The 55,525-nt window shown below is 65.0% G+C and carries 54 protein-coding genes and 1 tRNA gene; 15 read left to right on the top strand and 40 right to left on the bottom strand.

Annotation, left to right across the window (positions count from 1 at the left end; all coding sequences use genetic code 11):
• Positions 1 to 100 precede the first annotated feature (100 nt).
• The 5 genes from XcodCFBP4690_RS17205 to XcodCFBP4690_RS17185 are packed head-to-tail and all read right to left on the bottom strand — an operon-like array spanning position 101 to position 2,079.
• Positions 101 to 499, bottom strand: a complete 399-nt coding sequence (locus XcodCFBP4690_RS17205) for a hypothetical protein (protein WP_104542816.1) — start codon at positions 497 to 499, stop codon at positions 101 to 103.
• Positions 496 to 987, bottom strand: a complete 492-nt coding sequence (locus tag XcodCFBP4690_RS17200) for a hypothetical protein (RefSeq protein WP_104542814.1) — start codon at positions 985 to 987, stop codon at positions 496 to 498. The genes XcodCFBP4690_RS17205 and XcodCFBP4690_RS17200 overlap by 4 nt, the downstream gene beginning before the upstream one ends.
• The gene (locus tag XcodCFBP4690_RS17195; protein ID WP_104542812.1) at positions 984 to 1,208 is read right to left on the bottom strand and encodes a hypothetical protein; all 225 of its coding nucleotides are present in this window, start codon (positions 1,206 to 1,208) and stop codon (positions 984 to 986) included. Before XcodCFBP4690_RS17195 ends, XcodCFBP4690_RS17200 begins: the two co-directional genes overlap by 4 nt.
• Positions 1,205 to 1,624, bottom strand: a complete 420-nt coding sequence (locus XcodCFBP4690_RS17190) for a hypothetical protein (protein ID WP_104542810.1) — start codon at positions 1,622 to 1,624, stop codon at positions 1,205 to 1,207. Before XcodCFBP4690_RS17190 ends, XcodCFBP4690_RS17195 begins: the two co-directional genes overlap by 4 nt.
• Positions 1,621 to 2,079, bottom strand: coding sequence for a hypothetical protein (locus tag XcodCFBP4690_RS17185; RefSeq protein ID WP_244183693.1), 459 nt, complete (start codon positions 2,077 to 2,079; stop codon positions 1,621 to 1,623). Before XcodCFBP4690_RS17185 ends, XcodCFBP4690_RS17190 begins: the two co-directional genes overlap by 4 nt.
• Before the next feature lie 221 nt (positions 2,080 to 2,300).
• On the opposite strand from XcodCFBP4690_RS17185, the gene XcodCFBP4690_RS17180 reads away from it, so the two are divergent.
• Positions 2,301 to 2,720, top strand: coding sequence for a hypothetical protein (locus XcodCFBP4690_RS17180; protein ID WP_104542806.1), 420 nt, complete (start codon positions 2,301 to 2,303; stop codon positions 2,718 to 2,720).
• Between the two features lie 18 nt (positions 2,721 to 2,738).
• Here XcodCFBP4690_RS17180 and XcodCFBP4690_RS17175 read toward each other — a convergent pair whose 3' ends face one another.
• From XcodCFBP4690_RS17175 to XcodCFBP4690_RS17090, 18 genes are all read right to left on the bottom strand, one after another.
• Entirely contained in the window at positions 2,739 to 3,389 is a 651-nt protein-coding gene (locus tag XcodCFBP4690_RS17175) for a hypothetical protein (RefSeq protein ID WP_104542804.1), read from the bottom strand.
• Position 3,390: 1 nt separating this feature from the next.
• Entirely contained in the window at positions 3,391 to 4,068 is a 678-nt protein-coding gene (locus XcodCFBP4690_RS17170) for a hypothetical protein (RefSeq protein ID WP_104542802.1), read from the bottom strand.
• Between the two features lies 1 nt (position 4,069).
• Positions 4,070 to 4,381, bottom strand: coding sequence for a hypothetical protein (locus tag XcodCFBP4690_RS17165; RefSeq protein ID WP_104542800.1), 312 nt, complete (start codon positions 4,379 to 4,381; stop codon positions 4,070 to 4,072).
• Complete coding sequence (locus tag XcodCFBP4690_RS17160) at positions 4,378 to 8,727, bottom strand: host specificity factor TipJ family phage tail protein (protein WP_104542798.1); 4,350 nt, start codon at positions 8,725 to 8,727, stop codon at positions 4,378 to 4,380. Before XcodCFBP4690_RS17160 ends, XcodCFBP4690_RS17165 begins: the two co-directional genes overlap by 4 nt.
• Positions 8,718 to 9,110 carry an NlpC/P60 family protein gene (locus XcodCFBP4690_RS17155; protein WP_104542796.1) on the bottom strand — a complete coding sequence of 131 codons (393 nt, stop codon included), beginning with the start codon at positions 9,108 to 9,110 and terminating at the stop codon, positions 8,718 to 8,720. The genes XcodCFBP4690_RS17160 and XcodCFBP4690_RS17155 overlap by 10 nt, the downstream gene beginning before the upstream one ends.
• Positions 9,110 to 9,571 (bottom strand): DUF1833 family protein, encoded by a 462-nt coding sequence (locus tag XcodCFBP4690_RS17150; protein WP_104542794.1) that lies wholly within the window; start codon positions 9,569 to 9,571, stop codon positions 9,110 to 9,112. The genes XcodCFBP4690_RS17155 and XcodCFBP4690_RS17150 overlap by 1 nt, the downstream gene beginning before the upstream one ends.
• The gene (locus XcodCFBP4690_RS17145; RefSeq protein ID WP_104542792.1) at positions 9,568 to 9,924 is read right to left on the bottom strand and encodes a hypothetical protein; all 357 of its coding nucleotides are present in this window, start codon (positions 9,922 to 9,924) and stop codon (positions 9,568 to 9,570) included. The genes XcodCFBP4690_RS17150 and XcodCFBP4690_RS17145 overlap by 4 nt, the downstream gene beginning before the upstream one ends.
• Positions 9,924 to 12,389, bottom strand: a complete 2,466-nt coding sequence (locus tag XcodCFBP4690_RS17140) for a phage tail length tape measure family protein (RefSeq protein ID WP_167394683.1) — start codon at positions 12,387 to 12,389, stop codon at positions 9,924 to 9,926. The genes XcodCFBP4690_RS17145 and XcodCFBP4690_RS17140 overlap by 1 nt, the downstream gene beginning before the upstream one ends.
• 390 nt (positions 12,390 to 12,779) lie before the next feature.
• Positions 12,780 to 13,202 (bottom strand): hypothetical protein, encoded by a 423-nt coding sequence (locus tag XcodCFBP4690_RS17135; RefSeq protein ID WP_104542788.1) that lies wholly within the window; start codon positions 13,200 to 13,202, stop codon positions 12,780 to 12,782.
• A gap of 16 nt (positions 13,203 to 13,218) precedes the next feature.
• Complete coding sequence (locus XcodCFBP4690_RS17130) at positions 13,219 to 14,199, bottom strand: phage tail tube protein (protein WP_104542786.1); 981 nt, start codon at positions 14,197 to 14,199, stop codon at positions 13,219 to 13,221.
• A gap of 4 nt (positions 14,200 to 14,203) precedes the next feature.
• A complete protein-coding gene (locus tag XcodCFBP4690_RS17125) occupies positions 14,204 to 14,506 on the bottom strand; it encodes a hypothetical protein (RefSeq protein ID WP_104542784.1) in 303 nt (100 codons plus the stop codon).
• Position 14,507: 1 nt separating this feature from the next.
• On the bottom strand, positions 14,508 to 15,008 hold the full coding sequence (locus XcodCFBP4690_RS17120; RefSeq protein ID WP_104542782.1) for a hypothetical protein: 501 nt from the start codon (positions 15,006 to 15,008) through the stop codon (positions 14,508 to 14,510).
• On the bottom strand, positions 15,005 to 15,406 hold the full coding sequence (locus XcodCFBP4690_RS17115; protein ID WP_146091937.1) for a hypothetical protein: 402 nt from the start codon (positions 15,404 to 15,406) through the stop codon (positions 15,005 to 15,007). Before XcodCFBP4690_RS17115 ends, XcodCFBP4690_RS17120 begins: the two co-directional genes overlap by 4 nt.
• The gene (locus XcodCFBP4690_RS17110) at positions 15,397 to 15,864 is read right to left on the bottom strand and encodes a hypothetical protein (RefSeq protein ID WP_104542778.1); all 468 of its coding nucleotides are present in this window, start codon (positions 15,862 to 15,864) and stop codon (positions 15,397 to 15,399) included. Before XcodCFBP4690_RS17110 ends, XcodCFBP4690_RS17115 begins: the two co-directional genes overlap by 10 nt.
• 35 nt (positions 15,865 to 15,899) lie before the next feature.
• Positions 15,900 to 16,982 (bottom strand): hypothetical protein, encoded by a 1,083-nt coding sequence (locus XcodCFBP4690_RS17105; protein WP_104542776.1) that lies wholly within the window; start codon positions 16,980 to 16,982, stop codon positions 15,900 to 15,902.
• A 31-nt stretch (positions 16,983 to 17,013) separates the two neighbouring features.
• The gene (locus tag XcodCFBP4690_RS17100) at positions 17,014 to 17,367 is read right to left on the bottom strand and encodes a DUF2190 family protein (RefSeq protein ID WP_104542774.1); all 354 of its coding nucleotides are present in this window, start codon (positions 17,365 to 17,367) and stop codon (positions 17,014 to 17,016) included.
• A gap of 31 nt (positions 17,368 to 17,398) precedes the next feature.
• Positions 17,399 to 18,469 carry a hypothetical protein gene (locus tag XcodCFBP4690_RS17095; RefSeq protein WP_104542772.1) on the bottom strand — a complete coding sequence of 357 codons (1,071 nt, stop codon included), beginning with the start codon at positions 18,467 to 18,469 and terminating at the stop codon, positions 17,399 to 17,401.
• Positions 18,466 to 18,924 (bottom strand): hypothetical protein, encoded by a 459-nt coding sequence (locus XcodCFBP4690_RS17090; protein ID WP_146091936.1) that lies wholly within the window; start codon positions 18,922 to 18,924, stop codon positions 18,466 to 18,468. The genes XcodCFBP4690_RS17095 and XcodCFBP4690_RS17090 overlap by 4 nt, the downstream gene beginning before the upstream one ends.
• Before the next feature lie 132 nt (positions 18,925 to 19,056).
• Between XcodCFBP4690_RS17090 and XcodCFBP4690_RS17085 the strand changes: the two genes are divergently transcribed.
• Complete coding sequence (locus tag XcodCFBP4690_RS17085) at positions 19,057 to 19,452, top strand: hypothetical protein (protein WP_104542768.1); 396 nt, start codon at positions 19,057 to 19,059, stop codon at positions 19,450 to 19,452.
• Between the two features lie 4 nt (positions 19,453 to 19,456).
• Here the strand turns inward: XcodCFBP4690_RS17085 and XcodCFBP4690_RS17080 are convergent, their stop codons facing one another.
• The 7 genes from XcodCFBP4690_RS17080 to XcodCFBP4690_RS17050 form a co-directional block, all read right to left on the bottom strand.
• Positions 19,457 to 21,469 carry a structural protein gene (locus XcodCFBP4690_RS17080; RefSeq protein ID WP_146091935.1) on the bottom strand — a complete coding sequence of 671 codons (2,013 nt, stop codon included), beginning with the start codon at positions 21,467 to 21,469 and terminating at the stop codon, positions 19,457 to 19,459.
• Positions 21,470 to 21,570: 101 nt separating this feature from the next.
• Positions 21,571 to 23,451, bottom strand: a complete 1,881-nt coding sequence (locus tag XcodCFBP4690_RS17075) for a hypothetical protein (RefSeq protein ID WP_104542764.1) — start codon at positions 23,449 to 23,451, stop codon at positions 21,571 to 21,573.
• Positions 23,448 to 24,164 carry a hypothetical protein gene (locus XcodCFBP4690_RS17070; protein WP_104542757.1) on the bottom strand — a complete coding sequence of 239 codons (717 nt, stop codon included), beginning with the start codon at positions 24,162 to 24,164 and terminating at the stop codon, positions 23,448 to 23,450. Before XcodCFBP4690_RS17070 ends, XcodCFBP4690_RS17075 begins: the two co-directional genes overlap by 4 nt.
• Positions 24,161 to 24,559 carry a helix-turn-helix domain-containing protein gene (locus tag XcodCFBP4690_RS17065; RefSeq protein WP_146091934.1) on the bottom strand — a complete coding sequence of 133 codons (399 nt, stop codon included), beginning with the start codon at positions 24,557 to 24,559 and terminating at the stop codon, positions 24,161 to 24,163. Before XcodCFBP4690_RS17065 ends, XcodCFBP4690_RS17070 begins: the two co-directional genes overlap by 4 nt.
• Complete coding sequence (locus XcodCFBP4690_RS17060; RefSeq protein WP_167394682.1) at positions 24,552 to 25,682, bottom strand: tyrosine-type recombinase/integrase; 1,131 nt, start codon at positions 25,680 to 25,682, stop codon at positions 24,552 to 24,554. The genes XcodCFBP4690_RS17065 and XcodCFBP4690_RS17060 overlap by 8 nt, the downstream gene beginning before the upstream one ends.
• Before the next feature lie 346 nt (positions 25,683 to 26,028).
• Positions 26,029 to 27,111 carry a DUF1376 domain-containing protein gene (locus tag XcodCFBP4690_RS17055; protein WP_104542751.1) on the bottom strand — a complete coding sequence of 361 codons (1,083 nt, stop codon included), beginning with the start codon at positions 27,109 to 27,111 and terminating at the stop codon, positions 26,029 to 26,031.
• A gap of 163 nt (positions 27,112 to 27,274) precedes the next feature.
• Positions 27,275 to 27,478, bottom strand: a complete 204-nt coding sequence (locus tag XcodCFBP4690_RS17050; protein ID WP_104542749.1) for a hypothetical protein — start codon at positions 27,476 to 27,478, stop codon at positions 27,275 to 27,277.
• A 98-nt stretch (positions 27,479 to 27,576) separates the two neighbouring features.
• Between XcodCFBP4690_RS17050 and XcodCFBP4690_RS17045 the strand changes: the two genes are divergently transcribed.
• The 4 genes from XcodCFBP4690_RS17045 to XcodCFBP4690_RS17030 all read left to right on the top strand — a co-directional run bounded on the left by XcodCFBP4690_RS17045 (position 27,577) and on the right by XcodCFBP4690_RS17030 (position 29,643).
• The gene (locus XcodCFBP4690_RS17045) at positions 27,577 to 27,813 is read left to right on the top strand and encodes a type 2 periplasmic-binding domain-containing protein (RefSeq protein ID WP_104542747.1); all 237 of its coding nucleotides are present in this window, start codon (positions 27,577 to 27,579) and stop codon (positions 27,811 to 27,813) included.
• Between the two features lie 12 nt (positions 27,814 to 27,825).
• Positions 27,826 to 28,206, top strand: coding sequence for a putative quinol monooxygenase (locus XcodCFBP4690_RS17040; protein ID WP_104542745.1), 381 nt, complete (start codon positions 27,826 to 27,828; stop codon positions 28,204 to 28,206).
• A gap of 286 nt (positions 28,207 to 28,492) precedes the next feature.
• Positions 28,493 to 28,936 carry a zinc-binding dehydrogenase gene (locus tag XcodCFBP4690_RS17035; protein WP_208622761.1) on the top strand — a complete coding sequence of 148 codons (444 nt, stop codon included), beginning with the start codon at positions 28,493 to 28,495 and terminating at the stop codon, positions 28,934 to 28,936.
• 2 nt (positions 28,937 to 28,938) lie between these two features.
• Positions 28,939 to 29,643 carry a helix-turn-helix transcriptional regulator gene (locus XcodCFBP4690_RS17030; protein ID WP_104542741.1) on the top strand — a complete coding sequence of 235 codons (705 nt, stop codon included), beginning with the start codon at positions 28,939 to 28,941 and terminating at the stop codon, positions 29,641 to 29,643.
• A gap of 269 nt (positions 29,644 to 29,912) precedes the next feature.
• Here the strand turns inward: XcodCFBP4690_RS17030 and XcodCFBP4690_RS17025 are convergent, their stop codons facing one another.
• The 3 genes from XcodCFBP4690_RS17025 to XcodCFBP4690_RS17015 all read right to left on the bottom strand — a co-directional run bounded on the left by XcodCFBP4690_RS17025 (position 29,913) and on the right by XcodCFBP4690_RS17015 (position 33,090).
• Positions 29,913 to 30,563, bottom strand: coding sequence for a TraX family protein (locus XcodCFBP4690_RS17025; RefSeq protein ID WP_104542739.1), 651 nt, complete (start codon positions 30,561 to 30,563; stop codon positions 29,913 to 29,915).
• Positions 30,564 to 30,695: 132 nt separating this feature from the next.
• The gene (locus XcodCFBP4690_RS17020; RefSeq protein ID WP_104542737.1) at positions 30,696 to 32,477 is read right to left on the bottom strand and encodes a transmembrane repetitive protein; all 1,782 of its coding nucleotides are present in this window, start codon (positions 32,475 to 32,477) and stop codon (positions 30,696 to 30,698) included.
• Positions 32,478 to 32,490: 13 nt separating this feature from the next.
• A complete protein-coding gene (locus XcodCFBP4690_RS17015; protein WP_029219923.1) occupies positions 32,491 to 33,090 on the bottom strand; it encodes an NfuA family Fe-S biogenesis protein in 600 nt (199 codons plus the stop codon).
• A gap of 88 nt (positions 33,091 to 33,178) precedes the next feature.
• Here XcodCFBP4690_RS17015 and XcodCFBP4690_RS17010 point away from each other — a divergent pair, with 88 nt between their 5' ends.
• From XcodCFBP4690_RS17010 to zupT, 3 genes are all read left to right on the top strand, one after another.
• A complete protein-coding gene (locus XcodCFBP4690_RS17010; RefSeq protein ID WP_104542735.1) occupies positions 33,179 to 33,535 on the top strand; it encodes a 4a-hydroxytetrahydrobiopterin dehydratase in 357 nt (118 codons plus the stop codon).
• Positions 33,532 to 33,960 (top strand): energy transducer TonB, encoded by a 429-nt coding sequence (locus XcodCFBP4690_RS17005; RefSeq protein ID WP_104542733.1) that lies wholly within the window; start codon positions 33,532 to 33,534, stop codon positions 33,958 to 33,960. The genes XcodCFBP4690_RS17010 and XcodCFBP4690_RS17005 overlap by 4 nt, the downstream gene beginning before the upstream one ends.
• A gap of 237 nt (positions 33,961 to 34,197) precedes the next feature.
• Positions 34,198 to 35,016, top strand: a complete 819-nt coding sequence (zupT, locus tag XcodCFBP4690_RS17000) for a zinc transporter ZupT (protein WP_104542731.1) — start codon at positions 34,198 to 34,200, stop codon at positions 35,014 to 35,016.
• Between the two features lie 174 nt (positions 35,017 to 35,190).
• Here the strand turns inward: zupT and XcodCFBP4690_RS16995 are convergent, their stop codons facing one another.
• Together XcodCFBP4690_RS16995 and XcodCFBP4690_RS16990 are read right to left on the bottom strand one after the other, a co-directional pair.
• Complete coding sequence (locus XcodCFBP4690_RS16995) at positions 35,191 to 36,555, bottom strand: DUF1963 domain-containing protein (protein WP_104542729.1); 1,365 nt, start codon at positions 36,553 to 36,555, stop codon at positions 35,191 to 35,193.
• 153 nt (positions 36,556 to 36,708) lie between these two features.
• Positions 36,709 to 37,695 (bottom strand): RluA family pseudouridine synthase, encoded by a 987-nt coding sequence (locus XcodCFBP4690_RS16990; protein WP_104542727.1) that lies wholly within the window; start codon positions 37,693 to 37,695, stop codon positions 36,709 to 36,711.
• Positions 37,696 to 38,104: 409 nt separating this feature from the next.
• On the opposite strand from XcodCFBP4690_RS16990, the gene rne reads away from it, so the two are divergent.
• The gene (rne, locus tag XcodCFBP4690_RS16985; protein WP_104542725.1) at positions 38,105 to 41,812 is read left to right on the top strand and encodes a ribonuclease E; all 3,708 of its coding nucleotides are present in this window, start codon (positions 38,105 to 38,107) and stop codon (positions 41,810 to 41,812) included.
• A gap of 603 nt (positions 41,813 to 42,415) precedes the next feature.
• A complete protein-coding gene (locus XcodCFBP4690_RS16980) occupies positions 42,416 to 43,777 on the top strand; it encodes a DUF1963 domain-containing protein (RefSeq protein ID WP_167394681.1) in 1,362 nt (453 codons plus the stop codon).
• Between the two features lie 115 nt (positions 43,778 to 43,892).
• Here XcodCFBP4690_RS16980 and XcodCFBP4690_RS16975 read toward each other — a convergent pair whose 3' ends face one another.
• The 3 genes from XcodCFBP4690_RS16975 to XcodCFBP4690_RS16965 form a co-directional block, all read right to left on the bottom strand.
• The gene (locus XcodCFBP4690_RS16975) at positions 43,893 to 44,540 is read right to left on the bottom strand and encodes a response regulator (protein WP_064509526.1); all 648 of its coding nucleotides are present in this window, start codon (positions 44,538 to 44,540) and stop codon (positions 43,893 to 43,895) included.
• Positions 44,541 to 44,748: 208 nt separating this feature from the next.
• Positions 44,749 to 45,510 carry a sulfurtransferase gene (locus tag XcodCFBP4690_RS16970; protein ID WP_104542721.1) on the bottom strand — a complete coding sequence of 254 codons (762 nt, stop codon included), beginning with the start codon at positions 45,508 to 45,510 and terminating at the stop codon, positions 44,749 to 44,751.
• Between the two features lie 142 nt (positions 45,511 to 45,652).
• On the bottom strand, positions 45,653 to 46,018 hold the full coding sequence (locus XcodCFBP4690_RS16965) for a DUF6164 family protein (RefSeq protein WP_104542719.1): 366 nt from the start codon (positions 46,016 to 46,018) through the stop codon (positions 45,653 to 45,655).
• Between the two features lie 59 nt (positions 46,019 to 46,077).
• Here XcodCFBP4690_RS16965 and XcodCFBP4690_RS16960 point away from each other — a divergent pair, with 59 nt between their 5' ends.
• Entirely contained in the window at positions 46,078 to 46,509 is a 432-nt protein-coding gene (locus XcodCFBP4690_RS16960) for an FKBP-type peptidyl-prolyl cis-trans isomerase (protein WP_167394680.1), read from the top strand.
• An 11-nt stretch (positions 46,510 to 46,520) separates the two neighbouring features.
• Positions 46,521 to 47,783, top strand: a complete 1,263-nt coding sequence (locus XcodCFBP4690_RS16955) for a TIGR03862 family flavoprotein (RefSeq protein ID WP_104542717.1) — start codon at positions 46,521 to 46,523, stop codon at positions 47,781 to 47,783.
• Here the strand turns inward: XcodCFBP4690_RS16955 and XcodCFBP4690_RS16950 are convergent.
• On the bottom strand, positions 47,767 to 49,059 hold the full coding sequence (locus tag XcodCFBP4690_RS16950) for a nucleotide sugar dehydrogenase (RefSeq protein WP_104542715.1): 1,293 nt from the start codon (positions 49,057 to 49,059) through the stop codon (positions 47,767 to 47,769). The two genes, XcodCFBP4690_RS16955 and XcodCFBP4690_RS16950, sit on opposite strands and share 17 nt — an antisense overlap.
• A gap of 141 nt (positions 49,060 to 49,200) precedes the next feature.
• On the opposite strand from XcodCFBP4690_RS16950, the gene XcodCFBP4690_RS16945 reads away from it, so the two are divergent.
• Both XcodCFBP4690_RS16945 and XcodCFBP4690_RS16940 read left to right on the top strand, forming a co-directional pair.
• A tRNA-Leu gene (locus tag XcodCFBP4690_RS16945) sits at positions 49,201 to 49,284 on the top strand.
• Positions 49,285 to 49,374: 90 nt separating this feature from the next.
• The gene (locus XcodCFBP4690_RS16940) at positions 49,375 to 50,202 is read left to right on the top strand and encodes a 4'-phosphopantetheinyl transferase family protein (protein WP_244183691.1); all 828 of its coding nucleotides are present in this window, start codon (positions 49,375 to 49,377) and stop codon (positions 50,200 to 50,202) included.
• A 53-nt stretch (positions 50,203 to 50,255) separates the two neighbouring features.
• On the opposite strand, the gene XcodCFBP4690_RS23295 is transcribed toward XcodCFBP4690_RS16940, so the two are convergent.
• The coding region (locus XcodCFBP4690_RS23295) for a non-ribosomal peptide synthetase (RefSeq protein WP_146091933.1) at positions 50,256 to 55,525 on the bottom strand (5,270 nt) is incomplete at its 5' end.

Here is a 55,525-nt window from a genome sequence, read left to right as displayed (position 1 = left end):
TTCGCGCACACGCATACGACACGGCTGGCTGAATCGCCACTTGTCCACCTCGTCCTCATAGAGGCCTAGCAGCGCCTGCACCCAGGCGCTGCGCTCTGGCTCAGTGCTCGGTTGCGGCGCGATCGGTGCCGGTGGTTCCTGGTCGCACACTGCCTCGGATCTTGGCGTTAACCCGGTCGACGGCCTCGCCAGCCTCCCGCAGGAGGACAGGGTCAACATCACGGCAAGGGCCAGGCACCACGACAGTGCGGATACGTTCGATCGCGGCATGGGTGCTGCTCCGGTTTTCGTTGAGAGCGCCCGACACTGCGGCCCGCGCGCTTGCGCCGGCTGCGTCGATTGCAGTGTTGGTTTTGTTCTGATCGGCAACCTGGCTCGCAAACGCATTGCCGGCTTTCGCTCGCTGATCCAGTTGCCCGTAATGCTTGCCGAAAAAGAACGACCCGACGTTGGTGACTACGAACAGCAGGACCGCTGCGAGAATGGCGTAGACCCTCACAGCAGCGGCCCGCGTGCGAGGTCCATGATGATCTGCATCACGGCGCGGCGCTTCTCCGTGCTCTCGCCGTAGTAGCGATCCCAGTGGCAGGTCATCAGCTCCACGCCCACTGCATTCCAGTCGCCCCTGCGCATTGCGCTCCACAAGGGCGACCATTCGCGCATGCGCTCAGGCTCCAGGATATCGGCCAGGGCGTAGATGTATGGCAGGCGCGGCACCGCTTCGGGGTGCACCACAATCAGCTCGAAGATTCGCGCGCGCAGGCAAGCCTGCGCGGCCTGCACATCGTTGGTCAGCGCGAACTCGGCCACCTCTTCGGTCATGGCGCGGCGCTCGATCTGCCGTCCGTGGCCATGTCGCAGGATGCCCATCGAATCTTTCTTGGGAAATTTGTCGAACGTGAAGAGCGATTTGAGCAGCACCATGGTGCGCGCCATCGCTTCTGTTTCAACCGCTGCCAGTCGCTCGTCATCCAGGTCCGGCATCATTTGCATCCCCGCTCCACCGCTGCCATCCGCCGCTCAAGACTGTCCACCTCGCGATTACGCTGGCTGAGCAGCTGATCACGATGGCCGGCCGCCTCGCGCAAGCTCCGCACTTCCCCGCTCTGATTGACGTTCCAGACGCCGAATGCAACGAGCAGCCCGACCATGTATGTGTGGTCGACGCGCATCGAGAAGAAACGACGCTCTTCTGCAGGCTGGCTCACGGCGCCGATGCCTTGCGCAGGAACAGCGCCCATGCAGCGGCGGCTGCACGGTAGAAGAACGGTGCAGCAAAGCCAGCCACGATGCCCAGCAACATGCCGGGCATGGTTCCGGTGAGTGCCCACATCACCCCGAAGCCCACCACCAGCGCCACAAACTCCACCAGGAAGGTGCGCGCGTGCTTGGTGTGGTTGGCGCGGCTGTGCGGTAGCCAGCGTCGCAACATCGGTTGGGAGATAGTGGCCAGTGCCAATGCCAGTAGGAACGAGCCTGTTCCCAGTGGGACATCCTGTGTGATCTTGAACAGGAATAGCCACAGCGCTTGCGCGCCCTCGGCGAATGCGCTGCCATGCAACGCGATGAACGTTGCAAGCCCGGCCAAGGAGATACCTAGGCCATTCTTGATCTGTGCGTTCACTGCAGGGCCTGCACCGCGCCAAGCGCATTGCGATAGTTGTCCGGCCAGGTGTCCGGCTTGGGCTTTCCCGGGCGCCAGGTGCGTTTGTAGAGCGCCCATGCTGCCTGCTGGTCACCCAAATCGGGCAAGCGCTTCGGGTCAGTGAACAGCAGTAGACGTGCCAGAACAGACGCCAGGGTGTCACTGTGTTCCAGCGCGCTCCAGATCGCTTGCGGCTGGAAGGGAATGCCGAGCGCATCGCATGCCTGCGCCAGCCAGTAGCGGCTAGCCTCATGCAGGTACACGCCCCACACGCCGCCGCGGCTGGCCTTGGTGCCCTGCTCGAACTGCGCCAGCCCGCGTGCCGGCCCCTTGCGGTCGGGACGCCTGATGTCGATCACCTGCCAGCGATGCGCCAAGGCGCTTTCCTGCAGCATGATCGCCAGGATCATCACCAGCGCTTCGGGGCTGGTCATTCGCGGCGGGAGCAAGCGAAGCGCCGGCAAGATGATCTTGCGCGAGGCGTCGGCGGTCGAGATGGGTAATGGAAGCAATGGCGCATTCATAACGCGATTGCAGCGGGTAGCCACGTTGCCTGTCTGCTAGAGCAGGAGACGTAGTTAGGAAACTGCGGTTTCTTGAATCGGCTTGCCTCGGCATAGCTTAATTCCCGGCAAAGTCGAAGGAGACCATCCCGATGCGCTGCATCACCCTGTCGCTACTGCTTGTGATTACGCCCATCGTGGACGCAGAACAGCGCCAGATGTCGAGCCTCTTGAACGAAGCATCAGTCGAAGACGAGACACAGGACGCGTTCATCGCCCGCATAGCGCCGCTCGCCCGCGCCGCGTCCGTGAGCACCCGGTCTGTCGTGTGCGGCGAGATCCTGGGCGCCGGGCCTTACACGCTGACGCTCAAGACCGATGGGCGGCAGGATTGGTGCGAGGTTCGGAAGACGGCTGCGCCCTACGTGCTGGTCAACGGCATCGCCAAGGACGCGCGCGAAGACCACATCCCGGCCATCTATGCGCGCCGCCCCGGCTACCTGATCACGCCGTGGAGCATCAAGTTTCAGGACCGCAGTGGCGTGCGCAAGGTGGTTACGACCGGCCGCTGATGTAGAACAGCCGCGTGCTCAGGCTGCCGCCTGCTCCGCGGTCGCCAGGCTGGCGGCGATGGCGCTATCCGTTGCCGCCTTGATCAGCGCCTGGAGCTTCCAGCCGGCCAGCTCCTGCGGCGCCTCTGCGCCGGGATAGCGGATTGCGTAAGTCGGCGCGACCAGGTCAGCGATCGGCGCCGCCAGCACGCCGAGGGCGGTGCCGCGGTCCTCGACTTGGAACGTGACGGTGCCAGTGTCGTTGATCGGGTTCCAGATGATCGTGATGTGCTGCGCGAGCGGGTCTGCATCCGGGTCGGGTACCACCACGTTGGCGTCGTACGCCGCGCGCGTGGCGGCCTTGATGCCCAGCAGCAGGTGCACGCCTGGTTCCGTGACTGTCTCGCCAGGAACCTGGACGGACTGCCCAGTTGCCGGGTCGACTTCGGTGGTCGTCGGCGCGGTGACCTGGTAGCTGCGGCCGATCAGGTCGCTGATCTGGACGGTGAGCACCCGCAGGAAGAAACGCTCCAGCGTCTGCGTCCAGCCATCGGGGTGCGGCTTGGTGGTGATCTGCTCGAGATGGAATTCAACGGGGCCATCATTGGTGGCCGGGTCCCATCGGATCTCGATGCGGGGCGACACGATCTTGGTCTGCGTGCCGAAGGTGGTGTTTTCGCTGATGAGCATGTCAGTAGCCTGTAACGTCGAGGATAGGAGCGCGCACCCAGGCCTGGCCGTAGTTGCCAGGGGGCGGCTGAGGATTGTTGTTGGTACCGGTGCGTAGCTCTTGGGCTGTGTCGATGGCGGAGATGGATGCAACGTTGCCGTTGATGTTGACCACGCCCTTGCGCCACAAGATCTGCACCTGCCACTGCGGACCGCCGCCAACCAACCCACCGATGACCAACATGATGTTGCCGGTGGAGCCGGCCAGCGCGGCATATGTCCTGCCGGCCGGCAGCGTGATAGATCCGCCTTGGTTGGCATTGCCCTGCAGCAGCCCGCGCACGCGCATGTACTTGAGGGTGGCATCGAATACGACCTGATTGCTCGACGGGTTGCTCACGACGAAGTACTTCCGCTGCCCAAAGGTTGGCTCATCGAACACATAGGCCGTGAAGCTGCCGCCGGACGTCCACCCAGAGAAGGTGAAGGTATTGCCGCTCTGGGTTCGCTGGCCAAGCACTGCATTGCTCTCGCCCAGGAACGCCAGTGCTGGATTGGTGCCGGCCACTGTCAGGCTCCATGTCTTCAGCACGCCGCTCCCGCTGGGGGTGATGGTCTGCTTCGACGCCAGGGCCAGGTTCTTCCAATCCTCCGAGATCACCACGCGATTGGCACCCGCATTGATGCGAACAAACGCCACGTCAGAACCTCCCGTAGAACAACGTGCCGCCGGCACGGGCAGTCAACGTCGCCGAAGGCGATGACCAGGTGATCGTGTTGCCATCATCGGTGATGTAGGGGAGCAGCGCATTACCTGCCCCGCTGTCCGCGACGAACCAGTAGTACAGCTGGTTGGCGCTGCCAGTGATCGGCACCGCCACAGAGCCGTTGGCCCCGCTGGCGATACCGACCGCGCCCATGTGCTGAGTGAGCAGGTCCGAGTCGGGCTGATCGGTCACCTCCAGCAGGACCGCGTTGGTTGCCTCGTCCCGCACGCGTAGGAATGTCGTCATACGCCTGGCCCCATCGAGATCACCGCCACGCCGTTGGGCGCGTAGATGAATAGCTTCCCCCGATCTAGATCAATGCGTCCTTGCCCCGCATCCACGCCGATGAAGCGCACCTTGTCAAACGCAAAATCGATGGTTGCCGTCGTGCCGTTATTGACCGATCGCACACCAGCCACCCGATTATTGACATCCAACGCGAGAGTGCTCGATGCCTCGTAGCTGGCCACGCCGTTCTCGGCGGTCGTCAGCCGCACCCCCAGCGACTGCGTGGCTGTTGCCTGCAACCACTCCGCTGCCTCGTCGCTCCACAGCGTCGGCGTGAGCCCGCTTTCCAGCTTGCCGCGTCGGAAGCTGGCCGGCTGATTGGTGCCCTCCACCACCAGCGCGACACGTAGAGCCGTTGCGTTGGATGGGCTGTTGACGACCACGGATATCCGATTCCAGCCTGCCGCATTCGCAGGAAGCAGTGTCGTCGCGCCACCGATCACGCCAGAGGAATTGATGGCGCTGAGCGCGATTCGGACGTTACCCGCGGTCGAATTTCTGAAGGCATCGAATGCTAGCACCCAAGGGCCTGGACCCGCTGGGATGTCCTGATAGGCAGCATCACCACCAGATGTGGCTGCCATGGCGATGAAGTCGCCGAATGCGGCGTCGTGATAGACCGTGCTCGATGCGGGCGTCACCCAGTTGCTCTTGCCCGTCGCGAACGTCGGGTTCTTGAGCATGTTCGGGTTCGGATTGATCCGCGCCTGCACGCTGGTGATCGCCGTGCTGTTGCTCGTGGTCTGATTCCCGATCTGCGTCACCTGGGTCTGGATCGCCTGCACCGCCGTGGCATCGGCCTTGCCGGACAGCGCCGATTGCACGGTCCCAATCAGCTGCGACAGCGAGGAGATGTTGTTCTCGGCCTGCGTCAGGCGCGTGTTCATCGCCTGCACTGCCGAAGCATCCGCCTTGCCGGCAAGGCTGGACTGCACGCCGCTCACGTCCTGCGCGACGACCTGCAGCTCCTGCTCGATCTGCTGCACGTCCGTGGTGACCTGCTGCATCGCCACGCCGATCGCGCCCACCGCCTCGGCCAGGCTGGCGTACTGCCCGATGTAGGACCAGTACGCAGTGTCGGTGATCGCCGTGCCCACTGGCACATCCTGCTTGGCCACATACAGCCCACCGGCGTGCTTGACGATCGAGCCAGCCGGCCACGCTTGATCCACCCACTCCGGTGCCTCTACCAGCGCCTGCAGGTTGGCCAGATCCTGGGCCTGCTCCAGCAGCTGCTGGGCCAGCTCCTGATCGCGCTGCGCCGCCTCGAGGAATCCCTGCCGGATCTCCTCGGTGGTCTGGTCGATGGCCTGCTGCATTTCCTCCTGCAGCTCGCCCAGGTTCTTGCCGAGCGTCTTGGTGACGTACTTGGCCGCCACCGACAGCGTGCCGTTGGTGTTGCGCGCGCGGATGGCGAACGTCCACTTGCCGGAGGCCGGAATGGGCGAGTCGAATGCGCCGGTGTGGTAGCCGCTGTCGCCGACCGGCGTCATGGCGTCCCATGCCGGCATCGGCGCGCCCTGCTCCGGGGCCTTGGCGTAGCGGATCTCCGCGCCGGCCAGGTTGGCCGACTGGATTGTGTCGTTCCAAAAGCCCCAGGTGTAGCGACGGATGCCGCCGGAGATTTCCTCCACGTCGAACAGGTCGTAGTTCACCGGCGGCGCGTCGGCGCCGATGGTCGTGTAGATCAGCGAGGCGCCCACGCCCATCTGCCCCTCCGGGCCGAACGGGCGCACGTTGATGGTGTAGGTGCCGGCGCGCGGAATGCGCCACCGCGCCGTGCGGGTGCGCGTCTGTGCCACTTCCACCAGCTCACCGTTGCCGTCCGATGCCGAGGCATAGACCACCGCGTGATCGAAGGGGCCGCTGATATCGAAGGTGGCCACCAGATCCGTCGCAGTGACGTCGCCGGTGGTGATCTGGTCCTCGCTGATAGCCAGGTTGCTCACGATCGGGCGCGTGGCCAGCGATGAGCCGCTCTCCGGCGGCTGGTACACGCCCGTCTTGACGTAGGTCCAGAACTCCGGCGACTCCGGCACCACACTGATACTTGCGCCCTTCAGATCGCTCTCCGGCTCGATCGCCACGACGCGCACACGCAGGCCGGGCGTGGCCTTGAAGTCGTAGATCCACACAGTGTCGTGCGCCGGGTTGTCCTGCCAGCCACCCTGCACCATGGGGTCCGCGTAGCCCTCGCCCGGCAGCGGAGCGTCCTCTGGCCATTCCTCGACCAGCTGGATGGTGTCGGTCGCCTCCGTGAAGTTGCGCACACGGAACGTGCGGTAGACCGATTCGCCAGGGATGCGCAGGCCAATGAAGGCGCTGCGGGCATCTGGCGGCGGCACCGGTTCGTCCAGCGTCAGCGTGACCGTGCCCAGCAGCGGGCTGCGCTCGGCCGCCACGATCCGGCCACCGAAACCCCATTGCGTGAGGTCGTGGGAGATCGACAGCATCGACATGCGGCGATATGACAGGTACTGCAGATCCTGGGCGAAGCCGATGTCCTTGTACTGGTAGAGGCTCTGCGCGAGATGGTAGCGCGCCATCTCCGCCGCATGCGCCTCGCGAGTGATGCCCTCACCGGTCAGGCGCGCCGGATTGAGCATGGTTTCCACTCCCGGTGCCGGCACGCGGAGAGTCTCGACCTTGTTTGTGGTGCTGTCGAAATAGCTGTACTCAATGCCGTCGGCAGCGCTGGCCAGCGTGTAATCGACGCTGAAGCTGCCCTTCTTCATCTCGGCCATGTTGACCACGCCCGAGAGCGGCTGCTCATCGGCGGCCCATACCACCGACAGGCGCCCCCCGGCCCATGTCACCTGCCCCATGCCGGCCAGGGCGATCGCCTGCAGCACCTCTTCGTGGCTGCGCTCTTCCGTCAGCCAGTAGTCGTAGGTGTAGCCGTTCGCCTCGCAGTGCGCCATAAAGCCTTGCAACGACTCGACGTCGATCTCTTCATCGCTCTTGCCCATGCCGCCGACCAGCTTGCCGCTCTCGTCGTAATAGCCGCGGGCGTATTTGAGGATGTGGGCGCCGTTGTTGCTGGTTTCCTCCGTGACCCACGCGCCGTTGCGCCACAGCGGGATCGGCTCGGCTACAGCTTCGTAGCGGAGCTCGTCGGGCTGGCCGTTCAGCTGGCCGGTCGCCTTCATGATGACGGCATCGCGCGAGATGCCGGAATACGTTGCCGTGTCTGCCTGCACACTGCCCATCGTCGACCACTGGAAGTCATTGCGCTGGGTGTTGTCGCCGCTGTAGTTGCCCAAGCCGAGGATGCGCACGCGCACGTCGTACTGGCCCTTGGCCACATCTGCCGAAAGCGTCGCGCGCCTGCTGACGTCCAGCTTGTCGCCGGTGTAGGTCTGCGTGGCCAGCGTGGCCCAGATCCCAGTGCCCGCAGGCGCGTACTGGACCTGCACGGTCTCGGACACGTTGTACTTCTTGCCCGAAGTGCCCACGCCGCCCAGCACGTATTCCAGGTTGATGAGGATTCGCACCGTGTCTGCGCTGGTGGTGCGGGTCACGAAGTCGGCGGTATCCGGCAGCTCACCGCCCTCGACCGTGTCCACATTGCTGTACAGCGGGATAGTCTCTTCCGGCATCTGGCTGTAGCCGGAGTGATAGACGCTCACGCCTTCATAGCTCGACAACAGCGTATCGCCGTTGGAGAACGCCCCGACGCGGCCCACACCGATGCCCGGCGTCAGCACCATGCCGATGTACTGATCGTCGCCCTCGTACCACGAGTAGGTGGTGCTGGCGATGTCTGGCGCGATGCGCGTGCGGCCGAACAGAAGGCCCAGCGGCTCATAGGGCCGAGGGCGGTTGCGCGCTGCACCCAGGCTGTAGACCGTCCCCGCGTTGCTGGGGGATGTCGGGCTCTCGACCTTTGGCCCGAGCACCTTATTGATGACGATCGAACCGACCACAAACGCAGCCGTGTAGGCCACAGCTGCACCAGTGGTACCCAAGCCAGCCGCCCACGTCGCACCGGCGCCGCCGGTGAAGTAGATCAGCGCGGCCATCGCCACGATGTACAGGGCATTCCTACCGACAGCGCCACGCACCTCAATGACCTGGCCGTCCTTGGGATAGACGTACGGCCACAGGTGGCGCGGGACCACGCGGCCGCCGATCGACACCGTCCACTCGCCCTGGTCCAGATCGATCACGTGCCGATGCAGGAACTCGCACAGGCGCTCACCCGGCTGCAGGTCCATGGCAATGTGCCGCTGGCCTTCCAGCGTGACCGGGTGCGGCGTCAGCACCAGCTGGCCGTCACTCGCAGGCGTGGTCATCAGACCCATGTGTAATACCCCTCGATCCGTGCGCCGTAATCCGGCAGCTCGCGCACCCGGTGCAGCCAGCTGCTACCGAGCGCGCTGGTTGTGTGGAGCACCCAGCCCTCGTGGGCCAGGTGGAAGAAGACACCGACGTGCCCGGGCCGGCTCTGACCCTTGTCGAACATCAGCACCAGGTCGCCATCGACCGGTGCGGCCGTCGGCACCGCGTAGGCACGCGAGAGCTCGCCCAGCGCCACCTGCCCAGCAGCCCCGCGCGGTCGCCGCGCCGGCATCTGCACATTGCGGCCGAACAGCTCCCTCTGGACCTGCACCAGTAGATCGGCGCAGTCGTAGGTATCGGCGTCGTACGGGATGTTGAGGAACTGCTCAACCTCACTTGCCCGCATCAGAAGATCCCCGGCAGGGTGAAAGGGTTGGCGCGGAGCTTCACTGCCTGCTGGCGCATGAAGAAGTCCACGCCGATCTGCGCGGTGATCGACGGGCCAGCAGCGCGCACCTGTGTGAGCGGAAGGTAGAAGCGCCGAGCGATGACATCCGGCTGAGCGCGATCGGTGATCAGCACGCGGCACATCACCATCTCGTTGGGCTGCAGGTGCTCCAGGTCATCGGTGATGCCGCGACCGACGTTGTCCACTTCCAGCTGTGCACGCGGCGTCTGCCCGGCAGAATCCGTTGGCGGAGTGAAGCGGAACGGATACCCGATGTAGCTGTTGCCATTGCTTATCCAGTCCTGCGTGTCGTTCGCGATGCGCAGGACAGCGCCGAACGAGGGCGCCGTCATCTCCAGCAGCTCCAGCGGGCTGTCCGTGTCCGTCACCCGCTGGCGGCGCTCGATAAAGGTGCTCATCGCAGGTACTCGATTACCGTCTGCCGGGTTGCAGATGTGAACATTGGATTGCGCGGCTGCAACCGTCCAATAGCGCCACCCTTGATGCATGCCTTGATCGGCACGCCGGTGCGTGGGTGCAACATCGTGAAGTACCCGACCTTCTTAATCACATCGAAGTACCAGACATCGAATGCAGCCATGTCGGCCTTTGACCGAAACAGCAATGTGCACGACAACTCAACCATGTCGCGGGAGTTCAGGAGGCGTTGCTTCGGAACACCACGCTCCATTACCGTGCGCTCTACAGATGGCTGCGGCTCTTCACCAAAATCGCCTACCATGATTCCGACGTACGCTGGGAACTCAGCCATCAGCGCCGATCCTGCACGTTCAGACGTGATCTGGTCGCGGCATAAAGAGGGCCAGAACCAGCGCTCATATTGCCGGCAAGGCGCCCTTCGATCTGTTTGAACAGCACTTCGACATCGGTACCGCCAGTGCTGTTGCTCCGCGTCGTGACTTGCGGCTGGCTGGGCGCGCCAATGATGTTGACGTTAACCTGTGAGCCACCGCCACTACTCCCGCCCGCCGCTGCAGCACTGGCTGGGATGACGACACCGTCCGAACCTGGCATGAGGTAAGTGCGATTGCCTTGGCGCAGCAACTCGGGCCGGCCGCCTTCGGTCACTTCGTACATTCGATCGCGACTGACGCCGCCACCAACCGAACGCCCACCTCCAAAACCGAAAAGATTGCGCCCTGTGAACCCCTCCATATTGTTACCGAACCCGGTCGTGCTACCGGCGCCAGTGCCGCCGCCTGTGTAGTTCCCTGCGCCACCACCCAGGAGACTCATGCCTGTGTTGAACAGCCACTGGATGGCGCGGTCGGCAAAGAGATCCGCAGCCATGCGTTTCATTCGATCGATCCACCGCCCTGCTGCATCGCCGGCTTCGCCGAAGGAGAGAATGGCGTCCGAGGCGAAATCATGGGTCGCAGAACGTAAGTCGCCCAATACCGCCGCGCCTTCGCGTTGACGCTGCAACTGCTCCGTGGCCTGAACAATCGATTGCCCATATGCGCTGTTCGCATCCACGCCGGCCTGTTTCAGGCGGTTGTAAACCTCCAGCTGCTGTGCGTTGAGCAGCAACGCCTGCTGCTCTTCGCCGATGTCCTGCAGCACCTGGATGGCGCCGGCGTTCATCTGGTCACGCAACGCTTGCTGGCGCGCCGCGTATTGCTCTGTGGAGATCACCCCCGCATCCAGCAGCTCCTGTACCTTCGTCAACGCGTTCGCGTATTCCAATGCAGCCGAAGCACCGCCGCCGCGCAGCTGCGCGGCCATCTCCGCGGTGTCCTCAGCGAACTCACGCTGGAACTCGGCGATATCCCGGTCGCGGATCTGCTGCGCCAATGCACGCATGGATGCGGTGAATGCATCGATCTGCGCCGTTGGCACCTTGGCTTTTGCTGCTGTCTCGCTGCGTTCGGCCACCTCAAGCAGCCGCTTGTTGTATTCGTCGATGATGGGGTTGCCGATCTGCTCAAGCTCGGTGTGCCAGCTGCGTAGCGAATCCGACATCTCTGCAGTGGCACGCTTGATGCGCTCGGCCTGGCGGCTCGCTTCTTTCTCATCGACCAACGCCGGCACAGGGCGCCGCTTCTCGGTCAGCACTGGCGAGGCTTCCGGTGCAGCCTGCTGCTTGTAGCGAGAGGTGAGTTCGCGCTGGATGGCAACCCGCTCCGCCTCCAAACTCGCGAGTTGCTGCTCCCGAAATGTTGATTGGTTGTCGGTCAGCGGCAGCCCGAACACGTTGGACTTCCAGCGCTGCAGGTCGCTGCGCTCTGCCTGCACTTTGCCCATGCGCGCATTCAACGCATCGGTGCTGGCCTGCTGGGGATTGCTGCCACTTGCAAGGCCCTGCGCCTCACGCACCTTGGTATACCAAGCGGTCAATTGCGTGATTGCGCCGACCAACTCACTAGTGACCTGCGACACCAGCGTGATCACCTGGCCAAATGCAGCTTTAGTCTGCTCGCTCTGCAGTTCACCCGTCAGGCGATTGACCGCAGAGGCTGCACCGTCGAGGCTACCGCCCTCGCCGGTCGTGAGGTCATCCAGGCTATTGCGTAGCGCTGCAAGCGATCCGCCGAACGTGTTTCGGGCTGCCTGCGCAGCACCCTGGTAAGACTCATTGAGGATATCCAGAATGATCCCCTGCGCCTCTGCGGTGCGGCCGGACTGCTCCAGTGCCTTGATGCTGTCGCGCACGCTCTTGGTGAACGCCGCGCCGAAGCCCTGCTGTGCCAGCGCCCCCGCCGCCTTGGTAGGGGATTCAAGCGCGCGGCCCACGATCTCTGCAGAGCTCTCCACGCTGATGCCCAGGCGTGCGGCCTGGTCGATAGCCACCTGCAGCGCAGGCACAAAGTTACTGGTGACGACGCCGCTGTAAGACAGCAACCGGGTCTGAGCATTGGTGATGTCGCCACCGCTGAATGTACTGGCGCGGGCGATGTTGTCCGCCATTGCGGCCAATTGCTCGGCGCTGAAATTTGCATCCTGCCCTGTCGACTTGAGCACGGCGTTGAGCTGCGCCAACTCGCGTTCGGCGTTCATGGTGTTCCTGATCACCAGGGCCATGCCTGCAGCTACGACCCCGCTGGCGCCAGCAAGCGCGCCGCCCATGATGGTGGCGACCGAGTTGAGTCGATCGCCCAGCGAGCGCACAGCCGGCTCCGCATCGCGTGCTTGCTGTCTGATGCCGGCGATGTGAGCGCTGACCTTTCCGTCATCGCTCACCTCAAACCGCACATTGAAGGTGTTACCGCCCGCCATGTTTATCGTGCTCCCTCTGCCACCGCTCCACATTTGCCTGCACGTATGCCTGCTCGGCCACTTGCAACTGCGCCAGTAGCTGCGGCAGATCGGCACGCACCAAACCAAGCTCGCTCACACGTGCGCGCAACAGCACCATGCAGTCGGCGTATCGCAATCCAGTCGGCAGACCGCTGGGCGCGTACTGCCACTGCGAGCGGCACCAAAGAAATGCCAATGCTGCAGGCTCCGCTGCAGGCAGCAAGCGCGGCTGCGAGCAGTCCGAACACACCGTAGGACAGCTGCGACAAGCCTCGCTGGTGAAGCTGTCTCCGAACTCGTTGCCGACATCCCATAGCCGTTCTTCCTCATACCCGGGCGCGGCACCGGCGCGCCACCGCACCCAGGCGATCAGTTTTTTCTTACGCCCTCACGGCTCGTTTCGAAGAGCGCGCGTCGGATTGGCTGGAACAGATAAGCCATGGCCAGCAGCGCCTCGAGGTGCTCTTGCGAGAACGGCAACGGCTCGCCCTCCTCATCGGCAAAGCCACGCCAGTCGTGAGTGCGCCGGAGCACGTCTGCGCGGTCATCAAGGCGCACACGCTGCATGTCGTCGAAGGCACCCTGCAGCTCGGCAGGTTCGGTGCTGGTGGCGGCCTTTTCTAGGAAGGAAGCCGCCGTGCGCGTCATGACTTCACGGTCGCGGGCAGCCAGCTCGTCATCGGTATACAGGGTCATCAGCAGGTGCACGCGCACAAGCTCCGGCGTCTCGCCATCACCGCCAGGTAGATCCACCGGCACCCACACGCGCCCCAGGTTTGCGAATCGAAACATTCCGCCTTGCTCCTTGTCAGATTGTGGCGCGCTGGTTCTTCAGCACGGCTGTGACGCCCAGCTCACCCGTGGTGCGGTGCGCGACGAAATTGAAGGGCATCTTCAAACCGCGTGGCCCGCTGATTTCCGGAGCGGTCTGGTCGATGGTGGACAACGGGATGGTGATCACCAACGATTCGTTGCCAGCCGTGCCGGCGCCGGTGCCGCGAGTGAGCGACACCTGGATGGCCAGGTCCTGGTCGTTGAGCGCCTTGTTGAGCAGAACCGGCGTGTCGAACTGCGCCACGCCGTCGCCAGTGACGATGGCGAAGCCCTCCGGCAGGCCGTGGCGTTGGCCGCCGTTGTTGATACACCACAGGTCGCCGTCGAGGTCGTTGGACCAGGTAACGTTGAGCGACTCCAGGCACACCTCGGTGGTGCCGCCATCCAACACCAGCGCGAGGTTGCTCACGCCCCACGCGGCATGGCCGGGGTCGGTGGGCGTGGTGTCCAGCGAGGTGGCGATGGTGCCATCGGAGCTGGAACCCAGCAGGTCGATGGTGGCACTCGGAGTGCCCTGTGTCTGAAACTGGAACTGCGCCTGATTTACGCGGCAACCGCTGTAACGCATGTAGCGACCGGGCGCCGCGATCGCCGCACCGTAGTCCACCTCGAAGGTGATGCCGGCCGGCAGCGGATTGGCCAGGCTGAAGGTATGCGTATACGGCGACGCGCTGCCTGTGGTGGCCGGCGCGCCGATCAGGTGTTTCAGCCAGAACCCGATACTGCCGGGCGCCAAGCTCACGGTGGCTTGGCCAGCCACCTCGCGGCGGCCGAGCGTGCCACGCGCCTGCCCACGAAAACCGCTGAGCGTGGGGTCCTGCTCGCGCGCAGCACTCGGCTTCAGGGTAAAGGTCTGGATGTAGATCAGCTCGGCGTCGGGCGTCGCGGGAATCTCGTTGTAGGTGGTCTCGGTGACGGCGATGACGCGGCTCTTGGCGCCGGTGGCCTGTGCCATGGGATTACTCCTGCGCGGGTGCGATGGTGGCGCCGTCGCCCTGCCCGTCCACGCCGGTGGCGGGGCCGACGGGATCGGACAGGGCGGCGGCATTGAACTGTTCCAGCCACACAGCAGCGGTAGCCGCGTCTTCGGCGGTGGCGTACTGGAAGCGCTTGACGCTCACCAGGCGCAGGGCCTCGGCCGGCTCCACGCGGACAACCGTGCCCGGCTTGTGGGCGCCGATCTGGCGAATGCCGGAGTGGCTCTCGGTGGTGAAGAACACGCCGACCAGGGCGTCGGGGTCGGCTGCGGTCTTGGGGGGCATGTCAGGCGTCCCGGTAGATGGTGTGATGCACGCGGACCACGAAGGCGATCCAGTGCGTGGGCGCGCGGAATGCGCGGTCGTTGATCTCATTGGCGACGAAGGCCAGCTGGCAGGTATCGTCCAGCGACGGGTTACGCAGCAGTAGCTGCACCAGCGCCGCGGTGATGCCGTCGCGCTGGTCCACCGCTCGGGAAAAATCCTGCTGATGCCACACCAGCGAGATCTCGATATCGGTCAACCAATCCTGCTGCGTGCTGTTGACGATCAGGCCGGCCGGGTCGCCACCGCCATTGCTGGCGTCGGCACCGCGCGCGTCGCCCTTCTCGCTGATCCAGCAAGGGAAGTTTTCCTGGCCTATCTGCTCGAAGCGGCGGTTGCCCTTGATGACCTTGGGCACCACAGCCTGGCCACGCGAGCCGAGCGTCAGCGCCTGCAGCGCGGCGGACACGTCGGCGTCCTGCTCGAGCAGGCGGTGCAGCGCTTCGCGGGCGCCGGCGATCATGCGTTCACCGCCTGCCACCACGCGGCCTCAGCACGCTCCATGTCGAGCGCCTTGACCGCGTCCTCGAAGTACGGACGGCCGGGGATCGGCCGCGCGTCCTCATTGCCGTAGGGGAGGAAACCCTCATGGAGGGCGCGGGCATACTCGCGGTCGTTGCCGATCACCACGCTGTTGTCACCGATCTGCACCGCGAAGCCGCGCAGGAATGCGCCGGTGCGCGCGGGAATGGGGTATGCGCCAGGGGCTGCGCCGGCTGGGCCACGCGCGCGATCGGTGACCCCGGTCTCCATCTGCACAGCGATGTTCCGCAGCATTGCCTGCCGCGCAGCGTGCAGCGTGGACGCGACGACGTTAGGGCTAGGGAAATTGCCCAGGTTGAGGCGGAGCGTCAGCGCCATGCAGCACCTCCGCGCCACGGGCCACGCTCGGCGGCGGCGATGCCGATGGCCGTGCCGGCCGGCTCGCTGGGGTCGATCACCTGCTGGATGTAGATCTCGGAGAAAGCCGCCGCGCGCTCGGCCTGCGCTTCGTACTCGCGGCGGTTGGCGTGAACCATGTTGTCGAGGCTGGTGGCCGCGTTGCTGTCCACGAACGCGGCGCGCCGGCTCCACAGATGCGCCTTGGCCCAACACAGCTCGGCCGAGCGCAGCGACTCGCCCTGCGGCGTGTCCACTGCGATGGCGTCGTACTGCGCGCCGATGCGGCCGCGCGCCCAGCGTTCGGCACGCTGCAACAGGCGATCGACGTAGCCGCCGGGTTGTTCCCAGCTGGCCGCATCGTCGCCTGCTGGCGTGCCGAACTGCTCGGCGCGAAAGCCTGCATCGGTGATGTCCTGGATGGTCGCCTTGGCCGCCATGGCTGTGGGCGGGGCTTGCGCCCCGCCCTGCTCCGTCAGGCGAACAGCACGCGGCGCACCTGCGAGGTGTCCGCGATGGTAGCGTTGTACTGCATGGTGCCCACCCAGTCCTCGGCGCGCTTGTAGATGTCGCGGTTCTTCTCGATCTGCAGATCCATCCACACGCCGCGGGCGTTGCGGCGCTGCGGCAGCACCAGGTAGTAGCCGGCGTCGTTTGCGGGTACGTAGGTGGTGGCGATCACGCCAGCCACGGTGACCGCCAGCGGGATGCCGTTCTGGTAGCCGACGATCAGGCTGCCCTGCGTCGCCTCCAGCATGCGCAGGATGTAACCGCGCTTCTCCGGGCTGGTGACGATCCACAGCGGCGTGTTCGCGCTGACCGCGGTGCCCTTCAGCTGCTGCTGGCGGTAGATCGACGCCGCGGCTGCATTGAGGGTTTCCGTGCCCAGGTCATCGCCGGCGATGCGGGCGAAGTTGATGCCGGAGCCCAGCGCGGTGAACAGGCCGTAGTGCTGCTCGGCCTGATTCATCCACGCCTTGGCGCGGAACTCGGTGATGATCGCCTCGACGTTCCACCACTTGTTGTAGCGCAGCCAGTCGTCCAGCACGCCGGCGCCGGCGCTGTAGGTGACGTACTTCAGCGACACCTCGCTTTCGGTGGGCAGGCGCCAGATCTCGGTCTTTTCGCCCGGTGCGCGCTGCTTGAAGCTCACGCCGAACTCGCCGGTGGCAACCTCGAAGGCATCCTGGTTGCCACCGCGCATGTCCACCAGGCGGAAGAGGTTGGTCCAGCCGGTGTCGATCTCCTGCATGCCCGTGTGGAACCACTGGTCGATGCGCGCGGGGATGTCGCTGCTGACGATACTGTCAGCGCTGGTGGCGTACTTCACCCGCAAGGCGGCCTTGATGGCGTCCGCCGACAGCTTGGGGCCTTCGCGCATGGCGCTCTTGCCCACCAGGGTGACGGTGGAATCGTTGGCGGCCTTTCCGCCCATCAGATCCAGGCACATGCCCGGCAGCGACAGCTCCAGGTCGATGGCCTGCACCAGCGCCTTGCGCTGTTCCTCGCTCTGCGTCGGCAGGCGGGCCAGGTTGTTGAATTTGGCGACTGCGGTCATGTGTCGTGTCCTTGGAAGGCAGGGCCGCCGGTCAGGCGACGGTGTAGGCGTCGAACGCCACCAGCCCGCTCACCGCCGCAGCCGCGGCCTTGGGCTGCAGCGCGTGGCCGAACAGGGTGTTGTTGGTGGCGGTCTTGGTGAGGCGGGCATTGGTGGCGTCCCAGTACAGGGCGTCGTTCACCGCCCAGGCCACGCCGGTTTCGGCCGGGGCGTTGTCCACCTCGGTTTCGTAGACGAACGCGTTGCGCTCGTTGGCCGCGCGCGTGTTGATGGGGATCAGCGGTTTGCCGCCGATCACCACCGGCACACGGGCCGTGGTCGCAGCGGTGTGGGCGAAGCCGACGTTCTTGACCAGTTCGCTGGGCGAGGCAATGTTCAGTGCCATGGGGCGTTCTCCGAAGGGATACGAGGCGCGCTTACGCGAACGCCGGGTTGATGTTGCCACTGGCCGGATCGGGCGCACCGCCGCGGCCGCCGGTGGTCAGCGCCGGCATGCGGCCGCCCTTGCCCACGCGCTCGGCGTAGCGCTTGTGCAGCGATTCCAGGCGCTCGATGGAGTCGCCCGCGTACATGCCCTTGGCGAAGTTGACAGCCTCTTCGTCATCGCCCAGCAGACCCAGCTGACGCTCGGCGGCCACCACGTCGTCGATTAAGCTCTTACGGTAGGCGTCGGCGGACTTCACCGCTGCGCCCAGCAGTTCCGGCTTGTCGATCAGGTGAGCGTGGTCACCCAATGCTTTGCGCAGACCCAGCACGATATCGTGCGAAGCCTTGCTGGTGGCGTTCTCGGCTTCCAGGACCTGGATGCGGTCCTTGGCGGTGTTAAGTTCTTTCTGCAGGTCCACGTCGTCTTCCTCGGTTCGTTGTGCGCCCTTGACGGCGCGGGCGCCCGGCTGCGCGCCGAGCCAGACCAGCGACGCTTCCAGGGCCTCGCCGGGCCCTACCAGACGCCACGCATTGAGTTCATTGCCCTGCTCGTCCACCAGGCGCTCGTAGTCCTTGACCGTGCAGCCGATAGACACGTCGCCCACCACGCCTGCATCGATCTCCTCGAGCAGGTCGGCATTGCCGGCCGTGCGCACCAAGTAGGCATCGGCCATGAGCAGCACAGCGGTTTCCACGCCGGGCGGGAATTTCAACTCGGGCTCGCGCAGCAGCGTGCGGGCCTCGTCGAGCGACATGCGCTCCAGCTTCGCGGCAAACCAGCGCCCCTTGCCGGGACCACTGTCGCCATCCCATCCGCTGGGATGCTTGATGAAAAGGCCCTTGCCGGGCAGCGTGCGGGCAAAGTCGGCCAGCAGCGCCTCATCGAAGCATTCGCGGTCGCGGTCGATGGCGTTGTGCGCGATGGCGAACGTGCGCACATACAGCTTTTCCGCCGGCATGTCGGCCAGGGTGTACTGGCGGATGGCGGTGAGCTGGTCGGCGCTGGCGTCGCCAGCGGACTTGATCGCCAGGTGCAGCCGCTTGTGCTTCTGGGCGCTCACTTCTCGCGCACCGCCCGCACGGGCTTGATGTTGTGGCGGCGCCATTCCGCCTGCGGAATGGTCAGCGGTCCGTCGTAGACCTCGCGCTGCCAGTCGGGGGTGTCGGTAGCCGGCGTTTCGCCACGCCTGGCCACACCGATGACACGGCCGCTCCCATCCAGAGCAAGCGTGTTGTCGGCCTCGTACCCAGCCGCGGTCGCTCCCTCAACGCCGATCGCTATTTCGTCCAGCTTGCCTTCGCCCTCGGTGACGCGACTCGCCAGCGCGGTGATCGGCAAACGTGCGAATGCGTCATCGATGGCGGCCAGAGCCCCCTTACGGCCGCCATCCTTCTGCTCCCCTTCCAGCGCACGCAGCGCGGTCAGCTCCTCGGCGGTGAGGCCTTCCAGCCGATCGGACAACTCGGCCAACGGCAGGTTCTGGATCTCGGACAACTTGGGGTTCGGCTCGCTCACGGCATCCTCCATCGAAGCCCCGAAGGGCGCACGGAGCACCGGTTACTGGCGCTCAATGGGCAAAGGATTCCGTGGGGATGCGTGTCCTGTCTGCTAGATTAGGAAACACCAGACAACCAAGGAGCGGTAACAATGATGATTGCATTGAAACATTTGATTGCCAGCGCCCGTGAGATCGTCGCTCGTCTGCTTGATAAAGAAATGATCCTGGCTCTGAACGGAGCGCTCGATGCTATCGATAGCTACGCGGACGAAGACAATGCCATTTGGTTTATCGCGCTCATCAACATGATGATCTCTTCCGTTCATAGTGCGCTCGCAATGGAGCAGGAGGCAAAGCACATCCAGTCCACGAATGCCTCGGCATGGAGCGCGCACGTCACAGCTCTCCGCGCCTTTGTCGAGCTGGGCAATGTGCTCCGGGAACAGCTGGCCATCGATCATTCAAATCGCCAAGCCTCAGAGACTCTTACCGGATCATCGGCCAGTGATGTTCCGTCGCCCTTTAATAGAAAACGGAAGATGTAGGCGTTCAACTAAGCGCCCTGATTGAACACCTGCAGTTCGGATGACTATTCCGCATAGGCAGCGGCGCCTGCGGATCATCCAGCTGGTACGGGCCGTTGGCGGCCAGCGTCTCGCACAGGACGCAGCCGCCGGCGGTGATCCAGTCGTACTGCTGGAACCCGGCCTGCAGGTACATCTCGCGCTTGCCCTGCACCTGGGCGTCGGCTACCTCGGAGCGCGCCAGGCGCTCCCAGTTGCTGTTTCCGGCGCCGAACATGTCTTCCAGCGCCTCAGCTACGTGCACCGGGTTCTGGCCGTCGTACTGACCAGACGTTAGCGCGGACACGATGCGGCTGCTGTACTCGCGGGTGACGCCCTCACGCACCCGTGACAGGCCCTCGCGGCGGATCGCGCTGGTGACGCGGTTACGCGAGTCGGCGATCAGCTGCTGTACGCCGGGGTCGCTCCAGTCTAAGTCGATGTCTGCCCGCGCATTAATGACGCCGCGGTCGTAGGCATCGACCGTACCGGCGTTGAGCTCGGCCGCCATGCCGCCGATGGACGACTCGCCGGCCGAAACCAGTTGCGTCATCAACGACAGGTCGAAGCTCCACGCCGTGTCCGCCTTCACCGTATCCAGGCCTAGTAGTTTCACCACGTCGGCTTGCAGACGCTCCCACCGCGACAGCATGCGCGCGATAGTCCGCTGCTCAATCGCGGGCAACGCGGCATCAGGCTCGGCCCATGGCTCGGCGTCTTCGCCGCCGGCCTTGATATGCGTGCAGCGAGGGCCGTGCTTGTGCGGCTGCCGCCCGGCGGAGCGCAGCGTGTTGTCCAGCCCCTGCTCGGTACCGGAGGCGCTATTGCCCAGCACCATGGCCGCCTGGGCGCGAAGGAACTCGGCCTGGGCGCGCTTCAACTCGTCGGTGAGCGATGGCAGATGCTGCACCAGCTTCCAGTCACCCTTCTTCCAGGTCCGGCCGCGGGCACGCAGCATCGCCTCGACGGGTTTGCGCAACGATGCCTCACGCCGCGCAAACCGCGTCTTGGAATCCTGCAGCACCAATTCGGACTGCGGCTCGGCAATGCCCGCGGCTTGCGCCCACGAAACGCCCATCATCCATGCGGGGATACCGAACGAGGCCACAATCTGCTCAATCATGTGCCGTGCGGGAAGCTCGATCTGCAGTGCCTCATTGACCGCGCCGATAACATCGATGCTGATCTGATCGTTCATGCCAACGCCGGTGGCTACGTCGACGCTGTTGCCGCGCGCCTTTGCCGCCAGTGCATTGGCTAGGCTGGCGGCGATTGTCTCAGCACGCTTCTGCGCCGCCGCGCTGTCGATCTTGCTGTTCTTGGTCGAGAACGCCACATGGAAGCTCGGGTCACCGAAGCGCCCCCACACTTGCCGGGTGCTGTTCTGCATCTGCAGTAGGATCTGCGACACGAAAGGAACCGCACGCAGCATCGACGTTCCGTAGGGGTTGTCCGCCTCGGGCCGGTTGATGGAGATAGCCAACTGCGCAGGCTCCAGCTCGACGTACCCAACCTCAAGCAGTAGCCCAGCCGTGAGCGAGCCCTGCACGCGACCCTGCAAGATTGCTTCGACATTGCCCAGCCCATCCGGCCGGCGATCGCTACAGGCGTTGGGGTTGCGGTAGAACACGCGCATGCGGTCGGCATCCCGCACGAAGGCGGTGCCCTTGCTATCGGCCACACGCAGGCCAACCACGTCGCGGCCGGTCGGCGAGTAGACGAACTCGGCGATACCATGTCCCTGTTCGTAGAGCTCCTCGCCCTGGCTGGCGTACATCGCCTGGTAGCCGTTCTCTAGGTCGTTGACTGGCACCGTGGCCATCCACTCTTCGATCTCGGCGACAATGCGGTCGTTGTCGCCTTCCACGGCCAGGATGCCGTCCAACGTCACCATGCGGCCCAGGCCGCCGTCGAGCATCGGTACGGCCTCCTTCAGCGCCTCGTACAGCCACGGCGAAACAGTACGCGGCTGCCAGCCGCCAATGCTGGCCTGCCACACGCCGAGGTTCTGCGTGTCGCGGATCGAGGTGGCGATGCCACCGGTCTGGTTGCGGGTGGGGTCCGGGCTCTTGCCACGGAACCAGATGACGGGATTGAGATTCACGCGGCGGTCCTTTCGATGGTGCTGCAGGCAAACACGTCCACGCCGAAGCCGTCGTCCTGCAGGCTGCGCAGGCGGCGCAGCATCTGCTGGCGGCGGGCGTCGGGGATGTGGTCGTCCTGCTTACTGTAGATGGGCCACTTGGCGCCGGCGCGGGCGGTCTGCGTGGACATGGCGTTGAGCGCGTCCTGGTCGTAAGGCATGGCGTAGCCGCCGGCCTGCAGGCGCGCGGTGATGCACTGCGTGGCCCAGTGCTTGGCCGGCGCGGTGAGCGTGACCATCTCGCCGGTGCGCTTGTCTTCGTCCTGCAGCGCCTCGCCGTCCTCGCCCATGCAGTCAACAGACTGCTGGAAGTGGAAGCCCACCAGCCGGTCTTCAAAGTTGCATTCGGCGAAGCGGTCCACGCTGATGAGATCCTTCACCACGGTGGTGCCGGCGCTGCCGAGGTCGGCGCCCCAGAACGGCAAGTGGCGGAACAGGCTATCGAGCGCGGCAATCAACTCCTCCTGCAGGTGGTACGGGAAGCCGATGGCACGGATGCGCACAAGGTCGCGTAACTCCGTACCGACTTCCTCGCTCAGAATGATCTCGGTGGGGTCATTGCGCTCGCCAAGGTCGGCGCCGGCCCAGAACACGCCCATGGACGCGCCTGCGATGTACGGCCGCAGGATCTCCAGCATCGCCGCACGGCGCTCGGCATCGCGCCCTTTCAGCAGCGGACGCAGCGGACGCACGTCGTCGTAGAGGGTGGCGTAGCTGCCCACCTTGCGGCCCTGCTGCATGGTCAGCTCCACGCGCGCCACCTCGACCGACAGCGAATCGGCCTCGTGGTCGGCGTGCAGCTTGATGACGCGGTAGTCGGAGCGGTCCACCACGTTGGGCAGTAGGATGCCCCACGGCCACACGGGGTTCTCGGCCTGCCCGTGCTCGCCGAGCACGTTCCGCTGGTAGCCGGGCGTGTTGCGGCCGTTGAAGCGGCGGATCATGTCCGCCTCTCGCTCCGCGCTCCAGAACGGAGCCGGCTTCATCGTCTGCTGCCAACGGAATAGGCGGTTGCCCGGCTTACCCACCGGCAGGCCTTCGATGGCCTGCTGCGTGAGCCGGAAATATTCGCTACCGCGGTCGCCATCGGGCACTGAGTACACGCGCGAGCGGCAGCCTGGCTTAAGGGCGCGCCAGAACTCGCTGAAGATGGTCTTGTTCTTGACCTTGGCGGCTTCGTCGAACAGCGCCAGCGCACTCACGTGCACACCACGGAACGCTTCACCGTCGTGGCCGCCGGGGCGGTAGTAGGTGCGGGCGATACTCGGGCGGTCTGGTCGCACCGGGTTGGGTGCGTAGAACCGGTGCATGGTGTGCGGGGTCTTCTTCGGCTTCAGCCAGAAGTGCTGGATCAGCGTCTTCTGTCCAGCGCCGTCGGCGACGCCGAACTGCTCCTCGAGCGCCAGAATGATTTCATCAAGGTGCGTCTGCTGCGGCGCGGCCACCAGCGAGGACGGATTGGCGACGCGTCCACCCACCGCTGTGCAGCCAGCCCACGCCACCAGCGCGATGATCTCGCGCGTCTTGCCGCACTCGGCGCCGTCCTGGTGCACCACGTCCTGCATCCAGGCCTGCACGCTCGGGCGCTGGTAATCCCAGAACCGATACGGCTCCCCGCTGTCCGGCTCGAACAGGAACGTTTCGGCCCAACGCAACGGGTCCTCAAACGTGTAGAGCACCAGTGCCTCGTCAAGCGTGACGCCATAGTCGCCACGCTCCAACTGGCGCCACGCCCAGCCGCGCTCGGATAGCCACGCCTCGAACTCGTCGACGTTGTACACGCCGCGATCGAGCATCTGCCCCTGCAGGATGCCGACGTTGGTGCGCTGCCGGGTCATTCGTTGCCGGGCGGAAGCGCTGGACGCTTGCCGGCACTGCCGCGCTGGAAGATGCCGCCGAGGATGGTCTGCATGGCATCAGCGCGCTCGTCGTCGACTTTCGCAGCGGCCTTGGCCTTCGGCGTGGCCAACATCTCCGGCAGATTGATGCCCATGCGTTCCATCGACTTGAAGAACATCTCGTAGGCTGGGTTCGGGATCATCTTGCCGATGACCTCGGTGCCGTCCTCGCGGGTCACCACGTTGCCTTCACTGTCGATCATCGGCACTTTCACCACCAGGCCGTCGACGCTGATGGTGCTGCGCAGGTCGTGCATCAGCTGCAGCGCGGCCGATGCCTCGCCGGCCATGATCCCCTGCACGCCCTCCATCGCACCGCTCTGCATGGCATCGATCAGCGCGGTGAATGCCTGGACGTAAACCTGCTTGTCCATGCAGCTGCCGCCGGGGCTGGTGGTGCCATCGTCCACCAGCGTGCACGGGTACTTTGGGCAAGTACTCAGGCAGGGGCGGCCCACTGCGCCGAGCAGCGACTGCATGCCGTTGTCGAAAGCGGCTTGGTGAACCTTGCTGGTCAGGCCGTGTTTCCAGCCGTTGCGGCTGCTGCGTGCCTTGCCCTCCGGCGTGCGCGGACCGGTCGATTTCTTCGCGGCATCGCGGCGCTGTTGCAGTTCCGCGGGACTCAGCTTGCGACGGGGACGAATGGCGGTCATGGCTGAGTCTTGCCCGGTTCGGTGTTTCCTGTCCCCGTAAGCGGGAAACGCTTAAGCCGCTTGTGCACGGCGGTGCGGTTCATGCCGAACTGCCGCCCTATCTCACTGCAGGTCATGCCGTTGGCGGCCATGCGGGCGATGAGCTGATCGCGCTCCGCCCGCCAAAAACCGGCGAAGAACCTGCGCCGCTGCGCGAGGTAGATGTACTCCGATCCGAGTTCGTCGAGCACCGCGGCCATCGCCTGGGTGCCGACGCGCGGGCCGAAGTCGGCGAGCAGTCGTCTCGCGAGCGCGCCGAGTACGCTGGCGTCCTGGGCCTGGTACTGCTGCAGCAGCGCGATCTCGAAATCCGTCACCGGCTCGCCCTGTCCACTGAAACTCACGCCGTCAATCACGGACCACCTCCCCTGTCGCGATACGTGCCCACAGCGGCGTACCGGTCGGTTTCGTGCCCAGCACTCGATGCTGTCGATCAGAGCTCAGCCGTGTGCGGCGTGCGCGCTCGGACACGGCCAGGTAACGGCGGGTGGTCTCGATGCTCTCGTGGCCCATGAGAGCGCGGATGGTCTCGATGTCCGCGCCTTCGTCGTAGAGCTGGGTAGCGAACGTGACGCGGAATCGGTGGATGCCCCACTCGCGCAGCTTCGCCCGCTTGGCGTGGTAAGCCACCATGGTCTCAAAGCTGCGCAGGGACAGCGCCTGCCCGCGTGTGCCGGTACTCAGCGAAACGAACAGCGCGGTACTGTCGAGCGAGAAAGGCAATGCCTCGCGCTGCTCCAACCAGGCGTGCACCGCGGCGGCCACCGGCCCCTCGAATGGCACGTCGCGCTCCTTCGCGCCTTTGCCGGCAATGCGCACGACGCCCGTGCGTGTGCCCAGCTCCAGTTGCTCGAGGCGTAGCGTGCATAGCTCCTCCCGGCGCATCCCGGTGGCGAGCAGCAGCAACAGCGCACAGCGATCGCGCACCTGGCGCACCTGCGGCATCTCCGCGATCGACCGGAACAGCGCACGCAGGTGGTCGTCGGTGTACTTTCGGGCCGGCTTGGGCTTCACCCGCGGGCCGGTGATGTCGGCGGCCAGGTTCGTCGCAGCGACGCCGCGAGAGCGGCGCCAATCATAGAACCCGCGTACCGCATGCACCTGCCTACGGCGCCACGCCGGGCCGTTGCGGCACTCAATCGCCAGCCAGCGCTGCCAGCGATCGAACTCGGTGACTGTTACCTCTGTGTGGTCAATGCCGTGCGTGGCGCACCAATGCAGCCAGCGGCCAACGGTGCGGGCGTACGACTCGCCGGTCGTCGCTGCACGCGAGCCGCAGTCGATCACCAGGTGTGCCAGCCACAGCCACAACTCCGCCATAGCGCGCGGGGCGATCGTCTGGCCCTCGATACGGCGCATGACCCGCGCGAGCCGTGGCGCATCCGCCAGAAGCCACGCGCGGTGCGCAGGCAGCTCCAATCCGTTCGGCAATGTCGCCAGCGCCTCCAGCACCAACGCAGGTAGCGGCAAGACGCTCATGGCGCACCTGCCTGAGCGAAACCGCCCCTGCACCCCATTCCATTTTTCGGGAGGGCAGTAGTTGGGAGGGGATGGATGTTCCACGTCTGATTCGGAGGGGGGGTGCCTGTGGAACATTCACGCCGTACCGCCCCGATCCTGGCGACACGAGCACACCCCTTTAGGATCAATGAGTTACGGGCACGCCCGACGCCCCTCCGCCGGTTCGGAATTCTGAACGAGTACGAGGTTCCACACGACCCCGCCCAGCGGGTGACCATACGCTGCAAGGCCTCCGCGGCATGGCTTGGGGTGAAGGTGCTGGGCGGCGCAACTGTGGTTGCGCGCAATTCGATGGGAGAACGGATCATGAGCGAGCCTCCTTCACGGTGCTGGCCATCGCGTCCAGATCTGCGATCGCTTCGCGGATGTCGGCAACGCGTTGGTCGCGGGTTACGTCGTCGATTAGTTCCAGGCGGTGATCGTTCTGCACCTGCAGAATCTTGTCGTCGAGTGCACGACGCAGTTGCTTGGCCTCGTCGGCCTGCTGCTGCTCGGCTGTCTTGATGTGCACGACGTTGCCAGGCTGGCCGGCTGACTCGGCTGCATCGTCGCGCATTCCACGCGCTCGATTGACCACGTACCGGATTGGCTTGCCACTCTTGCCTGCAGCTGCCGCCCGGATGTCGTTGGCAGTAATGCCCTCGGCCTTGGCCTGCATCAGGTCTGGATGCCCGTCAGCGCATTCGCTCCAGCCCATATCACGCAGCACGCGCGCCAGATCAGCCGCGTCCTCTAGTGGCTTCTCAGCGCTCGTATTGTTTGGAGAAGAGGCTTTTAAAGCTCCCTTCCCTCTCCCTTCCCTCTCCCTTTCACTTCCCTTTCCCTTATTAGCCGTGACCTGTGTGTGACCTGTCACTGTGACTTGTCCGTGACCATCGGCAGGCGCTTCAAGATCAGCTAGGTGCTCTCGCAATTTGCCGGTCGGCGTGTTGTATGGAAGGACAACGCCATAAGCCCGGAGTTTGCCGAAGATATCTACACGGTCCTGCCGCTCGCGCTCTTTACGTAGACGGTCGTTCTCACGCATGCCTTGAAATTCAAGGCGCTCAGTCCACGCTTGCGCAGCCTTGTCGGCGATCAATGGGTGGTAGTAGCGGCCGTCTTTGCAGAGGACAAAGCCTCGCATTGCGCCGACTTTCAAGCGCTTCCACGCCCGCAAGTTGCGTGCATACCCAGCGTAGCTGGCCAGGATTTCGTCATCGTCAGGCAGGCTCGCGGCCGGCACCTCATGCCAGCACGCACACCAAAGCAGAATCGCCGCTCGGAACTCATCGCCGGTTGCCTTGATCGCCATCCCGCTATCGCGCAGACGGTTCACGTCCAGCGGCATGTACGGCATTCCGCGCAGATCGACGTCGGGCGGCACCATCGGTTCGCGGGCCGTCATGAACGCCCCCGCGAAACCCGCGCCTCATGTACCGAGCCATGAGGGTCGATACGCTTCGGGTGCTCAACTGGGGATATCGTGCCCTGGCCGGGCAACGTGGATTTTTCTCGGATCACCGTGCGTTCCTTGCCGGCGTCCAGACTTCAACTTTTCGAGCGCGGGATTATGGCCCCGCGTGATAGATCAAAGGCTTAGCGTGTAAGCCAATGTATATTATGTAAATGCGCTTGCGCAACTGGTTGCGCTCGTTTGCTGCTGCGCTCACGCGGCCGCTGTCCGGATACCCTAAATCCGTGTCCTTTTTGGCCCTGATACGTATCCTTTTGGCCAGTAAATCTGTATCCCATCCGGCGAAATCGACCTTCATGGGTATTAATTCTGTATCCCATCCTGCACAGTGCTGGTGACTGAAAGCGGTCGAGTTCAGCCTGCTGCCCACGCTGTGCGCAGCGCCGGCGTGTCTACATGCGCGAACAGCTGATTGCCGATACTGCCGTCGCGGCCATGGGGTTCGCCTGGCTGCCGTACGGCTTGATTCGGGAACGCCTGCGACATGGCGAACTGGTCGAAGCCTGGGGAACCAGGCCCACTGCGACTATGGACTGCTACGCGGTGTGGCCCGGCTGTCCCCACCTGCCACTGTGCTCACGCCTGGCGATCGACGCGTTGGTCGATGAACTGCCGAAGTACCTGAACACCTGAGGAAGTACGCCTATGAAATCCTGGATCATTGCTGCCAGTATGCTGTGCGCCACCGTCGCTGCAGGCAGCCTGCATGCTCAGGCCACGACGGTCGTGCGCATCGCCGAACTGGTGATCGCTCCTGACCAACTCGATGCCTACACGGCAGCGGTCAAGCAAGAAATGGAGGAATCCATCCGTGTAGAGCCCGGCGTGCTGGCCATCTATTCGGTAGCGGAAAAAGGCGCCCCTAACCGCCTGCGTTTCTTTGAAATCTACGCCAGCGAGCAGGCGTATCGCGCCCATATCCAATCCCCCCATTTCAGAAAATACGTGCAGGCAACACAGCCGATGATTCTGTCGTGCACGCTGATCGAGACCGTACCTGTCCAGCTCAGCGCAAAGGGGAACTAGCGGTGGGCTCATTCATTATCGACACCCAGCCTGCGGTGCTCGGAGGAAAATTCTTCGCATGGCCAGGTGACTGAGCCTGGAACCTACCGCTGGCCGCACTGGGGTGATCACTCGAAGTGCCGGCTCGACACATCGCTGAGTCGCCATGGTAGTACTCAGAATGCAAGGCAGGCAGTATGACTGGTGACAGAAACTGGCACCACTGCCTCCTAGGATGACTGGGCAAGCAATGCAGCGCTGTAAAGCGCTGTTAGACGCCCATCGCTGCATCCGAAGGAGTTGCACCATGTCCCGCTTCAAACGCATTCAGTACCACCGTTATGGCGGCCCAGAAACAATGCGGCTCGAGGGGTCACTCGGCATGCAGCACGTGTACGACTACCGCGCGACGGCGCTGTCGTCGCTTGCTGCGCGCTTCGACGTGGTCTACGACACCGCAGCCAGCATGCGCGTTGCAGAGGGTGTGGCTTTGCTGCGCCAAGGAGGGAGCTACCTGGACCTGAATCCCGGCCCTGGCAAGTTCATCCGAGCCGTGTTCGACCGCCGCCTGAAGCCTATCATCTGCACGCCGCGTCCTGAGATTTTGGAAAAGCTTGCAGGTGCCGCATTGGAAAACAGGTTCAAACTTCCCATAGGAGAAACCGTCGCGTTGAGTGATGCCATCGGCTTGATCAGCGAGCTTGAGCAAGGTCGCAAGCTCGGTGGCAAGGGCGTCGTCGCGATGGAATGAGCATGGCCCGAACGCATCGACTGTTCGATCTGATGCAAACGCTTCGCCGGCACCGTAGGACGGTGTCGGGCGGAGTTCTCGCGCGCGAGCTCGGCGTCTCTTTGCGCACGATCCGACGCGACATTGCAACGTTGCAGGATATGGGCGCCGATATCGCCGGCGAAGCAGGTGTTGGTTACCTGCTGCGCCCTGGATCGCTGCTGCCACCACTGTCGTTCACCGAAGAGGAAATCCAGGCGCTGGTGATCGGTGCCCAGTGGGTCAGTCGTCAGGCGGATGTGCCGCTAACACTGGCTGTGGCCAATGCCCTGGCCAAAATCAATGCAGTCCTGCCTCCGGACATGCGTCCGATGCTCGACGACGATGCGGTATACGTGGGTCATCCTTCCTATGTTACCGCGCCGTTGAATCTGAGCGAGATCCGCAGAGCGCTTCGCGAGCAGCGCATCCTGAGCATCACCTTGTCGATCGCACACGCACCCACCGACGAACAACGGATCTGGCCAATCATGCTGGGCTTGGTCGATGGCACCCGCTCCATTGCTGCCTGGTGTGAGCAGGACAGCCAGTTCCGCCTCATCGGCATGAGCGACATCGCAAGCGCGCGTATTCTGGATGAACGCTATCCGGGAAACCGCCGGCAGCTGGTCAAGGACTGGCACGCTAGCGAAGTGCTGCCCTGTAATAGTCATGGAATGACGTGTTGAAGCCTCGCCGGACTGAAGATGCCGCCCCATGTCGGTTGCTGAATGAGCTCATTCGACATGCGAAATACCGCGCTCGTTCCACGACGCTTTAAGGAAGGTCCGATCAACGCGATCGAATGATGCGGTAAGCCGTATCGGTCGCGGCGACTGCGCTCGACGTCCCCGCAGCCTGCCGCGCGGCGTGGACAGTCCGCGTGTGCTGTGCCGCAACGATCGCTTCTTGAGTTACCTGCAAAATCCAGACACGGCCAATGGTGAGCCAAGTGCTCTCAGATCACTGCGTAGGACACCGCAACCAGCACCACCAGGTGTCCTATGTAGTAGGCGTAGAACGCAGTGCGCGTGCGTCGCACCGGAATCGGTAGTGCCGCAAGCCCCAGCAACGGCAACGCCATCAACGCCCAGAAGTTGTCGTTGACGAAACACAGTGCCAATACAGGCAGGCCGATCAGTACGCAGGCGGATATCCATTTGGGAGATTGCCAGCGCCATGGGTTGCGCCAGAATAACCATCCGCCGAGTACGATGGCCAGCCCGGTCCACTGGTAATCGACCGCTGCTGGCGCAAGCAGTGCGCACGGTGCCAGAACGATCCATCGACGGCGCTCGATTGCCAGAATGCATACGGCTGCCAGTGCAAATGCCAGCAGCACATTGAGCGGAAAGACCCGCTGAAATGCGACTGCCGCGATCGGCGTTGCGATCGCGCCCCAGACAAACAGGCGTTTCACCGATTTTTCGATGTCGGCACTGGGCTGCGCCAGGTTATAGGCAAGGACCAGTGCAAACAGCGGAAAAGCCACCCGCCCCAGCTCGGCAACGCCCGGCACATAGCCTAGCCAGAGAATCTTCAAGGCATGGTCGCCGGTCATGAAAACGGCAGCCAACCATTTCAACAACTCGCGGCCGCCGCTGGTCAAGGCGCCCTCTGGTCGATGCCTGACAGGCATTGGCCTGCGCCTGACCGCTGGCGGCATGACCGCCCATCCCTACCCCGCTGTGGCGGTTGCGTCTTCATCAAGCACCGACCTCGCTTGCCATCACCGCACCGCTCAATTGTCTTCCTGCAACTCGCGCTTGAACGGTACATCCGGCGGCGGCCTAGCGGTGGCCGGTTGGTCGTTGAGGTTGGGGTCGCTGAGACCGCAGCCGCCGCCAAACTGCAGCAGCGACACCACGCAGCTGATCTTGGTGGTGGTGCCCGGAATCGGGATCTCGATCTTCTTCAGTCCGCGGCGCACCCATTCCTGCAACAGCGACTGGTTGGGCATCCAGTACTTGTCCAGCGAGGTCGGCGTGTAGCCGTACGGCGGGCGCTTGAGCCAGGTGCCGCCCTGGGCGATCTGGTCGCGGGTCCAGGTGTCGGTCTCGCTACCCGGCGGCCCACGATCGCCGGCGCCGCTGCCGGCATCGCCGGCACCAGCCACCCGCACGCTGCCGTCGCTGTTGAAAACACCATCGCGTTGGCCGTTCGCGCCGCTGGTGTCGCCGCGCCGGTTGCGGTCGGATTTGCTCCAGTCGTCGGCATTGGCCGCGACATCCCAACCGCCACTACGGTCGGCCGCTTGCGGACCGGCGTTGTTGCTGGAAGCAGGCGTGGCAGCGGAAGAGGCTGCCGCCTTCTCGGCCTGCGCGGGTGTGGCTGGCTTGGCCTGCGCCGTTGGTGTTGCCGAAGTAGCTGGCGAAGGCTGCGCAGCCGGCGTGCTGGCCGTCGCCGACGAGGTCGCCGGCTTGGCCGCCGCCGGTTGCGCTGGCGGCGCAGGGGGGACCGGAGTTGGTTCCGGCACGCTGGGCAATTCGGTGGCACGCACCGCAACCTCCGGCATGCGCACGCTGGGCGTGAGCTCGCGGGGCCGGATCACGGGCGCTGTGAGCTGGGGCTGGTCGGGCACCACGATCTCGCGCTCGCGCACCGCCGGCGCCGTTGCCGCGCGCACCGCCACTGCAGGCGCGGGGCGCTGCAGCTCGCGCAGCGCCGGCCGCTCGGTCACGGTCTGGATATCGCGCTGACGCACCTCGATCTGCGGTGCCGACGGCGCCACGGGACGTGGCGCCACGGTGATGCTCGGCGGTGGCGGCACCACGAAGTCGGTGGTGGCAATCGGTGTTTCAGTGACCTGCAACGGCGATTCGATCGTGACCGGCGGCACCTGCACCGTCACTTGCGGCACCTCGGGCGCCGCCGGTTCGCTGGCAGCAGCGACCGCCGGTTCGGGGGCGGTATCCGTCGTTTGCGCCGTGCTGGCGGACTCAGTGGGTTCGGTTGCCTGCGGCGGCACCGAAGGTGGCGTCGTCGCCTCGGCCGGGTTCCCGCTTGCTGCGCTGGCGTTCTGCGCCGTGGCAGCCTCGCCGGCAGCAGGCGGCGAGGCTGAGGACGGCTCCCCTTGCCCGCCCCCCTGCTCGGCCGCGCCATCGCCGATGAACGTCATCCGCACCCACGACTCCTCGCCTTGTGTGTTGTCCTCCGGCGCCCAGCGCACGGCGACCACCCAGATCAGCAAGGCGATGAAGCCGATGTGGATCAGCACGCTACCGAGCATGGCCAGCCAGTGTTGCGTGCGCTGATCGCGTGGGCGTGGCTCCCAGTGCTGCCACCACAGGCTACGAAACGCCTGGAACGGCGTCAGCAACCTGGTAGCACCGGCGCCATATGCAGCCGGTGGACGCGCCAGCAGCACATCCATCACGTGGTCATCGTTGAATGGCGCCGCGGCATCGCCACGGCTGCGCATCCAGATCGCCCAGCCGTATGGCAGCCCGGTGCGCCGATCCAGAATGAGCTTGCCCGGCATGCGCGCGCGCAGTGCCTGCAGCAGATCGGCAGCCGTTATCACCGGTGGTGCGGAATCAGGCCGCGCTGTCGCGCGGAATGTACGGGGCGTCGCCGGTGGCGTGATCGGTCGCGTCGCGAACCGCGGTCACTCCGGGCACGCGCCCCATCAAGGTCTTCTCGATGCCCTGCTTGAGCGTAACATCGGCCATGCCACAGCCATGGCAACCGCCGCCGAAGCGCAGCAGCACCACGCCGTCGGCGGAGACTTCCTGTACGGCAACGCGACCACCGTGCGAGGCGAGCTGCGGATTGACCTCGTTCTCCACCACCCAGCGCACGCGCTCCACCATCGACGCCGATTCGGCCGGCGCCTCGCCCTTGATCTTGGGCGCCTTGATGGTCAGCTGCTGGTTGCCGGTGGACTGGGTGACGTAGTCGATCTCGGCACCATCCACCCACGGCACGCTGGCGGCGACCACATACAAGGTGAAGCCGTCGCAGTCGATCGCCCACTCGTCGCCGTTGAGATCGGCCGGCTCTGCGAACTCGAGCCTGGCATCGGCACGCGGGGTCCCCGGGTCCACCGCGCTCAGGCGTACGCCCATGCCGGGCACGCCCTCGCGTTCGATGAGCTTGCGGAAATAGGTCTGGGCTTTGTCGGATATCTGGATCATGCGGGTTATTCTAGCGCTCAATGCGCCCTCGCTCATGGAACACCGTGATCCTGGCGAGGCGCCGTCCGCCCATCCCTGCGAGACCGCCATGACCGATCTGATCTCCCTGGAGCAGGCCCACTGCCTCCCACGCAAGGGCAGCGACCACAAACTGGGCGAAGCGCGCCTGGCCGAACTGCTGCCGCAGGTGCCCGGCTGGGAGCTGGCCGAGGCCGGTACTGCGATTACCCGCACGTTTCGGTTTGCCGACTACTACCGCACCCTGGCCTTCGTGAATGCGCTGGCCTGGATCGCCCACCGCGAAGACCACCATCCGGACCTGGGCGTGCATTACGACCGGGTCGTGGTGCGCTATTCCACCCACGACGTGGGCGGCTTGAGCGAAAACGACTTCATCTGCGCCGCGAAGGCCGCGCAACTCTACGATCAGGGAGTCACTGCATGAGTATGTCCCGCGCCGCCCTCGCCGGCCTGGCCCTGGCCCTGGTGACCGGCCTGACCGGCTGCGGCCAGTCCGCGCAACAGCCGGCGGCGCCCACCGTGGCCCCCACCGAGCTGGCCGCGCTGAAGACCCCGCCGCCGGAATACGCCCCCGAGCTGGCCTGCGCTGGCGTCGGTGGCACCAGCGTCCTGCGCGTGGTGATCGGCACCGAGGGCAAGCCCACCGATGTGGCGGTGACCCAGAGTAGCGGCCAGCCGGTGCTCGACGAGGCGGCCTTGACGCGTGTGCGCGAATGGCAGTTCAAGCCCGCCACACGCAACGGGCAGGCGGTGCCGCAAACCATCCAGGTGCCGGTCGCCTTCAAGCCGCCGGTCCCACGGCCGGACGAATGCTTCGCCATCGAAGAACGGGCGCGACGCGGCGGTTGAGCACCGCCACTGCAACGGCAGTGGGTTTTCCAGTGTGCAGGCGGGCCCAGGCGCCCGTCTTCGCCGTGCACGACGGCGCACACTACGCCGCGTACATCGGCGACGGCCCGACGCGTTGGGCCGCCGGCGGCACCACGCGCTCGTCATTGCGGCATTGCCATCCTGCAGCGCCGCTGCGCGGGTGCGTGATGCACTCATCGCAGGACAAGGCTCCATTTCACGAGGTCGTCCCATCGCATGCTTGAGGTGTCGTCACACAATGTCTGGATCGCGCTGGCGGTCACCCTGGCTGCGGGCCTGGCCACCGGCCTGGGCAGCCTCATGGTGGTGTTCGCCAGAAAGCCCAACCCGCGCCTGCTCGCATTCGGGCTGGCCTTTGCCGGCGGCGCGATGGTGTACGTGTCGTTGTCCGAGATCCTCAACAAGTCGATCGCCGCGTTTTCCAGCGCCTACAACGACAAACTGGGGTTCACCTTCGGCACCCTGACCTTTCTGGCCGGCATGGTGCTGATCATGCTGATCGACCGCCTGGTGCCCAACCCGCACCAGAGCCTGTCCACCGACGATCCGCAGTTTCGCGACGACAACCGCGCCTACATCCGGCGCGTGGGCCTGATGACCGCGATCGCGATCACCGCGCACAATTTCCCCGAAGGTCTGGCGACCTTCTTCGCCACCCTGGAAAGCCCGGCCGTCGGCATGCCGCTGGCGTTCGCCATCGCCATCCATAACATTCCCGAAGGCATTGCCATCGCGGTACCGGTGTATTTCGCCACCCGCAACAAGTTCTACGCATTCGGCGCCAGCCTGTTGAGCGGCTTGGCCGAACCGATCGGAGCCGGCATCGGCTACCTGGCGCTGGCGGACGTGCTGTCCGATGCGGTGTTCGGCGCGGTGTTCGGGCTGATCTCCGGGGTGATGGTGTTCCTGGCACTGGACGAATTGCTGCCCGCCGCCAAGCGCTATGCCAAGGGCCATGAGACCGTCTACGGCCTGGTTTCGGGCATGGGCACTCTTGCCATCAGCCTGGTGCTGTTCCGTTTTGCGGCGCCTTGAGCAACTTTTACCTACCGCAGGACACCTGGCGACGATGCTTCCAGCAAGTTAGTCCAAACTGATGCTCGCAAGCAGCACTTGCCTTCGAACCGGCGCAGGCAGCCGCCCCCCGCCCTGGAGGGCCAGCCAGTGTTTCAGCGACGCGGAGCCGGAGCGAGTGCCGTTGGGCAGTCTCTAATGCCCCTCCACCACAGCTGCCACACGCTCGAAGTTGCGCGCTTCCAGATCCTCCCTGGCGATCCAGAAAGTCGCTTGACCACAATCCCCGAACTTAAGGTCTATGGCAGGATCCCACCCAAGCTGCAGCAGACAGATCGGATCTCCCTCGATATCAGGCATGGCCCCCTGTAACAGCGGAACGTGCCCCAGCATCTGGTGGACGTTCACCTCGGCGCAACGCCTCCGGCCATCGGGGTAATAACGATGGCTTTCCGCATATGGCAAGTGCTCGCCTTCCAGATCCCGGTAGAGCCAGGCTGGAATTAGGGGGATCGCTTCCGGCAGGCTGGCAATGTGTGCAACCGTGGCTAGCAGACCGTCTGTAAAGGCACGGCCCATAGTGACGTCGGTGAGTGTCGCGCCGTCGGGATCGTCCCCTATCTGGTCAACGATCCACGTTCTGAATGCCTGTCTGGTCGCCTCGTCAGGAACATTTCCCCATCCGAGACGGCTGGCACGCTCCACCCACTCCAGTACATCGGGATGCGCATCGAAATGGCGAGTTTTTCTGCTTCGTGCATTACCGATGGTTCGCGCCAGGCGATCAATGATGATGCCCACTTGCGGAAAATCTCCCTGGTAACCCAGCCATTGGGCAGGAAATTTCCAGGATTCGGACAGCGGCCGTTCCCAGTGGAAAATGGCGCCAGCTTTAGGCATCAGCCCCGTTGCTGCTACCGCCGCTCCCAATCGGAGTTCCGACCACCGTCGCAGGTAGGCGTTCGTGTCGTTTCCCGGAGGGGCATCCTGCAGCAGCATCCCCTGTGGCCAAGTGTCCATACGGCGGGCGACCAAGGGCCATCGCACCTGTAGTCTCGGGCCACGTTCACCAGGTAGCAGCCAGCCGGGTTCCGAATACGGACTGTCTGCTGCGTCAATGTCCAGGATTGGACGCAACTGCTCCGGGGCTTGGCGCTCCGGCTGCTGCTCTGGCACATCCTCTGCGTACAGCACCCTGACACGGTCCTGGGGCTTGTCGGTGTCCCAGATCTGCTCTTCGTCGTTCACGGCGAAGAAGAACAACATGCCTCGCTGAGGCATCGACGTATCAATGCGCGGTAACTCCGCACAGTCGATCTGTGCGATGAAATGCATTGGTGCCGACTCTCCATAGCTCTCACCCACAGGCCATTCGAGGCCTTGCGGCAACTGCGGCAAGCCACCTAACCGGCTGCGCACACGCGGGAATGCGGTTGGAGGATAAATCCGCTGCAGAACAATGCCTGTTTTTCGGTGTTTATCGAAATAACTATCAAGCGCGAGTTCCGCCTGATGGTCACGCAGGCTCGCGTCGTACGGGGAATGCGCTTTCATTTCCATTGGGTTGGTTCTCCATGCAGTAACGGGACAAGACACAGATCACAGCCAAGTGGTGTTCGAAACTGGACCACCACATCTCTCCACGCAGCCGTCGTAACATGACGCCTAGTCGATACCCCGGGTTCTTAGCACCATGCCACCGCGGCGGCCGCGTCAACGCCCCAGGCGGTCCAGCGCTTCGGCCAGCTCCGGCGCCAGCGGCGCGTTGAGCACGTAAGGAGTCTTGCCGGCGTCGAGTGCGAACTCCAGCGACGCGGCATGGAGGAACAGCCGCTTCAGGCCAAGCTGATCGCGCAGGCGCTTGTTGACCTCGGCCTCGCCGTATTTGTCGTCACCGGCCACCGGGTGGCCCAGATGCTGGGCATGCACGCGGATCTGGTGGGTGCGCCCGGTCTCGATGCGGACCTCGCAATACGAATGCCCGCCGCGCCGCTCCAGCAACTTGAAGTGGCTCAGCGAGGGCTTGCCGATCGCATTGACCTGCACGTGCCGCTCGCCGCCCTGGCGCAGGCCGATATGCAGGGGCGCATCGACCGTCATCACCCCATCGGGCATGCGCCCGACCAGCAGGGTCAGGTAGCGCTTGGTGATGCCGCGGCCTTCGACGCGGTCGTCCTCGCGCATCAGTGCCTGCAACTCGGTCAGTGCCGAGCGCTTCTTGGCCACGATCAGCAGGCCGGAGGTATCGCGGTCGAGCCGATGCACCAGTTCCAGGCTCTGGTTCGGGCGGAGCGCGCGCAGGGTTTCGATCGCGCCGAAGCTGATCCCGCTGCCGCCATGGCTGGCCACACCCGAAGGCTTGTTCAGCGCCAGCAGGCGCGCGTCCTCGAACACGATCGCCGCTTCCAGCCGGGCCAGGAACGACGACGGTGGCGCGGCCTTGTCGCCCTCCTCGTTCACTCGCACCGGCGGGATGCGCACTTCTTCGCCGCCCTCAAGCTTGCGTTCGGCCTTGGCCCGCCCGCCATTCACGCGCACCTGGCCGCTGCGCACCAGCTTGTAGATCAGGCTGCGCGGCGCCCCCTTGAGCTGGCCGAGCAGGAAATTGTCCAGCCGCTGCCCAGCACGGTCTTCCGGGACTTTGAGAATGCGCACGCCCACACGGTCGGCAGGCGGCTTGGGGGGCTGGGGGTCGGTCATCCGGCTGTTTATTCTGTTACACTCGGCAAGCGAGATAAGGGTTTGATTTCGTTGGAAGTTGATTGGCCAGAAGCCTGACTTCCGATGATTCCGGCACAGTGCGCGACCACCGCCCCCGGGGCGGCCATGTTAGCGGCTCACCGGCTTGCCCGGCCATCGCCAGCGGTCTTGACCGTTGCGTTGAACATGTCCCGTGCGCGGCCCCGGTATCGTCCGGACGCAGCGCCGGCCCTGAAACACCTAAAAAACTGAAGAGAAGCGCTCCCGCGGCCTGCCGTGGTGTTGCAGCGCTGGAAACCCTAGCCAGGCCTGTCCGCGCGTTGCGCGAAAGGCCGGCGACCTGTTCCAGAGGCGAAACGTCACGGCGTTCCGCGCGGTAGAGCGCGCGAGGAACGCAACAATGAAGCGAATGCTGATCAACGCAACGCAGGCCGAAGAGCTGCGCGTGGCGATTGTGGACGGCCAGACCCTGTACGACATCGACATCGAACAGCCGTCCAAGGAACAAAAGAAGTCCAACATCTACAAGGGCCGTATCACCCGGCTCGAGCCCTCTCTCGAAGCGGCGTTCGTGGACTATGGCGCCGAGCGCCATGGCTTCCTGCCGCTGAAGGAAATCTCCCGCGACTATTTCCAGGCCGGCGTCGACCATAACAAGTCGACCATTCGCGAGTTGCTGCGCGAAGGCCAGGAAATCGTGGTGCAGGTCGACAAGGAAGAGCGCGGCAACAAGGGCGCCGCCCTGACCACGTTCATCTCGCTGGCCGGCCGCTACATGGTGCTGATGCCCAATTCACCGAGCGCCGGTGGCGTCTCGCGCCGGATCGAAGGCGAAGACCGCGCCGCGCTGAAGGAAGCGCTGGACAAGCTCGATATCCCCGACGATATGGGCGTGATCATCCGCACCGCCGGTGTCGGCCGTGATGCCGAAGAACTGCAGTGGGACCTGGATTACCTGCTGCAGACCTGGAAGGCGATCGCCGAGGCGGCGCTGAGCAAGCCGGCGGCGTTCCTGATCTACCAGGAATCGCGCCTGATCATCCGCGCGCTGCGCGACTACCTGCGTGCCGATGTCGGCGAGATCCTGGTCGACACGCCGGAGTTGTTTGCCGACGCGCAGGAGTTCATGAAGCAGGTGATGCCGCAGAGCCTGCGCAAGCTCAAGCACTACACCGACGACATCCCGCTGTTCAACCGCTTCCAGATCGAGTCGCAGATCGAGGGCGCCTACGAGCGCAACGTGCGCCTGCCCTCGGGCGGCTCGATCGTGGTCGACCAGACCGAAGCGCTCACGGCGGTCGACGTGAACTCCTCTCGCGCCACCAAGGGCAGCGACATCGAGGAAACCGCGTTCCAGACCAATCTGGAAGCGGCCGAGGAAGTCGCGCGCCAGCTGCGCCTGCGCGACCTCGGCGGCCTGGTGGTGATCGACTTCATCGACATGGCCTCGTCCAAGCACCAGCGCGAAGTCGAGAACAGGCTGCAGAACGCGCTCAAGTACGACCGTGCGCGCGTGCAGCTGGGCCGCATCTCGCGCTTCGGCCTGATGGAAATGAGCCGCCAGCGCCTGCGGCCGAGCCTGGGCGAATCCAGCCAGATCGTCTGCCCGCGCTGCGATGGCCATGGCCGCATGCGCAGCGTCGAGTCGCTGTCGCTGTCGATCATCCGCGTGGCCGAAGAGCACGCGATGAAGGAGAACACCGGGCAGGTGCTGGTCCAGGCCCCGGTGGAAATCGCCAACTACCTGCTCAACGAAAAGCGCAGCGCGCTGCGTGAGATCGAGCAACGCCACGAGTCGCCGATCATCATCGTCGCCGACGAGCAGCTGCATACCCCGCACTACGAAGTCACGCGCCTGCGCGAGAACGAGTTGGGCGAAGACAGCAGCAAGCCGAGCTATCAGCGCGGCACCCCGCGCAAGTTGCCGGTGCATGCGCTGACCACGGCGCAGTTGAACATCCCGGCCGCCCCGGCGGTGACGTCGATCAAGCCGAGCCAGCCGGCGCCGTTGCGCGAAGAGGCCCCTGCCCCGGTCGCGCCCGTCGCTGCGCCGGCACCGGTGGTGACCGTGCCGATTCCGACGCCGGTCACCGGCGTGGTCGGTTGGCTCAAGCGCATCTTCGGTGGTGTCGAGCCGGTCGCTCCTGCGCCCGAGGCGACTCCGCGCCCGCGCCAGAACGATGCCGGTCGCGCGAATCGCAACGAGCGCGGTGAGCGTGGCGGTCAGCGCCGCGACGGACGCGATGCACGTAACGGCGGCCAGAACCGCGGCAATGGCGGTAATGGCAATGGCAACGGCGCCAATAAGGAGCGTCGCGACGAGCGCCGCCAGCCGGCCAGCGGCCAGGGTGCGCAGAACGGCGCCCAGGCACAGCAGCAGGTGCAGGTGCCCAAGCCCCCGCGCAACGAGGCGCAGGCTCCGAAGCAGCAGCAACCGCAGCAGCCCCAGCAGCAGAAGCCCAAGCCGCAGAACCAGTCCCCGCGCCCGCCGCGTGCGCCTGCCCAGCAGGATGGCGCGCCGTCCGAGCGTCAACCGCGTCAGCAGCGCCAGGATGAGACTGCGGTGGCAGCGCAGGCCGCCACCGCGACTGCCGCAACGGCAACGACGTCGAGCGTGGTATCGGCCATCGCCGAAGCAGCTGCCCCGGTCAACACGCAGACCAACGCCAACGAGGCGACCCCGGCGCATCCGGTGGAGGTCGTGGTGAGCGAATCCACTGCCGACCGTGGTACCGACGCCACTGCAACTGCGCCGACCCAGGACGCTTCAGGCGACGATGCGGCCAACGGCGAAGGCGGAAGCCGCCGTCGTCGCGGCCGTCGTGGCGGCCGTCGCCGTCGGCGTGGTGCCGGTGCCAACGGCGAGGGCGGCGGCAGCGTCGATGGCCTGGAAGCCGACGATCTGGACGGCGATGCCGACAACGATCTCGACGGCGAGAGCGATGGCGACGATGCCGGTCCCCAGGCCCAGGCCTCCGCTGCGCCGCGCGCCGGCCAGCCGGAGTTCGACTTCGACGACGATGCACCAGCACCGGCTGCGCGGGCGAAGTCCGAACCCGCCACGCAGGCAGCAGCCAGGCCGCGTCCGGTTCCCAAGGAGCGTGCAGAGCCGCAAGGCGGCAGCGATACAGCCTCGGCCACCGCGCCGGTTTCCAGCGCGGTGCCGTCCCCGCAGCCCTCGGCAGCGGCACCGGTGGCCGCAGCTGACACCGCGCGCGAACGTCCCGTGGCGCCGGCTGTTGCCACTGATGCACCTGCCAAGCCCGTCCCGGCTACGACGCCGTCGACGGCGGCTGATGCAGACGCCGCTGCAACGCAGTCGGTAGAGCAGCGCCCGGCTCCGGTCGCTCCGCAGGTCTCCCCGGCCCCGGCACCGGCCGCCACTCCGGCACCGATTGCCACCCCGGCACCTGCAGCTGCGACCGGCACTCCGGCATCCACCGCAGTACCAGCGGTGACCGGCGCTACGGCCCCCGCACCGGTACCGGCCACTGCGCCCACGGCACCGGCGCCGGCTGCTGTGACGCCAGTGGCAGCAGAGGTCGAGGCTGGCTCTCAACGCCGGCCCTCCGCACGGGCCGATGCCGCCGCGCCCGTGGCCGACAAGGCCGCTGCACCGCAAACCGACAAGCAGGAGCACGCTGCTTCGGCAGGCGCTGCCACGCCTGCGGTGCAGTCGGCGCCGGCGCAAGCGACCACCGAAAAGCCTGCTGCCGATCTGCCTGCGTCAGCGACGCCAGCGGCGCAGGCGGCAGTGGTCACGGTCCAGGCGCCGCACGCCGCGCCGTCTGCCCCGCAGGCACCGCCGGCCGAGATAGCTGTCACCTCCACTGCGGCGGTCGTACCGACCAGTTCCACGGCAGACGCCGCACCGGTGCGCAAGCCATATGCTCCGGTGCAGACCACACTGCTCGATGCGCTTAGCCCCAGCGATGCTGCAGCACCCGCATCGTCGGTCAGCCAAGCGTCGACAGCTCCTGCCGCAACGCAGGAGACCTTGGCAGACAAGCCGAAGCCGACGGTGATCGTGTCCGAGGCAGCAAAGCCGGTTGCCCAGTCGCCCGACGCCGACACGGCGCAGGACGACGACAGCAACAAGCCGCGTGGCGATCACTGATCCTCACCTGAGCGATCGAGCTGGCCTGAGCCAAGGGCCATGTCGGCATGAAAAACAGCGGCCTTCGGGCCGCTGTTTTTCTATGTGCGCCTTGCAGACGGTGCACTGCGCATGCAACGGCGGACACCCCGCCACGGGTTTCAGTCACTGCGTTTGTGCGCAGTGCGCCGACAGCACGTTCGCGCGGGATGATGAGAGAGCCCTTCGTGCGTTGCGCCGCGACAACGGCTGGAACTTGCAGGCGCCTTTGGCTCGTTCTCGCAGCAAGGCGCTTGGCAGGTCGCGTGCGTGATCACGCGCAGCGCCGGGCTGCACATCCGCATCTGACGCGCACCGTTATCATCGGCCCAGCAGGCGCCTCGCCCTCCAGACGCGGGGCAGCCCAAACGGAGAACAGCGATGATGCAACGTCTCGAGACAGCGGAATTTTCCATCGAAGCCAATCCGATCTTCGACAGCACGCGCGTGTCCGGCGGCTCGATCAGTCTCAGGCACGCGCAGCAGACCGCGTTCTCGCCGCAGATCAGTGTGTGGACGGCTGCCGCCGAGCGCAAGCTGTCGCCACAGCGCTGGCTGACCAAACTGACGCGCGACGACGACCCGGTGATCGAGCGCAAGGCGGTGACATTTTCCGGAATGCACGGCGAGATGGTCACCCTCAAGGGGCGCCTCGAAGATTGGGACACCAAGCAAGTAAGGGATTGGTATCGATTGCGCGTGGTGCTGGTCGCGCCCGATGGCCGCACCTGGTATCACGCCACCGCGATGACGAGCGAGGTCGATCGGGCGGCAGTCGAGGCGGACTTCCTGCGTCTGCTCGGCTCCATCCAGGTAAAGCTGGAGGGCATTGCGGCCGGCAAGGAACAACTCGCAAGCGATGCCGAACAGGCGGCGGCGCTGTCACAGATCAAGCACGCAATGGACACCGCCGCGCAAGCGCAACAGGCGCGCGAAAAGGCGGTGGCACGCGCTGCCGATGCCACGCGCCTGCACGCACCGGTCGCCGATGTCCAGGCGCGCTTCGACGCTGTCGTTACCATGCTTGGCCTGGATGACAAGCGCGAGTTCCTGCGCCAGATCGTACTGCCCGCTGTTAGCCTCACCGAGCTCGGCGTTGCCGATGCGAACAGCATCGGCATCAGCCGTGTCGGCGGCGGCCCCGACCTTGCCGCAGGTCAAGACTGGCCACGCGATGCCAGCGGTTTCTACCTGAACTTTCTGGCGCAGATCCAGCTGTCCGAACTGCCGGAGCGTGCGGAAGTCCTGCCCGAAGCGGGGTTGCTGGGGTTTTTTACCGGATCGGACTATTCCGATTGGCGAGTCGTGTTCACACCATCCGACGCCACGCTGGTGGCCCACGCCCTCCCCGACGATGCGATCGACACCACCGAAGCGGCGACGCGCATGGTCGTCTGGGACAGCGAGCGGCAGCGCTTCGTTGCCAACGGCGCCAGCGTGGGCGGGTTGTCTGTCGACACCGACGCCCACGGACGCCTGCAATTCCGGCGTGACGGTCAGGCGGTGATGGCATTCGCCTCCGAATATGAGATCAGCCGATCGGCACAGGCATTGCGATTGGAGCGATCGCTCAGCGCGCCCCTGCATCCTGCCGTCAGCGGCAATCCGGACATCGATGCAGCCGCAGCGATAGACGATCTAGCCGGGTTTGCGCTGGCGCTGGCGGAACAGCTCAAGGTCGGCGACGGTCCACAGCACCAGATGTTCGGGGTGTGCGGCATCGACGAATGGCAGAGCATTCAGGCGCTGGCGGCGGCCCATGCGGCCAGACAGGGCTGGACCGACATCGCCGCCCCCGATGGTTGGTTCGTCCTGCTCAAGCTGGCCTCGGGAGGCGGCGCGGACTTCAGCTTTTCCGACCATGGCGACTACCTCTTCCTGGCCCATCGCCAGGACGCCGCAAAGGGCGAGTTTTCGCGGATCTATGCGCTGGTGGAATCCAGCTGACGCCGCGGGCGGGACGGCGAGCGCACCGCGGCGGCAGGCGGCGGCCGACCCGGCACCATGGTTCGACCGAGCTGGCGGCGCGCTGCGAGCAGCACGCTGCATGCAGGGGATCGGCTTATAGAATCCTCGAAGGATCGGTCAGGCCGTACTGATTGGCCAGCCGCGCCAGCGCGATGTTGTCCTGGATGCCGACCTTCTCGAACAGGCGCGCCTTGTGCGTATTGATGGTCTTGGCGCTCAGATTCAGGCGCTTGGCGATGTCTTCCTGGCGCAGCCCCTGGGTCAGCAGCAAGGCAACCTCCAGCTCGCGTGGCGACAACGCGTCGAATGGCGAGCCGCCGCCTTCCAGGTTGGACAGCGCCAGATTCTGCGCGATGGTATTGCCCAGATAACGCCGCCCCAACGCGACCTCGCGCACCGCGCGCAACAGCTCGTGCGCGTCGCCGCCCTTGCCCACATAGCCGGACGCGCCGGCTTCGAGCAGCCGCTTGGGCAGCGGGCCGTCTTCCAGCACCGACACGATGATGACGCGCGTGCCGTAGTCGCCCTTGACGATGCGCTCGGTGATTTCCAGCCCGCTCACGCCGGGCAGATGCAGGTCGCACAACACGATATCGGGCTTGAGCTGGCGGATCTGCGGCAGCGCCGCTTCGCCGCTTTCTGCCTCGCCTACCACATCGACGTCCACTTCCTTGGACAGGATCATCTTCATGCCGGTACGCACGAGTGCATGATCGTCGATCAGAAAAACTCTGATGGTCATCCTTGTTGTCCTCGCTGTGCGGCTGGCTGATGCAGCCTAGCTCCGTGAATAATTCAGGGCAAGCTCGATGCGACGTATTACGCAAGAGTTAGAGCGATGGACGCTCGTTCTGCGGGCAGCGACACGTGTTTGCCTGTGTCGCGCGGTGTGTTCGCATGATGCAAGCGCCTGCAATGCAGGCCATATCGGGCAACGCAGTCGCGCCCGGTCAGATTTTCACTGGCTCGGTGGTCCGCGCATTGTCCACCAAGGGGCGTAACTCGGGATCGAGTGCGACACGCTCATCGAACACGAAGCAGCGGCCGTCATAGCCCTCGCCGCCGACGTCTTCGAAATAGCCCAGGATCCCTCCCTCCAACTGAAGCACGTTGTCCATGCCATCGGCCTGCATCCAGACGGCGGCCTTCTCGCAGCGGATACCACCCGTGCAGAAACTCACCACCGTGGCGTCGGCCAATGCTGCGCGGTGCGGCTCCAGTGCGGCCGGCAGGTCGGTGAACTTGTCGATCGGCAAGGTGAGCGCGCCACGGAACGTGCCGTAGGCCACTTCCTGCGCATTGCGCGTGTCCAGCAGCACCAGCGGGCGTCCCTGGTCGTCCTGCCCGTTGCGCAGCCACTGCCGCAGCACCGCAGGCGTGACCGCAGGCGCACGCCCCTGCAGCGGCGAGGCGTCGTTGCGGCGGAAGCTGATGATCTCCTGCTTGACCTTGACCTTGAGCCGTGCGAACGGCTGCTGCGCGCTCTGGCTGTACTTGATGCGCATCTGCGCAAAGCGCGGGTCGGCCTGCAGCCATTGATAGAATGCTTGGATCTGGTCCGCTTCTCCGGCCAGAAACAGGTTGATGCCCTCCTCCGCTATCAGCACCGAACCCTTCAGTTCCTGCTGCTGCGCCTGCGCCAGCACGCTGTCGGCCAGGTGCTGCGGGCCGTGGATGGGAACGAATTGATAGGCCGCGGTATTGGTGATCATCCGGTCATTTTAAAACGCCAGCCGCCGGGTAGCGAGCGCTCGCCGGATCTGGTGCGCCGAGCAGACCTGGATGCGCCTGCCGCATCACGCCATTGCGCGCTCGGATGCGATACGCCCCTGCACCGATGGCGCCCGGGGGCGGTCAGCCGCGCAGCAACAGGAATGGCAGCAACACCAGGGATGCGACGATCAGCATGCCCAGCAACGTCGCGATCACGAACAGCGGGCGCTTGCGCAGCAACGCACCGAAGGTTTCCGCAGTACCCGCAGCGATGGCCTCCTGGCGCTGTGCGCGTGCGATCGCGCCGCGCTGGGCCTGGTAGGCATCCAGCACCGCCTTGGCCCGCGGATAGTCGGCGTCGTCGCTGAGCCAGATGCCGCCTGCGGAAACGCCCCAGTTGCTGGGACGGGTTTCGTAGACCTGCACCAGATGCTCGCGCAGTAGCGCCCGCACCTCCTCGGCTTCGTCGTCGGGAACATTGCGCAGGTTGAGCAGCAGCTTGGCCATGAGGCGATGATAACGGGAGCCAGGTGCGATAATGGCCGTCTGCCTTCCTGGATACGCCCATGCGCCTCGTGCTGATGCTCTGTACCGCCCTGCTGCTCGCCAGCTGTGCGCCTGCCCTGCCGCCCTCGGGCGGCACCATCGCCAGTTTCGAGCGGATCGACCGCACCGTCGGTACCGGCGCGCAGGCCACGCCCGGTTCCCTGGTGACGGTGCATTACACCGGCTGGCTATACGACGAAAAAGCCGCCGACAAGCACGGCAAGAAGTTCGACAGCTCGCTGGATCGCGCCGAGCCGTTCCAGTTCGTGCTGGGCGGCCGCCAGGTGATCCGCGGCTGGGACGATGGCGTGGCCGGTATGCGCGTGGGCGGCAAGCGCACCTTGATGATCCCGCCGGACTACGGCTACGGCGACAGCGGCGCGGGCGGCGTCATACCGCCGGGCGCTTCACTGGTATTCGATGTGGAACTGCTCGGCGTGCAGCCGCGCTGAGTCCGAAGCTGATGATGGATGCGATCAGGCCGCGGCTGGCGGTCATTGGCGGCGGGCCTGCAGGGCTGATGGCCGCGGAAGTGGCCTGCGCTGCCGGCATGGCCGTGGACCTGTACGAGGCAAAAGGGTCGGTGGGACGTAAATTCCTGATCGCCGGCAAGGGCGGGCTGAATCTCACCCATTCCGATCCGATGCCGCTATTCGCCCAGCGCTACCGCGAGCGTGCGCCAGCTGTGGCCGCATGGCTGCAGGAGTTCGATGCCGACGCATTGCGCGCCTGGGCGCGCGGGCTGGGCGTGGAGACCTATGTCGGTAGCTCCGGGCGGGTGTTTCCGATCGATCGCAAGGCCGCGCCCCTGCTGCGCGGCTGGGTGCGCAGGCTCAAGGAGCAGGGCGTCGCCTTCCACGTGCAGCATCGCTGGCTGGGATGGAGCGATGACGGTGCGCTGCGATTCTCCACGCCCGCCGGCACTATCCATGGCCAGGCGGATGCAACGGTGCTGGCGCTGGGTGGCGGCAGTTGGCCGCAGCTCGGTTCCGATGGCGCCTGGCAGGCGCCGCTGCAGCAGCACGGTATCGCCGTGCGCCCATTGGTGCCGGCCAATTGCGGCTTCGATCTCGACTGGAGTGCGCATTTCGCGCAACGGCATGCGGGTGCGCCGCTCAAACCGGTGGTTGCGCATTGGCGCGACAGCGCCGGCGTGCAGCACACGCTGCAAGGCGAATGCGTGATCACGGAAACCGGGATCGAGGGCAGCCTGATCTATGCCATCGCGGCGGAGTTGCGTACTCAGATCGATGCGCATGGCGTGGCGGAACTGGCGCTGGATCTGCTACCCGACCGTTCTCTGGAGCGCGTCGGCACCGAGTTGGCCAGGCCACGCAAGGGGCGCAGTTTCAGCGAGCATCTGCGTCGTCAGGTTGGTATCGAAGGCGTCAAGGCCGCGCTGGTCTACGAACTGCTGGGCAAGCAGGCCGGCGACGATCCGGACCTGGTCGCACGTACGCTCAAGCAGTTGCCGCTGCGCCTGTTGCGGCCACGCCCGCTCGCAGAGGCGATCAGCTCGGCCGGGGGCGTGCAACTGGAAGCGCTGGACACGCAGTTGATGGCGCTGGCGCGCCCCGGCGTGTTCTGCGCCGGCGAAATGCTCGACTGGGAAGCACCGACCGGCGGCTATCTGCTGACTGCCTGCTTCGCCAGCGGGCGTCGCGCGGCGTTCGGGGCGATCGACTGGCTGAAGCGGAAACGCGGTCGCGCTACAGCCGATCGCTGACAGCCGCCCGCGGCCATACCGATTTGACGTCGTAGACCACCGCACCCGGCTTGCCCAGTGCAGCAATGCGCTGGGCGTCGTAGTCGCGATACTGCGCATGCGCCACCGCCAGCACGACGGCGTCGTAGGCGCCCTCCTCCGGGCCTTCGCACAACTGCACGCCGGCATGCTGCAGCGCTTCTGCGGGGTCGGCCCAGGGATCGCAGGTGTCGACCCGCACGCCGGCCGCCTGCAGCAATTGCACCAGCTCCAGCGCACGGCTGTTGCGCAGATCCGGGCAGTTTTCCTTGAAGGTGGCCCCCAATACCAGCACCCTCGCCTGCGCGAGCGCTACGCCGCGCATCGCCAGCATGCCGCAGACCCGCTCGGCCACGTGGCGGCCCACACGGTTGTTGACCTGGCGCGCGGTGTGGATCAGCTCGGGGTGATAGCCCACGCTTTCCGACTTGTGCATCAGGTAGTACGGGTCCACCCCGATGCAATGCCCGCCGACCAGCCCCGGGCGGAATGGCAGGAAATTCCACTTGGTGCCTGCCGCTTCCAGCACATCGAGCGTGTCGATGCCGAGCTTGTCGAAGATCAACGCCAGCTCGTTGACCAGCGCGATATTGACGTCGCGCTGGATGTTTTCCACCACCTTGGCCGCCTCGGCCACGCGCATCGATGGAGCGCGCCAGGTGCCGGCGGCAATGATGCTGGTGTACAGCGCATCGACCGCATCGGCGGCCTGCGGCGTCGAGCCGGAGGTGATCTTGCGGATATCGCGCAGTCGCCGTTGCCGGTCGCCCGGATTGACCCGTTCCGGACTGTAGCCACAGAAAAAATCGGTGTTGAACCGCAGGCCGGATGCTGCTTCCAGCAGCGGTACGCAGACTTCTTCGGTGGTGCCCGGATAGACGGTCGATTCGTAGATCACCAGATCGCCGGGCTTGAGCGCCGCGGCGATCAGGGTGGTGGCGCTGCGCAGCGGTTCCAGGTCCGGTTGCTCGAAGCTGTCGATCGGCGTGGGCACCGTCACGATGAACACGCTGCAGCTCGCCAGGTCCGCGGCGGTGGCGGTGTAGCGCAACTGCGTTGCCGCAGCCAGCTCTGCATCGTCCAGTTCCAGGGTGGCGTCGTGCCCATCGCGCAATTGCCCGACGCGCTGCGCGTCGATATCGAACCCCAACGTGTCGCGTTGCTCGCCGAATGCAACGGCCAGCGGCAGGCCAACGTAGCCGAGCCCGATGACGGCGATACGCGCCTGCAGTGGATGGGAAAGCGTCTGGCCGGACATGCAGCTCCTTGGAATCGTGCGCGTTCGGATATCGCGCGCCTGTGCGGCGGCAGCATAGCGCACGGCGTACCAGGACCGGAGATGCGCCCGCTTTCGTCCAGAGATTCACAATCGCCGTGCAATCAGGCACGCTATCGCCATGCCCGGGTGGCGAAATTGGTAGACGCAAGGGACTTAAAATCCCTCAGCTGTGAGGCTATGCGGGTTCGACCCCCGCCCCGGGCACGTTTTTGGATCGGCCGCCAACCGGCGCGGCTCGCATCCCGCCTGGTGGACCGTACAGTGCCCGATCAGACAAACCGCCGGAGGACTGCGATGTCGATGGTGTGCGGGAGGCAACCCGACGGAAGCGCCCTGCCGGTCTTTGCCACGCTCTTGCCTCGGACCCCGGCACCCGTCGACCCGTTGATCGACGGCATACCCGCCATCGGTGGACGCTGGCAGTACTCCCTGCCCTGCCCGGGTGCTGGCCCATTGATCGCACAACTGGTCGCCTTCGAGCTTGAGCAGTTTTCGCCCGATGCGTTTGCGATCTGCGACATCGCCTGTCCCGACCACATTGCCCGCAGCGTTCGCAAACGACAGGCGGAGTACGTGTTCGGCCGGCTGGCTGCGCGGCTGGCCTTGCGTCAGCAATCGCTGATCCCTGTCGACAGCTCGCTTCAGATTGCCAGCGGACACTCACGCGAGCCTGTGTGGCCGGCGACGGCGGTCGGCAGCATTTCGCACACCGCCCACCTTGCGGCGGCGGCGGTGGCGGCGCGGGGACGGTGGCGCGGAGTCGGCATCGACCTTGAGCAGGTGATCGACGCAGGCGCGCACGAGGCTTTGTTGACTACCGTGGTCAACCGCGCGGAACTGTCGCTTCTTCAATCGATCTGCGCATCGACCGGCCACCCGCTGGATGTTCTGCTGACGATCGCCTTCTCCGCCAAGGAAGCCTTCTTCAAGGCCAGTTTTGCCGCAGTCGGACGCTATTTCGACTTTTCGAGTGCCCAGGTGGTCGCAATGAACCTGGGTGATGGATGGGTTCGCTTGCGCCTTCACGAGCACCTCTGTGCTGAGCTGCCATCGGGAAAGCTGTGCGATGTCGGGGTGGGCCTGGTGGATGGGCAGACGGTCATGACCTATCGGCTCTGGTGAGCGACGCGCCCGCGAGGCGCCAGCTGCGGTTTCGCAGCTGGCGAAGGGCTTGATCATGGCAGTGTCAGCGCGTTGTTTGCCCCTTCCCGCGACTCGGTCTCGTTGGTGTGCAGCCACCACTTCGCAAGCTGCTGCACATGCGGGGGACGCAGTGTGGTGAAGTGATCGCCGGGGCCATCCCAGATGCGCAGCTGCGGGGCAAGCGCGCTCCAGCCGGCGATCTTTGCCTGATGCTCAAGGCGGTTGTGCTCGGCATCCAGCGTCGGATCGCCTGCCAGGACCAATTGCAACGGTCCGTCGAAGCGCGCGGTCGGCACATAGGCGGTGCGCAACGCCGTACCGAATACCTGCACCATGCCGCGTATCGCATCGGGCACCGACCGCTTCGGCAACATACCGGCGCGAACCATTCCCGCATGCACCTCCTGCAGTTGCGCCGACTGGTCCAAATACCGAAATCTTTCCAGCGCGATACCGAAGTTGACGCCGCTTGCCGATTGCAACGACATGATCAGGCGTTCGAGCACGGCGCTGGCCGTATAGCCTCTCGCCGCAGCGCTAGGGTGGCCAGGCACCTCACAATCGATCAATGTCACGGAGGCGACGACGAAGCCCTGCGCACTGAGGAGGCACGCCATTTCGTAGGCGATCCAGCCGCCGAAAGAATGCCCGATCAGGTGCACGCGTCGATCCGGCAGTGCCTCCACCATGGCACGCACAAACGCCTGTGCCGCGACCTCGACGCTGCCATAGGGAAGCTGCCCCCCCTCCAAGCCGCGCGGCTGCAGCCCATAGACCGGCCACGACTGGCCGAGCGCAGACGATAGACCGACGAACCCGGCGACATTGTCGCCAGCACCCGGGACGCAGACGATCGGAACCTGCCTGGCCAGCCCTTTCTGGATGCAACTCAACGGATGATGGACGTCGCGTCGCTGTCTCGATGGCGTGCGTGCCTTGCCAACCGCGTCATTGAGAGCAGCCCCGAGCACCACGACATGGGGGTGTTCGAGCATCGTGTGGTGATCGCCCGGCACCATCACCTGCTTCAACATCGGCGCCGGCAGCAGGCCTTTCCAGCCGAGTGCAGCGTCACTGGCGCCTCGCGCTGGCAAAGCCTGCGTCGCTGTGAACAAATGCACCGGCATCGTGATCGGCATCGGCGCATAGTGGCGTTGCGCATGGCCATGCCCGGCCTCACGCGCCAGATAATTCAGCAGCGCGCTGTCGCCATGGCCTGCCCAATGCCTGGGCAGCCAACCACGCACACGACAAATCGCAAGCAGCGCCTTCGGCTCCCAGTGCTGCACCTGTTCGATCAGCGCAGTAAGGCAACGCCTTGAGGATTGAGGATCGTCGTGCTCGGACACTGCATCAAGACAATGTTGCAACAACAGATAATGCTGAGTGAGTTCCGGCACATGGAAGGCAGGGCCTAGATCGATTCGTGCTGGGTGATAGGTATCGATCAGACCGACAAAATCCACCTGCTCGTTGCACGCCAGGAGTTGGCAAGCCATCTCATACGCAAGCAACCCACCGAAGGACCAACCGGCAATGCGGTATGGCCCCTGCGGCTGCATTGCACGCAGGCTTGCAAGCAAACGCGTTGCCAGCTCCTCCATGGTGGCTGGCTGTGGCTCGCCCAGTGGAATCGCAGAGAGTCCGTAGATCGGCACATCGGCTGAGATATGTTGACCCAGCGCCGAGAAGTAGAGATCCATCCCGGTGAAATCGTGCACCAGAAACAGCGGACGCTGCGAACCGGTGGTCCGTACACTGACTACCGCAGATCTCGACGGATTGTGCAGCTCGGGCCTATCACGCTGGTGGCGTTGAATGGCGAGCGCCATGGCCGCTAGCGTCGAATGCTGCACCAGTTCGCCGAGCGGGATCGTCAACTGCGCCTGCTCCAGCAAGCCGTTGAGGCGGACGATCAATAACGAATGCCCGCCAAGCTCGAAGAAATCGTCGTATCGCCCAACCCGCTCTACTTGCAGCAACTGGGTCCATAGTGCTGCCAGGCGCTGCTCGATCGCGCCTTGAGGTTGCTCTTGGCCATGACTGACGAATGCTTCGGACGGTGGTATCGGCAGCGCCTTGTGATCGAGCTTTCCATTGGGCGTGAGCGGCAGCTGGTCTAAATGGACATACGCCGCAGGCAACATGTAGTCCGGCAGTCCGGCCTGTAGATGGCTTCGCAAGAGCTTTGCGCCCGGCACCAATGATCCTGGGGTGGTGCTATAGTACGCCACCAGCCTGCTGGATCCATCGTCTTCCTTCCTCTGCACCACCGTCGCCGCGGCGATGGACGGGTGCGTGCGCAGCACCGCTTCGATTTCGCCGAGTTCGACCCGCAGTCCGCGGATCTTGACCTGCCCATCGTTGCGCCCCAGATAGTTGAGGGTGCCGTCCATACTCCAACTGACCAGGTCGCCGGTGCGATACATCCGCGCAGTGGCATCGGCACTGAAGGGATCCGGCACGAAGCGCTCGGCGGTCAGCTCAGGCTGATTCAGATAGCCCAGCGCCACGCCATCCCCGCCGATGTAGAGCTCGCCCACCACGCCGAGCGGCACCAGCCTGCGCTGGGCATCGAGCACATAGACTCGCGTGTTGCCGATCGGGTGCCCGATCGGAATGGCAGACGCAGAGCGCTCGGTGATCCGGTGCGTCGTGGCGAAGGTGGTCGTTTCGGTCGGGCCATAGCCGTTGAGCAAGGCCTGCGGCGCGCCCTCGTCCAGGACACGGGACACGACCGCTGGATCGAGGACATCGCCACCGACGATCAGGTAGCGCAGCTGGGCGAATGCCGGCATCAAGGTTGGCGCGTACTGATGGAACAACCCTGCCGTCAGCCAGAGCACCGTAGCTCTTTGTGCCTGCAACACCTGCGCGAACCGTTGCGGTGAGAGCAGCACGTCCTGGTCGATCACCAGTACGCATGCGCCGTTGAGCAGGGGTGCCCACACCTCCAGGGTGCTGGCGTCGAATGCGGGATTGGCGGCGAACGCCACACGGTCGGAGGCGAGAAATTCCGCATAGCCGTTGTTGCAGACCAGGCGGCTGATGGCCCGATGTGGTACCAGCACCCCTTTGGGTTGCCCGGTGGAACCGGAGGTGTACATCAGGTAGGCGACGTCGGTGCTGGATTGCGCAAGCTGCGGATCGTGCTCGGCTACCCCGCTGAGATCCAGCACATCCAGGTCCAGTCGGCCGATCCCGTCTGGTAGTGTCTGCGTACTGCAGCTGATCACCCATCGTGCGCCGCTATCCTGGAGCATCTGCTGCAGACGCTGCTGCGGCGCCTGCCTATCCAGCGGCAGATAGGCAGCGGCGCACTTATTGATCGCCAACTGCGCCATGACAAGGTCGAAGGAGCGGTTCAGGCAGATCGCCACATGGTCGCCCGGCCCAACGCCGTGCTTCATCAACTGATGCGCAAGCCGGTTCGCGCACCGGTTGAGCGTTGCGTAGCTGTATTCCCGCGTCCCGTCGATGACGGCGAGTGCATCGGGACACTGCGCGGCCTGCTGCTCGAACAGCGCGTGGATGGTCTGCGCTCTTGGATAGTCCCGCGCAGTGGCATTGAAGGTCTGCAGGATGCACGCGCGCTCGGCGTCTGGAAGCACGCTGAGGTCTTGCAGAGCAAGGTCCGGGGCGTGGTCCAGGGCATCGACCAGACGATGAAGTGCGGTCATCAGGTAGTTGCAGATTCTCGTTGCTCCGATCTCTGCCACTGCCTGCACCGTCAACGCGAACTGTTCGCCCAGATCATCCACATTCAAGGTCAGCGGATAATTGGTCCGCTCGCTGCTGCCAAGTGCCTGCACGCCCTCCCAGGCGAGGCTCGCCGCCGCTGACGGTGCCGCCTCCACATCGACGCTGTGACGGTAATTGATCAACGCGCTGAACAGCGGAACCGACTCGGCGACACCACTGCAACGTTGCGCCACCGTCAGCGGCGCATGCTCATGCGCCATCAGCGCTGTCAGCTCCGCATGCGTCTGGCGTGCGGCCAGGATGACGCTCTGGTCGAGGTGGATGCGAACTGGCAGGGTATTGATGAACATCCCCATTGCACGTTCCACCCCTGCGTGTCCACGCATGCGACCAAGCAAAACGGTTCCCGAGACGACATCGTCGCGTCCGGATGTGGCGCCCAGCACCATGGCCCAGGCAAGATGATGCAGCCCGGCCGCACTGACATTAAGCGCGCGCGCGTGTCGGCGCAGGCGCTGACTCAAGGGCGCGTCCAGCCTGATACCGGCTTCCTGGAGCGGCTCGCCGTCCCGAGGATACCGGCTGACAGAGAACGGCAACGTCGGCTCTTGTACATCCTGCAAGCGCTGCCGGAAAAACGCCGCGTGCTCTTCTTCGGTCTTCTCGAACAATGCTTGCGCGACATAGTTGCGATAGGGAACTGCGGCCTGCAAACCGACGCCGTCGCTAGCGTGCAACGCCTCCATCTCCGAGCGCAGAACAGCCAGTGCCTGATGATCCAGGGCGAAATGATGAAACAACAAGACGGCGACCAGGCGATGCTGTCCTGGGTCTGGCGCGTAATGCAGTTGCAGCAAGGGCGCTGCCCGCAGATCCAGACGATAGCGAGCTGCATCAAAACGCGCCTGCAGCTGCGCAAGTACATCGCCCTTGACTGGATCAATATCGCTTGGCTCGCAGCATAGCGTCGCACTTCGCCACACCACTTGCATGGGCGCATCCAGCCCCTCCCATACGACACTGGTGCGCAAGATGTCGTGGCGATCGACCACTCGTTGCAGGAGCGCCGCAAACGCCCGCAAGCGTGCCTCGTTATCGAAGGCTAGGCGTGCGTGCAGCAGATACGGATCCCCCTGTCGTGCCGCCAGATGGTGGTACAGCACGCCCTCTTGCAGCGGTGCGAGCGGATAGATGTCCTGCACGTTCGCCGCACCGCCGGGCACCGTGGCCACGATGCGGTCGATCGCCTCCTGCGACACATCCACCAGCGTCAGCAACTCGGGGGTGATGCGCCGGCAGTCGGGCGGGATCAGGTTGGGCGGCACCTCCACATCGCCGGCGGTACCGATGGCTGCCGCAAGCGCGGCCAGCGTCGGTTGCCCGAACAGCACCCGCACGTCTGCGCTCAGGCCGTGTTGACGCATCCGCTCCACCAGCGTCACCGCCAGCAACGAATGCCCGCCCAGCTGGAAGAAGTTGTCGTGCCGCCCCACCCGTTCCACCCCCAGCACCGACTGCCAGATCTCGGCCAGGGTCTGCTCCACCGCATCGGCCGGCGGCTCGTAGCCCTGCAGACGATGCGCCGCATCCGGCGCCGGCA

It is taken from the genome of Xanthomonas codiaei (assembly GCF_002939785.1).
Classification (GTDB): domain Bacteria; phylum Pseudomonadota; class Gammaproteobacteria; order Xanthomonadales; family Xanthomonadaceae; genus Xanthomonas; species Xanthomonas codiaei.
This window is presented reverse-complemented; position numbering and strand designations above follow the sequence as displayed.

Bases quoted from the DNA above. Each gene is read 5' to 3' on its own strand.
- XcodCFBP4690_RS17200 (WP_104542814.1), bottom strand. From the start codon at position 987: ATGATGCCGGACCTGGATGACGAGCGACTGGCAGCGGTTGAAACAGAA.
- XcodCFBP4690_RS17185 (WP_244183693.1), bottom strand. From the start codon at position 2,079: ATGACCAGCCCCGAAGCGCTGGTGATGATCCTGGCGATCATGCTGCAG.
- XcodCFBP4690_RS17180 (WP_104542806.1), top strand. From the start codon at position 2,301: ATGCGCTGCATCACCCTGTCGCTACTGCTTGTGATTACGCCCATCGTG.
- XcodCFBP4690_RS17175 (WP_104542804.1), bottom strand. From the start codon at position 3,389: ATGCTCATCAGCGAAAACACCACCTTCGGCACGCAGACCAAGATCGTG.
- XcodCFBP4690_RS17165 (WP_104542800.1), bottom strand. From the start codon at position 4,381: ATGACGACATTCCTACGCGTGCGGGACGAGGCAACCAACGCGGTCCTG.
- XcodCFBP4690_RS17160 (WP_104542798.1), bottom strand. From the start codon at position 8,727: ATGGGTCTGATGACCACGCCTGCGAGTGACGGCCAGCTGGTGCTGACG.
- XcodCFBP4690_RS17155 (WP_104542796.1), bottom strand. From the start codon at position 9,110: ATGCGGGCAAGTGAGGTTGAGCAGTTCCTCAACATCCCGTACGACGCC.
- XcodCFBP4690_RS17150 (WP_104542794.1), bottom strand. From the start codon at position 9,571: ATGAGCACCTTTATCGAGCGCCGCCAGCGGGTGACGGACACGGACAGC.
- XcodCFBP4690_RS17145 (WP_104542792.1), bottom strand. From the start codon at position 9,924: ATGGCTGAGTTCCCAGCGTACGTCGGAATCATGGTAGGCGATTTTGGT.
- XcodCFBP4690_RS17140 (WP_167394683.1), bottom strand. From the start codon at position 12,389: ATGGCGGGCGGTAACACCTTCAATGTGCGGTTTGAGGTGAGCGATGAC.
- XcodCFBP4690_RS17135 (WP_104542788.1), bottom strand. From the start codon at position 13,202: ATGTTTCGATTCGCAAACCTGGGGCGCGTGTGGGTGCCGGTGGATCTA.
- XcodCFBP4690_RS17130 (WP_104542786.1), bottom strand. From the start codon at position 14,199: ATGGCACAGGCCACCGGCGCCAAGAGCCGCGTCATCGCCGTCACCGAG.
- XcodCFBP4690_RS17125 (WP_104542784.1), bottom strand. From the start codon at position 14,506: ATGCCCCCCAAGACCGCAGCCGACCCCGACGCCCTGGTCGGCGTGTTC.
- XcodCFBP4690_RS17120 (WP_104542782.1), bottom strand. From the start codon at position 15,008: ATGATCGCCGGCGCCCGCGAAGCGCTGCACCGCCTGCTCGAGCAGGAC.
- XcodCFBP4690_RS17115 (WP_146091937.1), bottom strand. From the start codon at position 15,406: ATGGCGCTGACGCTCCGCCTCAACCTGGGCAATTTCCCTAGCCCTAAC.
- XcodCFBP4690_RS17110 (WP_104542778.1), bottom strand. From the start codon at position 15,864: ATGGCGGCCAAGGCGACCATCCAGGACATCACCGATGCAGGCTTTCGC.
- XcodCFBP4690_RS17105 (WP_104542776.1), bottom strand. From the start codon at position 16,982: ATGACCGCAGTCGCCAAATTCAACAACCTGGCCCGCCTGCCGACGCAG.
- XcodCFBP4690_RS17100 (WP_104542774.1), bottom strand. From the start codon at position 17,367: ATGGCACTGAACATTGCCTCGCCCAGCGAACTGGTCAAGAACGTCGGC.
- XcodCFBP4690_RS17085 (WP_104542768.1), top strand. From the start codon at position 19,057: ATGATGATTGCATTGAAACATTTGATTGCCAGCGCCCGTGAGATCGTC.
- XcodCFBP4690_RS17075 (WP_104542764.1), bottom strand. From the start codon at position 23,451: ATGACCCGGCAGCGCACCAACGTCGGCATCCTGCAGGGGCAGATGCTC.
- XcodCFBP4690_RS17070 (WP_104542757.1), bottom strand. From the start codon at position 24,164: ATGACCGCCATTCGTCCCCGTCGCAAGCTGAGTCCCGCGGAACTGCAA.
- XcodCFBP4690_RS17060 (WP_167394682.1), bottom strand. From the start codon at position 25,682: ATGAGCGTCTTGCCGCTACCTGCGTTGGTGCTGGAGGCGCTGGCGACA.
- XcodCFBP4690_RS17055 (WP_104542751.1), bottom strand. From the start codon at position 27,111: ATGACGGCCCGCGAACCGATGGTGCCGCCCGACGTCGATCTGCGCGGA.
- XcodCFBP4690_RS17050 (WP_104542749.1), bottom strand. From the start codon at position 27,478: ATGAAGGTCGATTTCGCCGGATGGGATACAGATTTACTGGCCAAAAGG.
- XcodCFBP4690_RS17045 (WP_104542747.1), top strand. From the start codon at position 27,577: ATGCGCGAACAGCTGATTGCCGATACTGCCGTCGCGGCCATGGGGTTC.
- XcodCFBP4690_RS17040 (WP_104542745.1), top strand. From the start codon at position 27,826: ATGAAATCCTGGATCATTGCTGCCAGTATGCTGTGCGCCACCGTCGCT.
- XcodCFBP4690_RS17035 (WP_208622761.1), top strand. From the start codon at position 28,493: ATGTCCCGCTTCAAACGCATTCAGTACCACCGTTATGGCGGCCCAGAA.
- XcodCFBP4690_RS17030 (WP_104542741.1), top strand. From the start codon at position 28,939: ATGGCCCGAACGCATCGACTGTTCGATCTGATGCAAACGCTTCGCCGG.
- XcodCFBP4690_RS17015 (WP_029219923.1), bottom strand. From the start codon at position 33,090: ATGATCCAGATATCCGACAAAGCCCAGACCTATTTCCGCAAGCTCATC.
- XcodCFBP4690_RS17010 (WP_104542735.1), top strand. From the start codon at position 33,179: ATGACCGATCTGATCTCCCTGGAGCAGGCCCACTGCCTCCCACGCAAG.
- XcodCFBP4690_RS17005 (WP_104542733.1), top strand. From the start codon at position 33,532: ATGAGTATGTCCCGCGCCGCCCTCGCCGGCCTGGCCCTGGCCCTGGTG.
- zupT (WP_104542731.1), top strand. From the start codon at position 34,198: ATGCTTGAGGTGTCGTCACACAATGTCTGGATCGCGCTGGCGGTCACC.
- XcodCFBP4690_RS16995 (WP_104542729.1), bottom strand. From the start codon at position 36,555: ATGGAAATGAAAGCGCATTCCCCGTACGACGCGAGCCTGCGTGACCAT.
- XcodCFBP4690_RS16990 (WP_104542727.1), bottom strand. From the start codon at position 37,695: ATGACCGACCCCCAGCCCCCCAAGCCGCCTGCCGACCGTGTGGGCGTG.
- rne (WP_104542725.1), top strand. From the start codon at position 38,105: ATGCTGATCAACGCAACGCAGGCCGAAGAGCTGCGCGTGGCGATTGTG.
- XcodCFBP4690_RS16975 (WP_064509526.1), bottom strand. From the start codon at position 44,540: ATGACCATCAGAGTTTTTCTGATCGACGATCATGCACTCGTGCGTACC.
- XcodCFBP4690_RS16970 (WP_104542721.1), bottom strand. From the start codon at position 45,510: ATGATCACCAATACCGCGGCCTATCAATTCGTTCCCATCCACGGCCCG.
- XcodCFBP4690_RS16965 (WP_104542719.1), bottom strand. From the start codon at position 46,018: ATGGCCAAGCTGCTGCTCAACCTGCGCAATGTTCCCGACGACGAAGCC.
- XcodCFBP4690_RS16960 (WP_167394680.1), top strand. From the start codon at position 46,078: ATGCGCCTCGTGCTGATGCTCTGTACCGCCCTGCTGCTCGCCAGCTGT.
- XcodCFBP4690_RS16955 (WP_104542717.1), top strand. From the start codon at position 46,521: ATGATGGATGCGATCAGGCCGCGGCTGGCGGTCATTGGCGGCGGGCCT.
- XcodCFBP4690_RS16950 (WP_104542715.1), bottom strand. From the start codon at position 49,059: ATGTCCGGCCAGACGCTTTCCCATCCACTGCAGGCGCGTATCGCCGTC.
- XcodCFBP4690_RS16940 (WP_244183691.1), top strand. From the start codon at position 49,375: ATGTCGATGGTGTGCGGGAGGCAACCCGACGGAAGCGCCCTGCCGGTC.